The 57,671-nt window shown below is 67.5% G+C and carries 42 protein-coding genes, 2 pseudogenes and 1 riboswitch (1 of these 45 running past the window's edge); of the genes and pseudogenes, 28 read left to right on the forward strand and 16 right to left on the reverse strand.

The features are described from left to right. On the reverse strand, window positions 1-1,366 hold a 1,366-nt coding region (locus tag KA248_03250), incomplete at its 3' end, for a hypothetical protein (protein MBP7828916.1). Between the two features lie 186 nt (window positions 1,367-1,552). Further along, complete coding sequence (locus tag KA248_03255; GenBank protein ID MBP7828917.1) at window positions 1,553-3,973, reverse strand: tail fiber domain-containing protein; 2,421 nt, start codon at window positions 3,971-3,973, stop codon at window positions 1,553-1,555. 144 nt (window positions 3,974-4,117) lie between these two features. Between KA248_03255 and KA248_03260 the strand changes: the two genes are divergently transcribed. Then, entirely contained in the window at window positions 4,118-5,731 is a 1,614-nt protein-coding gene (locus KA248_03260) for a right-handed parallel beta-helix repeat-containing protein (GenBank protein MBP7828918.1), read from the forward strand. A gap of 130 nt (window positions 5,732-5,861) precedes the next feature. Beyond that, on the forward strand, window positions 5,862-6,734 hold the full coding sequence (locus tag KA248_03265) for an endonuclease/exonuclease/phosphatase family protein (GenBank protein MBP7828919.1): 873 nt from the start codon (window positions 5,862-5,864) through the stop codon (window positions 6,732-6,734). Window positions 6,735-7,186: 452 nt separating this feature from the next. Here the strand turns inward: KA248_03265 and KA248_03270 are convergent, their stop codons facing one another. Continuing rightward, window positions 7,187-8,083 (reverse strand): hypothetical protein, encoded by an 897-nt coding sequence (locus tag KA248_03270; GenBank protein MBP7828920.1) that lies wholly within the window; start codon window positions 8,081-8,083, stop codon window positions 7,187-7,189. A gap of 384 nt (window positions 8,084-8,467) precedes the next feature. On the opposite strand from KA248_03270, the gene KA248_03275 reads away from it, so the two are divergent. The 3 genes from KA248_03275 to msrB all read left to right on the forward strand — a co-directional run bounded on the left by KA248_03275 (window position 8,468) and on the right by msrB (window position 13,099). Continuing rightward, window positions 8,468-11,533 (forward strand): PPC domain-containing protein, encoded by a 3,066-nt coding sequence (locus KA248_03275; protein MBP7828921.1) that lies wholly within the window; start codon window positions 8,468-8,470, stop codon window positions 11,531-11,533. Between the two features lie 102 nt (window positions 11,534-11,635). Further along, the gene (locus KA248_03280) at window positions 11,636-12,481 is read left to right on the forward strand and encodes an endonuclease/exonuclease/phosphatase family protein (GenBank protein MBP7828922.1); all 846 of its coding nucleotides are present in this window, start codon (window positions 11,636-11,638) and stop codon (window positions 12,479-12,481) included. Window positions 12,482-12,553: 72 nt separating this feature from the next. Beyond that, entirely contained in the window at window positions 12,554-13,099 is a 546-nt protein-coding gene (gene msrB / locus KA248_03285) for a peptide-methionine (R)-S-oxide reductase MsrB (GenBank protein ID MBP7828923.1), read from the forward strand. A gap of 9 nt (window positions 13,100-13,108) precedes the next feature. On the opposite strand, the gene KA248_03290 is transcribed toward msrB, so the two are convergent. After that, a complete protein-coding gene (locus KA248_03290) occupies window positions 13,109-15,565 on the reverse strand; it encodes a M6 family metalloprotease domain-containing protein (GenBank protein ID MBP7828924.1) in 2,457 nt (818 codons plus the stop codon). A gap of 113 nt (window positions 15,566-15,678) precedes the next feature. Here KA248_03290 and KA248_03295 point away from each other — a divergent pair, with 113 nt between their 5' ends. Continuing rightward, window positions 15,679-17,790 (forward strand): hypothetical protein, encoded by a 2,112-nt coding sequence (locus KA248_03295; protein ID MBP7828925.1) that lies wholly within the window; start codon window positions 15,679-15,681, stop codon window positions 17,788-17,790. Window positions 17,791-17,807: 17 nt separating this feature from the next. Here KA248_03295 and KA248_03300 read toward each other — a convergent pair whose 3' ends face one another. Both KA248_03300 and KA248_03305 read right to left on the reverse strand, forming a co-directional pair. After that, window positions 17,808-18,770, reverse strand: a complete 963-nt coding sequence (locus tag KA248_03300) for a glycosyltransferase (GenBank protein ID MBP7828926.1) — start codon at window positions 18,768-18,770, stop codon at window positions 17,808-17,810. Between the two features lie 11 nt (window positions 18,771-18,781). After that, window positions 18,782-19,582 carry a glycosyltransferase gene (locus tag KA248_03305; GenBank protein ID MBP7828927.1) on the reverse strand — a complete coding sequence of 267 codons (801 nt, stop codon included), beginning with the start codon at window positions 19,580-19,582 and terminating at the stop codon, window positions 18,782-18,784. 146 nt (window positions 19,583-19,728) lie between these two features. On the opposite strand from KA248_03305, the gene KA248_03310 reads away from it, so the two are divergent. The 3 genes from KA248_03310 to KA248_03320 all read left to right on the forward strand — a co-directional run bounded on the left by KA248_03310 (window position 19,729) and on the right by KA248_03320 (window position 26,570). After that, window positions 19,729-21,597, forward strand: coding sequence for a hypothetical protein (locus KA248_03310; GenBank protein ID MBP7828928.1), 1,869 nt, complete (start codon window positions 19,729-19,731; stop codon window positions 21,595-21,597). 226 nt (window positions 21,598-21,823) lie between these two features. Beyond that, window positions 21,824-25,273 carry a hypothetical protein gene (locus KA248_03315; GenBank protein MBP7828929.1) on the forward strand — a complete coding sequence of 1,150 codons (3,450 nt, stop codon included), beginning with the start codon at window positions 21,824-21,826 and terminating at the stop codon, window positions 25,271-25,273. Between the two features lie 10 nt (window positions 25,274-25,283). Beyond that, the gene (locus KA248_03320) at window positions 25,284-26,570 is read left to right on the forward strand and encodes a hypothetical protein (protein MBP7828930.1); all 1,287 of its coding nucleotides are present in this window, start codon (window positions 25,284-25,286) and stop codon (window positions 26,568-26,570) included. Window positions 26,571-26,614: 44 nt separating this feature from the next. Here KA248_03320 and KA248_03325 read toward each other — a convergent pair whose 3' ends face one another. After that, window positions 26,615-27,406: a hypothetical protein gene (locus tag KA248_03325; GenBank protein ID MBP7828931.1), complete on the reverse strand. Its 792-nt coding sequence runs from the start codon at window positions 27,404-27,406 to the stop codon at window positions 26,615-26,617. A gap of 232 nt (window positions 27,407-27,638) precedes the next feature. Between KA248_03325 and KA248_03330 the strand changes: the two genes are divergently transcribed. The 3 genes from KA248_03330 to KA248_03340 all read left to right on the forward strand — a co-directional run bounded on the left by KA248_03330 (window position 27,639) and on the right by KA248_03340 (window position 30,316). Then, entirely contained in the window at window positions 27,639-27,944 is a 306-nt protein-coding gene (locus tag KA248_03330) for a BON domain-containing protein (GenBank protein MBP7828932.1), read from the forward strand. 62 nt (window positions 27,945-28,006) lie between these two features. Continuing rightward, a complete protein-coding gene (locus KA248_03335; GenBank protein ID MBP7828933.1) occupies window positions 28,007-29,134 on the forward strand; it encodes a tetratricopeptide repeat protein in 1,128 nt (375 codons plus the stop codon). Between the two features lie 270 nt (window positions 29,135-29,404). Continuing rightward, a complete protein-coding gene (locus tag KA248_03340) occupies window positions 29,405-30,316 on the forward strand; it encodes a tetratricopeptide repeat protein (GenBank protein MBP7828934.1) in 912 nt (303 codons plus the stop codon). 8 nt (window positions 30,317-30,324) lie between these two features. On the opposite strand, the gene KA248_03345 is transcribed toward KA248_03340, so the two are convergent. From KA248_03345 to KA248_03355, 3 genes are read right to left on the reverse strand one after another with little or no spacing between them, the layout of a single operon-like run. Then, complete coding sequence (locus KA248_03345) at window positions 30,325-30,534, reverse strand: twin-arginine translocase TatA/TatE family subunit (protein ID MBP7828935.1); 210 nt, start codon at window positions 30,532-30,534, stop codon at window positions 30,325-30,327. Next, window positions 30,531-30,881, reverse strand: coding sequence for a hypothetical protein (locus tag KA248_03350; GenBank protein MBP7828936.1), 351 nt, complete (start codon window positions 30,879-30,881; stop codon window positions 30,531-30,533). The genes KA248_03345 and KA248_03350 overlap by 4 nt, the downstream gene beginning before the upstream one ends. Then, complete coding sequence (locus KA248_03355) at window positions 30,878-31,546, reverse strand: hypothetical protein (GenBank protein ID MBP7828937.1); 669 nt, start codon at window positions 31,544-31,546, stop codon at window positions 30,878-30,880. Before KA248_03355 ends, KA248_03350 begins: the two co-directional genes overlap by 4 nt. A gap of 119 nt (window positions 31,547-31,665) precedes the next feature. On the opposite strand from KA248_03355, the gene KA248_03360 reads away from it, so the two are divergent. From KA248_03360 to ilvC, 15 genes are all read left to right on the forward strand, one after another. Next, window positions 31,666-33,054, forward strand: a complete 1,389-nt coding sequence (locus KA248_03360) for an MBL fold metallo-hydrolase (protein ID MBP7828938.1) — start codon at window positions 31,666-31,668, stop codon at window positions 33,052-33,054. Window positions 33,055-33,192: 138 nt separating this feature from the next. Further along, a complete protein-coding gene (era, locus tag KA248_03365; protein MBP7828939.1) occupies window positions 33,193-34,089 on the forward strand; it encodes a GTPase Era in 897 nt (298 codons plus the stop codon). 91 nt (window positions 34,090-34,180) lie between these two features. Continuing rightward, window positions 34,181-34,288, forward strand: a riboswitch (TPP riboswitch). Window positions 34,289-34,359: 71 nt separating this feature from the next. Next, a complete protein-coding gene (locus KA248_03370; GenBank protein ID MBP7828940.1) occupies window positions 34,360-35,406 on the forward strand; it encodes an AIR synthase family protein in 1,047 nt (348 codons plus the stop codon). Window positions 35,407-35,527: 121 nt separating this feature from the next. Next, window positions 35,528-37,036 (forward strand): tetratricopeptide repeat protein, encoded by a 1,509-nt coding sequence (locus tag KA248_03375; protein ID MBP7828941.1) that lies wholly within the window; start codon window positions 35,528-35,530, stop codon window positions 37,034-37,036. Between the two features lie 142 nt (window positions 37,037-37,178). After that, on the forward strand, window positions 37,179-38,900 hold the full coding sequence (locus KA248_03380; GenBank protein ID MBP7828942.1) for a type II/IV secretion system protein: 1,722 nt from the start codon (window positions 37,179-37,181) through the stop codon (window positions 38,898-38,900). Between the two features lie 23 nt (window positions 38,901-38,923). Beyond that, window positions 38,924-40,168, forward strand: a complete 1,245-nt coding sequence (locus tag KA248_03385) for a type II secretion system F family protein (GenBank protein MBP7828943.1) — start codon at window positions 38,924-38,926, stop codon at window positions 40,166-40,168. Between the two features lie 86 nt (window positions 40,169-40,254). Beyond that, window positions 40,255-40,710: a type II secretion system major pseudopilin GspG gene (gene gspG, locus KA248_03390; GenBank protein ID MBP7828944.1), complete on the forward strand. Its 456-nt coding sequence runs from the start codon at window positions 40,255-40,257 to the stop codon at window positions 40,708-40,710. 31 nt (window positions 40,711-40,741) lie between these two features. Beyond that, complete coding sequence (locus KA248_03395) at window positions 40,742-41,242, forward strand: hypothetical protein (protein MBP7828945.1); 501 nt, start codon at window positions 40,742-40,744, stop codon at window positions 41,240-41,242. Beyond that, a complete protein-coding gene (locus KA248_03400; GenBank protein MBP7828946.1) occupies window positions 41,239-41,688 on the forward strand; it encodes a prepilin-type N-terminal cleavage/methylation domain-containing protein in 450 nt (149 codons plus the stop codon). Before KA248_03395 ends, KA248_03400 begins: the two co-directional genes overlap by 4 nt. A 24-nt stretch (window positions 41,689-41,712) precedes the next feature. Next, window positions 41,713-42,471, forward strand: a complete 759-nt coding sequence (locus KA248_03405; GenBank protein MBP7828947.1) for a prepilin-type N-terminal cleavage/methylation domain-containing protein — start codon at window positions 41,713-41,715, stop codon at window positions 42,469-42,471. Between the two features lie 92 nt (window positions 42,472-42,563). Then, complete coding sequence (locus tag KA248_03410) at window positions 42,564-43,643, forward strand: general secretion pathway protein GspK (protein ID MBP7828948.1); 1,080 nt, start codon at window positions 42,564-42,566, stop codon at window positions 43,641-43,643. 311 nt (window positions 43,644-43,954) lie between these two features. Next, window positions 43,955-45,358: a pilus assembly protein PilM gene (pilM, locus tag KA248_03415; protein ID MBP7828949.1), complete on the forward strand. Its 1,404-nt coding sequence runs from the start codon at window positions 43,955-43,957 to the stop codon at window positions 45,356-45,358. Next, a complete protein-coding gene (gene pilO / locus KA248_03420; protein MBP7828950.1) occupies window positions 45,355-45,921 on the forward strand; it encodes a type 4a pilus biogenesis protein PilO in 567 nt (188 codons plus the stop codon). Before pilM ends, pilO begins: the two co-directional genes overlap by 4 nt. A gap of 15 nt (window positions 45,922-45,936) precedes the next feature. Beyond that, window positions 45,937-48,474, forward strand: a complete 2,538-nt coding sequence (gspD, locus tag KA248_03425; GenBank protein ID MBP7828951.1) for a type II secretion system secretin GspD — start codon at window positions 45,937-45,939, stop codon at window positions 48,472-48,474. 89 nt (window positions 48,475-48,563) lie between these two features. Further along, complete coding sequence (gene ilvC / locus KA248_03430) at window positions 48,564-49,664, forward strand: ketol-acid reductoisomerase (protein MBP7828952.1); 1,101 nt, start codon at window positions 48,564-48,566, stop codon at window positions 49,662-49,664. Between the two features lie 61 nt (window positions 49,665-49,725). Here the strand turns inward: ilvC and KA248_03435 are convergent, their stop codons facing one another. From KA248_03435 to KA248_03460, 6 genes and pseudogenes are all read right to left on the reverse strand, one after another. After that, a complete protein-coding gene (locus tag KA248_03435) occupies window positions 49,726-50,613 on the reverse strand; it encodes a ParA family protein (protein MBP7828953.1) in 888 nt (295 codons plus the stop codon). An 80-nt stretch (window positions 50,614-50,693) separates the two neighbouring features. After that, window positions 50,694-51,575: a thrombospondin type 3 repeat-containing protein gene (locus KA248_03440; protein ID MBP7828954.1), complete on the reverse strand. Its 882-nt coding sequence runs from the start codon at window positions 51,573-51,575 to the stop codon at window positions 50,694-50,696. A gap of 159 nt (window positions 51,576-51,734) precedes the next feature. Beyond that, window positions 51,735-52,748: pseudogene (locus KA248_03445) on the reverse strand (thrombospondin type 3 repeat-containing protein). A 714-nt stretch (window positions 52,749-53,462) separates the two neighbouring features. Beyond that, a pseudogene (locus KA248_03450) lies at window positions 53,463-54,800 on the reverse strand (lamin tail domain-containing protein). A 190-nt stretch (window positions 54,801-54,990) separates the two neighbouring features. Then, a complete protein-coding gene (locus KA248_03455) occupies window positions 54,991-56,085 on the reverse strand; it encodes a DNA recombination protein RmuC (protein ID MBP7828955.1) in 1,095 nt (364 codons plus the stop codon). 13 nt (window positions 56,086-56,098) lie between these two features. Next, window positions 56,099-56,941 (reverse strand): universal stress protein, encoded by an 843-nt coding sequence (locus KA248_03460; GenBank protein ID MBP7828956.1) that lies wholly within the window; start codon window positions 56,939-56,941, stop codon window positions 56,099-56,101. A 186-nt stretch (window positions 56,942-57,127) separates the two neighbouring features. Between KA248_03460 and KA248_03465 the strand changes: the two genes are divergently transcribed. Beyond that, on the forward strand, window positions 57,128-57,671 hold the start of the coding sequence (locus KA248_03465; GenBank protein MBP7828957.1) for a DNA translocase FtsK 4TM domain-containing protein. Its footprint extends 1,811 nt past the window's final position; the window shows 544 of its 2,355 coding nt (coding positions 1-544); the start codon lies at window positions 57,128-57,130; the stop codon falls past the right edge of the window.

The following is a 57,671-nucleotide window of genomic DNA, read 5'->3' on the forward strand; positions in this document are numbered from 1 at the left end:
ACCCGGCGGCGAAGTTCGTGGCGCCGCCGCTGACCGTCCCGTAGTGGCCGTCCACGACGTTTCGGCAGCCGCCGCCGATGGCGCCGTAGGAGCCCTGGCAGAAGTTCCGGAGGCCGCCGCCGATGAATGACTGGGCGCCGCCGATCCGGTTGTCGGACCCGCCCGCGATGACGCCCCCCACGGCGTTATTGCTGATCGCGTTGCCCCAGCCTCCGCCGATGACCGAATCGCTGGACTGGACCCGGTTGTCGCGGCCCCCGGCGATGACGCTGAAGGCGGCCGCCACGGCATTGCTTCGACCTCCGCCCACCACGTTGTTGGTACCGAGCGCCTCGTTGTTGCGGCCGCCGCCGAGGGTGTTGTATGCCGCGTAGGCGCCGATCCGGTTTTCGAAGCCGCCCGACAGGGTAGAGCAGAAGGCATTGCTGCCCATGCGATTATCAGAGCCGCCGCCCACCATGCTGTTCTGGGCCTCGAATTCGATCACGTTCCTCCTCCCGCCGCACAGCGTGGCGTGGTAGTTGTTGCCCTCGATGCGGTTCTCGAATCCGCCGCCGATGACCGCGCCCGGGGAGCCTTCCACGATGACGTTGGAATGGCCCAGCGTGAGTGTCGCGCCGGAGTCGGCATCGGTGAGGTGCGCCTCGAAGACCCGTTCGTTCATGCACCGCACCGTGAACAGCGGGCCGTCGGTGGACCCGACGAACGCGCCGGAGGATAGGCCTGCGTTACCGTCGGTCCGCCAGAAGGTGTTGGGGGCGACATCATCGGCCTTGATGGTGCCGTTCAGGATCTTTTCGGATGTCACCGCGTCGGAGGCGAGCTTGGTGACGGACACGGATCCGGATTGAAGGGCCTCGCCGTCCACGGACTTGGAGGCCAGCTTGTCGGCCGTGACGGAGTCGGCGGCGAGCTTGGCCTCCGAGACAGATCCGTTGGCGAGTTGGGAGGCGCCGATGCTGCTGTTCGGGACGGTTTTCGCGAGCAGGGCATACGGCACGCTCGAGAGCCGCTCCATGGGCTCCAGGGTCTGGCCGTTGATCGAGACCTGCAGCCACCAGCCGCCCTCGACCTCCGTGCCCAGCCAGGACCACGCCGTGTCCGTGTCCGGCGGGGTGATCGCGGCGGAGTACAGTCCATCCACGACGGTGACCGCGCTGGTCGTGTCCAGCACCGCGATCCCGCCGGGATCCTGGTTGGCGTACACGCGGAAGACGACCGTGGCCGCCCCGTTGTAGAGATTGGTCCCATCGATCAGGCGGCCCTGGTAATTGACCATGGGCGGCACGGGTTGCTGGGCCCGCAGCGGCCCGGCCGCGAGCAGCGAGACGACCAGCGCTTGTTTCAGGATAAGACGAATGGTCATTTTTCCTCGTTTCCCGCCGGGATCTAATCGGCCCATCCGGCGGCTGCATTCATTTGTCGCGCCACCCCTGAAAAACTTCCCGGGCGGAAATCGCGCGGGCCGCCGGTTAGCGGCAACACCCTGGAATGCAGCGGGTAATCCGGCGGGGAGCCGGATGGAAGATGGGGTGTTGAACGCGGGCCCGGTCTACGGGGCCTGCGCCTTCAACTGTTCCAGCTCGTGGCGGAGGGCTGCGTTCTCTTCGCGTAGTTCCTGCACGGCTTGGTAGAGACCCTGGATCGCGGCCAGGGTCACGCCGTCGGTGTCGAGGGTGTTGATCGTCCGGTCGGAGCCGAGACCAAACGCGGCCTGGAAGTCCTGGGCGACCGGACCGATGTAGCGGCGCCGGTTCGGGTCGGCCTTGTAGTTCCACTCCGTGATGGGCAGTCCCGCGATCTGCTGCAGGATCTCCTCCGCGTCCACGGGCGTGAAGTTCTCCTTGGCGTCCCGGTCGGATAGGGCGGACCAGGCCGTGGCGCCGGGCTCGAGGATCGCGCCGAGGTTCGTGCTGCTGTTGGAGAACAGCCGGTAGCCACCCGCCGCGCGCATGGTGACGGAATCGGTATTGGTGGAAGACACGTCCAGATCCGTGGAGTCGCCCCAGACGAAGGCGCCGCGATGGTTGGCCTTGGCGCGCCGGCCGGCGGCGAAGGCGTACTTGGCGTCCTGCCCGACGGAATTATTCAGCCCGCCGGGGATCGTCGAAAACGCGGCGTAAAACGAGATCGCGTTGGAATAACCGCCGCCGATGGAACAGCCGGCGCCGCCCCACTCGATGTAGTTTTTCCAGCCTCCCGATATCGTGGCGTTGGTGCAGTAGTAATTCATCCCGTTGCGACTGCCTCCGCCGATGACCGCGTTGTTGCAGTCGCGGTTCAGGCTGTTCTGGTGCCCGCCGCTGATCGTGCTGTACTCCGAGGTGTAGTTGATGAAGTTGTTCACGCCGCCCGCGATGACGGCGCCCCGGGCGCCTGCCTCGACGGTGTTGCTGACGCCGCCGCCGATCGTGCTTTGGCCGGCGTCGAACCGAACCAGGTTCTGCCGCCCGCCGGCCACCGTGGAATCGACGGACGCGGCGCCGATCTCGTTGCTGATCCCGCCGCCGATCGTGCCGCCGGCGGAATACATGAAGATGCGGTTGTCGCAGCCCCCGCCGATGCTGGAATAGGACGACGTCGGATTGATGTCGTTGAACGCGCCGCCGCCGATCACGCCCCCGGGGGAGTCTTCGGCAACGACATTCTGATAACCGCCCGCGACGACCGAGTAGCACGACGTCCGCTGGATGCTGTTGAACGCGCCGCCGCCGATTGTGCTGTAGAGGGCGCGGTACGCGATGTCATGGCTTTCCCCGCCGGCGATGGTGGCGCCCTCCACATCCTGGCCGATCTCGTTGTTGTACCCGCCGCCGATGGTGTTGTTCCGGCTGTAGAAGCCGCACCGGTTCATCCATCCGCCGGCGATGGTGCAGCTCTTGGAAATCTGCCCGATGGAATGGTTGGCGCCGCCCCCGATGACGCTTCGCTCGGCGCTGACCTGGATGCGGTTGCTCGCGCCGCCGGCCACGGTGGAGAAGTAGGACCCGTTCTCGATGGTGTTCTCGCGGCCCCCGCCGATCGCGGAGTAGCCCGAACCCGCGCCGATCACGTTGTTGCTGCCGCCCAGGATGACGGCGCCGCCTGCGTTGTTGGAGATCGTGTTCGCTTCCGAACCCAGCACGATGTTCGGCGCGCCGTTGCTCGGCACGAAGAGCGCCGCGCGCTGGTTGTGGACGCGGATTTCCAGCGGCCGGTTGTCCGCCGTGCCGAGGTAATGCGTGCCCGCGACCGTGCCCGCGTTGCCGCCGGTTTCCCAGAACGTGTTGGCCGCCACGTCGGCGTTCGAGACCGTGCCGTCGACGATCTCCGCGCCCGTCACCGCGTCCGCGGCGAGTTGGAGGTTGGACCACAACCCCGTCACGTCGCCCGCGTGGGCCGCGGCCTTGAACACGGGGTCGCTCTCGGACACGAGGCCGGTGTCGTCCCCGTCCTGCAGGCCCTTGGGCATGTCGGTCCAGTCGATCCGGTTGCTGTTCACCGCGCCCATCGCGAGGTCGGCTGTGTCCACCTGCCCATCCAGGATGTGGTTGCCCCAGACCTGTCCGTTGCCGATCATGAGGCCCTGGATCGAGCCGGGCGGCATCGCCCCCGCGTAGCGCGCGTAGCCGACCGAGACCAGCGGCTCGCGCGGGGCCAGCACGTTGGTGCCGACGACCACCTCGATCCACACCTGGGTCTGGATCAGGGCCTGGTCCAGGCTCCCGGCGACCACCGTGTCCCCGATGAACGCGGAGTACAGGCCGTCCACGACCTCGACGTTGTTGGAGTCCTCGCACCACAGGAATCCGCCGGTGGCGGACTCGTAGAGCCGGAAGCTGACGGAGATCGCCCCGCTGAACAGGTTCGTGCCGTTGAGCAGGCGGCCCTGGTAATTGACCAGGTTCGGCACGGCCGTGATCTGGGCGGGCGCGGTCGCCGCGAAGGCCAGGACGCCGACCATCGAGAGTGCAACCGCGGGGAATGCCTTCATGATTTCCTCCTCGAAATGCAACCGGGCAACCGGTGTTCACCATACCCGGGGATCTGGCGCAGGGAAAGAGGTAAAGCGACAAAACCGATGGCGAAAACGACGGAACCGGTGTGGCATGGGGTATGCTTTTACATGGGGATGGCCATGAAGCGAACGACGGCAGTGTGGCTGGCGCTCGGATGGGGCATCGCCTCGCGCGCGCTCGGGGCGCCGGGCTACGGCGAGCCGCTCGCCGTCACGACGGGCGTGATCTACCGCGTGGGCACGGCGACGGCGCTCCAGAATGCCGTGGCCGCGGTCAACGCCGCCGGCGTCCCCGCGACGATCCTGGTCTCGAACGGGACCTACGTGCTGACCGACTGGGCGTTGCCCATGACCTGCAACCGGGTGATCGTCCGGGGCTTGAGCGGCGATCGCGATGCCGTCGTGATCCGCGGGCCGGACGAGGGGACGTCCGCCTCGCTGGAGCACGTCTTCTGGGTGGTCGCCTCGCACGTCACGATCGCGGACCTGACGTTCGGCTGGTGCCTCTACCACGGGATCCAGGCGCACGGGCAGCCGCCCTATAACGTGTCCGGCCTCTGGGTCCACAACTGCCGGATCGTCAACTGCAACGAACAGTTCATCAAGGGGACCTCGGCGCCCGACGATCCGGAGGGCGTGACGGACAGCCTGGTCGAGAACTGCCTCTTCGAATTCACCAGCGGCTGGGCCTACCAGTTCTACACGGGCGGGATAGACGCCCACAAGGTCGCGAACTGGACCGTGCGCGACAACCTGTTCCGGAACATCCGCGCGCCGGACGGCAACGCCGAGCACGCGATCCATTTCTGGAACCGCAACACCACGCGCCCGCAGAACGTGATCGTCGAGCGAAACATCATCATCAACTGCGACCGAGGCATCGGGTTCGGGCTCGGTTCGTGGCTGCAAGGCCACGACGGCGGGACCAGCGTGATCCGGAACAACTTCGTCTATAACGACGGGGCCGGGCCGAACACGGATGTCGGCATCGGGCTGGAGTCGGCGACGAGTGTCAAGGTGGACAACAACACGGTGGTCGTGCCGTACTGGGCGCCGATCGAGTACCGGTTCGCCGCGAGTTCGAATCTGGTCTTCCGCAACAACTTGGTGGACGGCAGTATCACCGCGCGCGACGGCGCCCCGGCGCCCGCGCGGTCGAACAACCTAGAGAGCGTGCAATCGTGGTGGTTCCGGAACCTGGCCAACGGCGACTTGCACCTCAAACCCGGTGTGACCAGCGTTCTGGACAAGGGCTGCACGGTGGCGGCGTTTGCGGACGACGCGGACGGCGACGCGCGGCCCGACGGCGCGGCGTGGGACATCGGCGCGGACGAGTACGCGCCGTGGAGCACGGATTCCAACGGGGACGGCGTGCCGGACGGGTGGTACCTGCAGTACGGGTTGAACCCGACCAGCCTGACCGTTGCGGCGGGCAACGCGGATGGAGACGTCCACAACAACGGCGAAGAATGGATCGCGCTGACCGATCCGACCAACGGCGCGTCGTTTTTCCGCGTCGAGGGAATCGGTCAGGTGAGCCCATTTACCGTCACGGTGCCGTGCTCCACGGCGCGGGTGTATTCGCTGGAGGGATGCGGGAGGCTGGATACCGGATCCTGGATGGCGGTTGAGGGACAGACCCATGTCCCCGGCCACGCGAGCGGGACCACGACGCTGACGGACACCAACGCAGCCGCTTTCCGGGTCTACCGGGTGGGCGTCGCGGTGCCGTGAACCCGATTCGCTCATGTAGGGGCGCCGCTTGCCGGCGTCCGTGGGCGTCGCAAGCGACGCCCCTACAGCCCGTCGGACTTCGCCGTGGCCTTTTTTGCCGCGGCGGGGTAGGGTGGCGTCCGGGTTCTCCATGATTCGAATCCATCGCTGGTTCTGGCTCGCGATGCTGGTGGCCGCCGCGACCGCGCGCGGGGGCGACCTGACGTTCACGGTGATGGCGGCCAACTTATCCGGCGACGACACCCTGTACCGACGGCCGGCCGGGCGGATCTTCCGGGGTCTCAAGCCGGACATCGTGGTTCTCCAGGAATGGAATGTCCTGGACGGCGACTACAGGAAGTTCGTGGGCCGGCATTTCGGGCGCGGGTTTTCGTTCTGCGTCCAGCGGTCGCGGCGCAAGGGAATGCCCAACGGCATCGTCAGCCGCTGGCCGATCACCGCGCGGGGGCTGTGGAAGGATCCCGTGGTCGACGACCGCGGCTTCGTGTGGGCGACGATCGACCTGCCGGGCCCGCGCGATCTGCACGCGGTCAGCGTGCATTTCAAGCACGGCGGGAACTCGAAGGAGAAGCAGAAGCGCCGGGGCGAGGCCGAGTTGCTGGTGGACTATATTCGCCGGGCCGGCTGGCCGGCGGACGATTATCTCGTCATCGCGGGCGACCTGAACTCGATCAACCTGAAGGAGCCGCTTTTTACGGTGTTGTCTTCCGTGGTCGGCAACGCCCGGCAACCGGCGGACCAGTCGGGCGCCATAGGGACCAGTGTTTCCAGAAAGAAGTGCTACGACCACGTCCTCGCGAATCCCGCGCTCGAGGCCTGCCAGGTTCCGGTCGAGATAGAGGGCCTCGTCTTTTCCAACGGCATGGTCTTCGACAGCCGGCGCTGGACGCCGCCCCCGCCGCCGATACTCCCGGACGATTCCGTGCAGGCCGGCATGCAGCACCTGGCGGTCATGAAGGCGTTCCGGATCCCCGTGCCCGACGCGGCGGAGCCCCTGCCGTGATTCAGCGGGGCGGATTCGGAGGGACAGATGACGACAAGAGGGACGACGACAAGAGGGACAGAGAACAGACGGAAAGGGACAGCGTGGGGACAGGGAAATTGTATCGGAGAAAAGACAAGGGAGAAGTGAAAGACAAGAGGGACAGAGAACAGACAGAGTGGGGACAGGGACAGAGAACAGACAGAGTGGGGACAGGGAAATTGTATCGGAGAAAAGACAAGGGAGAAGTGGGGATACAGCAATAGTCTTGGTAGATGCCTCTTGATGAGGGCACGGGCTTGAGGGGTCAACGGATAAAGAGGCGGATTCAGACTCTCCGAAAGTCTGATGGCCTCGGATGGGAGCCCCAGAGAACCTGCTCAATTAAGAACCGCCCGTTGTGAACAAACCGTCGCGTGAGCCGGCAACCGATCGGAAGCCGGAGATCGCTTCTCCCTATGCGAGGGATGCGGTTAATCCGACTCTACCAGACGGACCCGCCGCCAGGCGAATAAGGCATCCTCGTTTCGCCCAGAGCAGGCCATGCGATGACGGTCAAGGTCTCTTCGGTAACGGCTCATCACCTCGCGCACAAACAGCTCCGAACCAATGACCAGCCCGCGGGCCCAGTGCCGAACCCGCCGCCGGACGGTCAAGGAGAACGAAATTGACGCCGGCTCCTGTTCGGTCTTGTTGGTCAGGGCCTGATCCATAAGACCCCGTGCTTCGGCCAAGGTCTGGATCCCGAAGAGATCCTTGAGCATGGGCAACATAATCGTTGTCAGGTTGCATTCGAAGGGATGGCGACCGGTTTGATGCCATACGCCCTGCGAACAGAAGCGGTAATCGGCGGCGCTGCGGACCATGCCGGCCCGCGCGGGATTGTTTTCGATGTACGTCCAACAGGACCAAACCGCGCGACCGCTTTGGAGGATGGTGTTCTTGAAGCGGTCGGCCCACAGTGAACCACGCCGGCGGACGGGCCGTGTCCGGTTGAACCAGGTGGTGAACAGGTGCTGGAGGTGTCGCATGAACCAACTGACGTCCCGGCACCGCTCCTGCCACTGGCGGCAGAGCCTGGAGTTGGGTTCGATGGTTCGCTCGCCATTATGGAAGGCATTGTAACGCAGGCAGATTTCTTCGGGATCGGATAGCTCGACCGGGGCCTGCAGGAGGATATGAAAGTGATTGGACATCACTTGGTAGGAGACAACGCGGACGGTGTATAAGATGCTGACGCGCTGCAGAATGCGCACAAACTTCTCCTTTTCGGCGTCGTCGAGCGGCCTGTCCAGGGCCGTGCCGACGCAGCGATTATAGCAATGGTGCCAGGTATCTGCGGAATCCCTTCTGATTCGTGGCTGTCTCATGGCCAGTCATTCCTTCCCGGTGCTGTAAGGCCCTCTACTACAAGAAAGGTTCGAGAGATCGATCATTCCACGAAAGTTTCACTATTTCTCTGTCCCCCTTGAGGCCCCACGACTACGCCCACCACGACTTCCCCCACCACCCACCACGACTCTCTGTCCCCTGCCGGCCCTCCCCTGCCGGCCCTCTGCCGGCCTGTCCCCTGCCGGCCGATTCCGTTCAGGCCGGCATGCAGCACATGGCCGGCATGAAGGCGTTCCGGATCCCGGCGCCCGAGCGCTGAACGAGCCGCGGCGCCTCGTCACTTTCCGCTGTACATCGCGTTCCTGCTGTGCTTTGCTATCCCGACAGATTGTCCGGAATGCGGATGCGTAAGGAGGAATCTCATGAAGGCGTTATCCGTGTCCATGTGTCAATTCCTTGTCGTTTTTTCTGTGCTGTTGTTCTCGATCACGGCCCCATCGGCGAGGGCGCAAGACGACCCGTATGAACCCAACAACTCGACGAACGAGGCCACGGATCTCTCCGGCGCTTCCGGCCTCTGGCTCTCCGAAAACCTGGGCCTCGGTATCCAGTGCGACGACGACTGGTATCGCATCGAGGTGCCCGCCGGCCAGGAGCGGGTGTTGGCGGATTGCCTGTTCTCCACCGCGCGGGGCGACCTGACGCTCGAACTGTACGACAGCAACGCGGTCTATGTCACGGCCTCCTCCGGCTTCGAGGACAACGAGGGGCTGGATTACGTGGTGGCGGCCGCGGGCCGCTATTATCTCCGCGTCACCGGGCCGGGCTCGTGCAACGAGTACAACCTGCAGTGGGACGCCTTGAGTCCCGTCGGCGGGCCGGACGACGCGTACGAGGCGAACAATTCGGCGACGCGGGCCTACAACTTGAGATCCGCGCGCGCGACACCCCTGTCGCTCCTGGCCGGGCCGGGCCAGCAGTGCGACCCGGACTGGTTCCAGATATACGCCGCACCGGGCTCGGAACGGGTGATCGTCCACAACCTGTTCACCAACACGCCCGGCAACCTGCACCTGGAACTGCGGGATGAACTGGGGCGGCGGGTGGCACTGTCGTGGACGGGGACGGATTTCAACACACTGGACTTGGTCGTGCCCACCCCGGGCGTCTACTTCGCCAAGGTGCCGGGGCTCAACGCCTGCGACGAGTACGACCTGTGGTGGGACAGCCGGATCCCGCCCGGCAAGGTCGGCCCGCCGGTGGTCGTGGCGCTGTTGTACGACGGGAACTACGTGGACACGTCCGACGGCGGGGCGATGGGCGAGGCGTTCAACCTGCGGCGGGCGCTGGAGGCGATGTCGGTCCGGGTGAACACCTTCACGGGCATTACCGACACGGCGTTCAACATCAACCTGGCCCGCGCCAACGTGCTGCTGATCCCCGAACTGGAACTAGCCAACCTGGGCGCGGCCCTTACCCCGGGCGCCGTTGCCGAGATCACCCGGTTCGTCGCGGGCGGCGGGTGCCTGGTCCTTCATGGCGAGATGACCGGCCATGATCAGGCCTTCCTGTCGGCGGTGTTCGGATTCACGGTCCAGCAGCAGGGGGATTTTTCCGGCGCCACGTCCACCAACACCGGAGACACGGCCGGCACCGCCTTCGAGGGAGGACCGCCCAGCCTGGGCGGGGAGAATGGCCTGTATCCCTGGCTGGCGTCCAGCCTACCCGCCGGCAGTTCCAGCCTGTACCAGTTCGAGTCCGGCGGCCACACGCTGACCACCGTCGGCGTGATCCCGTACGGCGCGGGCCGCATCGTGCTCCTGGCGTGGGACTGGTTCGACGCCGCGCCCTGGGGGACGCAGGACAAGGGGTGGAACAGCACCCTGCTCTCCGCCCTCGCGCAGTGCGCCTGCGAGCCGCTGCTGACCTCGGTCCGGAAGGCCGGCCCGGACACGATCTTCAACCTGGAGGGCGGCTTCAAGCACACCTACCGGGCCTGGTTTACCGACGGCGATCTCAAGGGAAGCCCCGCCTGGGCGCCCTTCGGCAGCTTCGGCGAGCGGACGGTGACGGTGCCGCTGGACGTCTTTCCCTTCGTGGATGACTACGGCTTGTTCACCAGCGGCGGGCCGTCCCTGACGGGTCGCCGCACGTACCGGGTCGCGCGCGAGCCCACCGTGACGGCCCCCGAAGTCGCGGTGCTGCTGGACCCCAATTACGTGGACATGAATCTGGAATCCATCCCGGCCGCGGAAGGCCCGAACCTGGCGGCGGCGCTGCACCGCATGCGCTACGAGGTCATCCCCGTCAACGGCATCGCCGAGCAGGATTTCCTCGGCGCTCTCCGGCCCGAGGGATACCTGCTCATCCCGGAACTCGAGGGCGGCAACCTGGGCGCCGATCTCTCCGCGGGCGCGCGGGCGGCGATCACCAACTTCGTCCAGGCGGGCGGCGTGATGATCGTCCACGGGAGCCTGGGGCCTTTCGACGAGAACCTGGTCAACACGCTGTTCGGCTACAGCATCGACGGCATCGGCGACATGAGCGCCATCGACACGACCGGCACGGCGGCGCGGGTCGGCACGGCCTTTGAGCGGTGCCCGGCCACGATTTCCGGCAACGACGGGCTCTTCCCCTGGATCCCGGGCACAGTGCCCCCCGGCGCGGCCGTCATGTATGAGACCCCGGCCAACGACACCAACTACGCCAGCGTCGTCGTGATCCCCGAGGGCCTCGGCCGCGTCGTGCTCCTGGCCTGGGACTGGTGGAGTGGCGCGCCGCAGGGCGCGCTGGACGGCGGCTGGAACGACGTGCTCAACGCCACGTTCAAGAACTGGAGCGGCAAGGATCTCTTTGTGGGATACTACGACCTGGAGGCCGGGCAAGGCAGTTACGATCAGGTGGCGCCCATCCAGACGGCCGGTCATATGCCGGCCTCGTGTCTCAACGTGGCCGCGCGGGACCTGTACGGCCTGGACGTGCTGTTCCTGCAAAACCCCTCCAACGATGGCTATGCCGAGGAGTTCACGAACAACCTGGAGGCCGTCCGCCAGGCCGTCATGGGAGGCATGACGCTCGTCTTCCACGACCGGGCGGTGACGAATATCACCGCGCAGATGTTGCCGGGCGGCGCCGGCATCGCCTTCGCCCGCGACACGGCCAGCCCGGCGGCCGACAACATCAATATCGCGACCTCGGGCACCCTGGTCACGGACGGCCCCGGCGGCGTGCTGGACAACAGCTCCCTGGACATCGGGGGCTCCTCCTCCCACGGGTACGCGGACGAAGCGTCCTTGCCGGCGGGCGCGGTCAACATCCTGTCCCGCCCGACCTCGACGGAGGTGGTGACCTTCGCCTATCCCTATGGCGCCGGCTGGGTCGTGTATTCAACCATCCCGCTGGATTACTTCCTGTTAGGCAACGGCCCCGCGGCATTCCGCGATATCTACGCGCCGAACATCGTGGAATACGGCTGCGAACTGCACTGAACGGCGCGGACCGAAAAAAAAGGGTCGCCTCCCCGCGTCCGGCCGGGGTAGGCTGGCCCGGTCTTTTCCAATGATTGGAAAAGCGCGGGAAGGTTTTTTCCAATGATTGGAAAACAAGGCGGGCTGATCCTGGCGGGGCTGCTGGCGGCGGGCGCGGCGCGCGCGGCCGCGCTCACGTTTACCGTCATGGCCGCCAATCTCTCCGGCTCCGATTTCGAGTACGACGAGTCCGCGGACCGGGTCTTCCAGGGCTTGAAGCCGGACGTGGTGGCGATCCAGGAGTGGACCGTGGCGGGCGGGGACCGCCGGGCGTTCGTGGACCGGAACTTCGGAAAGGACTTTTTCTTCTGCGTGGAGAACGAGCCCCGCGACAAGGTGCCCAACGGCGTCATCAGCCGCTGGCCGATCACCGCCTCGGGCGAGTGGCCGGACCGCGTGGTGCAGAACCGCGACTTCGTGTGGGCGACGATCGATCTCCCCGGGCCGCGCGACCTCCACGTCGTCAGCGTGCATTTCAAGTCCGGCGAAAGCTGGTACCAGAAGAAGGGCCGGCAGCGCGAGGCCGTCGCCCTGCTGGACTACATCCGGCGGGCCGGCTGGCCGGCCGACGATTACCTGGTCATCGCGGGCGACCTGAACACGGTGAGCCGGAACGAGCCCCTGTTCAAGATCTGGGCGTCCCTGGTCAGCGACGCGCGCCAGCCCGCGGACCAGAAAGGCGACAAGGACACCAACATCCCGCGCCAGCAGTGCTACGACTATGTCCTGCCCAGCCCCGCGCTGGATGCCCTGCATATCCCGGTCGAGGTCGGCGGCCTGGTCTTCCCGGACGGCCTGGTCTTCGACAGCCGGCTCTGGTCCCCGCCGCCCCCGCCGATACGGCCGGGCGATTCCGCGGAGGAAGACCTCCAGCATCTCCCGGTCATGAAAGCGTTCCGCCTGCCGTAGCCCACCCGAGGGGTTCCAGTCTGCTGGAGGGCGAGCCGTGTCCCCGGGGTTGAATCCGTGTCCCCGTGTCGTATGTTCATCCTGATGGCGGAACATCCCATGAAGTCGCGACCTTCGATCCTGATCGTAGCGCTGACGCTCCTCGCCGCCGGGACGGCGCGGGGCGCGGCGCAGGAGCCCACGACCGTGAAAAACCGGGACGCATTGAAGAAGAAGCTGACCCCGCTGCAGTTCCAGGTGACCCAGCAGTGCGGCACCGAGCCGCCGTTCCGCAACACGTACTGGGACAACCACCGCGAGGGGATCTATGTGGACGTGGTCTCGGGCGAGCCGCTGTTCAGCTCGACGGACAAGTTCGATTCCGGCACCGGCTGGCCGAGCTTCACGAAGCCGCTGGAGGCAACGAACATCGTGAAGAAGGCGGACCGCAGTCACTTCATGGAACGCGTTGAGGTCCGCAGCAAGGGCGCGGACTCGCACCTCGGCCATGTCTTCGACGACGGCCCCGGGCCGGCCGGCCTGCGCTACTGCATCAACAGCGCCTCCCTCCGGTTCATCCCGAAAGAGGACCTGGAAAAAGAAGGCCACGGGGCCTACCTCAAGCTTTTCGAGAAGTGACCCGGGCGCTCACGGGATCGGGTCGGGCCAACGCGGCCCGGACAGGATCAACCGCTGGAATTCGGCGTACCGGGCCTGGTCTATCGGCGTGATCAGTTCCTCCCGCGGCGCTTCCTGGACGATCCCGGTGACGAGGTTGCTGATGAGATTCGGCGTGCTGCCCGGGGCGTCGCCGATCGAGAGGCTCCCGACGTTCGTGTAGAGGGCGAGGGGCTGGATGTGCTTCAGGATCATCCCGCCGGAGCCCACGACGTACGTCGCGGGCGTCAGGAACGGATTGGTCGAGTCCGACACGTCTATGGCGCTGGTCGAGTTGGACAGGACGGTGAAGAGGTCGTGGACCTCGGCCCACGGCTGGTCCTCGAGCGCGTCCATGTAGCCGGAAGCGTCGGTCTCGGGCCAGAAAAAGTCCTCGGCCAGATCCAGCGCGACGGTCAATCCCTGACCGAGAATCATGCCGCGCGCGCCCGAAAAGTCCACGTCGTTCATCCTCCAGGTCGAGCTGTCCCGGACACGGGCGCTGGCCTCGTGGCCCTCGAAATTCACGGTGAAATACATGCTATTGACGTAGCAGATGAAGTTGTCGGCCCAGGCGTAGAATCCGTCCGCGCCCGGCCAGGCCAGCGACGAGGCACTCCAGGTGGCGCCGCCATCATCGGTGTAGAGGAGTTGTTCATCCTGGCACGCGATGAACCCGGTCGTGGTGGAGACGAAGCTGACCCGGCAGGGGATGTCGCCGTAGAAGTCGGGGCTGATGTCCGTCCAGGTCAGGCCGCCGTTGATGGTCCGGCGAACCGTGCCGTTGGTGCCGATGCAGTACCCGCGGGAGAGGGAAGGGAAGGAGAGGTCCACCAGCCGGTCGGTCGTCCCGCTGAAGCAGGGCCACCACGTCGATCCGTCCGTCGTCCGGATCACCTTGCCGCCCGCTCCGCAGGCCCAGCCGTGCGTGGCATCCGCGAAGAACACGGCCAGCAGGTTGGAGGCCGTCGGGCTGGTCTGTGCGGTCCAGGTCGTGCCGCCGTTCGTGGTGCAGACGATGGCTCCATTATTGCCGACGGCCCAGCCGCGGTTCGCGTCCACAAAGCACACGTCGTTCAGATCCTCCCCTGTGCCGCTGTCCTGCGCGCGCCAGCCGTGAAGCACCGTTGGCACGTACACGTCCGCGGTCATGGTCGGGGCCGAGGCGCTGATGTCCGTGAGGCGGATGTCCGAGTCAGTGTCGTAATGGGTGGCGTAGAAGTCGCTGCTGGGGTTGCTGTCGGGCGTGAACTCCGTGTTGCCGGTCGAGCCGGGGAACGACGCGGCCTCCTCGGAGGAGTCGCCCGCCCCCGCGCCCGCGTATTCCAGCGACAGGACGGCCATGCTGGATCGGCCGCCGCCCACGTGCCAGACCAGCAGCCCGTCTTCCGGCAGCGCGGCATCCGAGCCGATGGGCTGACGGTTCTCGACGAGGAAGTACTCCTCGGACGGCAGGTCAGCCGGCACCAGTTTGTAGATCTCCGGGTATGCCTCGACGTTGCGGAGGGTCTGGCCGGTAGCCCGTCCGCGGATTTCCGTCGGCGTGACCCAGCCGAGGTACACCTTGTGCCAGGCGCTCGGGTGGGCCGGCGGGTCGAGGTAACAGCCGGTGCCCATCAGGCACCACTCGAAGACCTGCTCGTCGTCGTAGAAGTCCGGCAGGCCGAGGACGTGACCGAGTTCGTGGCAGAAGAGGCCCACGACGGCGTCGTCGTCCTGCGAGGTGTACTCGCTCACCTGCACGCCGTCCACGGTCACCGGGCTGGACAGGCTGCGCATGTGGGCCGTTTCCCAGCCCCAGATCGTGATGTAGTCGCTGGCGGCCACGAGGACCGCGTCCACGTACCCGTCGCCGTCCCCGTCGTATCGCGAGAAGTCCACCGTCGTGTCGGCCGCGGCGATCGCGTCGGCGATAAACTCCTCCACCCCCGGGGTATCGGTGGTGTAGCCGCCGAAGTTTTTCGGCATGGTGAACGGGCCGTACACGTCGCCGGTCACGTCCAACTGGCCGTAGGACACCTCTTCGTAATACTCGGTCATGTTCGGGCTGTAGGCGCTGCCGAACAGCCGGGCATCGAGGTCGGCGGCGGTGTACGGCGTCGGCTGGTCGGGGAAATCGACAAGCAGCACCGGCACGTCGAGGCGGGTGATCGCGGGCGCCGGCGGAGGCACCGGCCCGGCGAGCAGGGTCGCGGCCTTCGCGGCGGCGGTCCGCCGTTCCTTCAGGAGTTGCAGGCGCCGGGCGACCCGGCCGGCGCGGTAGTCGTGGCCACCGGGCCCGGAGAACGGGGAGCGGATGGCATCTCCGGCCGGCGCGAGCCCCATGACCCGCCGGGCCAGTTCCGGTTTGGTCTTGAGCAGGGCCACGGTTTCCGGCGAGGGGGTCGCCGCGTCCACGACGAGCAGGGCGGGAAGAACCAGCAAGGCTGCGGCGACAGATATCTTCATGCGGCTATTCCTTTTCCTTGGCATTGGCGACGGCCCCTCCTGGCCTCCGTCGGTCCCTTTACGGCGGCGCGTATTTAAGGTATACCTATACGTATAAGCTGGGGGTTTGTTAAATGATATTTCGGAAGAGCTGCGGAGGGATGGGGCTGCTGGTGCTGCTCTCTGTTTCTGCCGGGGCCGCCGACCCGTGGCCGGCCGAGACCAACACGCTGGCCACGAAGCTGACCGGCATCGATTCCGGCCTCGACACGAGCAACTGGAGCGGCGCCGCCTGGGACCCGGAAACCCGCACGCTTTGGCTCGCCTGCAACAGTGGCTACTTCTGGGCGCTGGTCGAGGACGGCGCGGGCAGTTTCCGCGTGGCCACCAACGCGGCCGGCACGAAGGCCAAGTGGTCGCCGGGCGGCGACCTGGAGGCCATCTGCCCGGTGGATTACGGCGCTTCGTCCATCTTCCTGCTGAACGAGGCCGGTTCGATCCGCGAGTACAGCGTGGCCTCGTACGGCGTCGTCAGCCTGCTCCGCAGCTGGGACATCTCGGGCTCGTGCCCCGCGTCCGGCGGCTCGGGCCCGGAGGGGATGACCTTCGTGCCGGACGCCTACCTCCAGGACCAGGGCTTCTGCGACACGAACGGGAATCTCTATGTCAGCACCAACGGCATGGACGGCCTGATGTTCGTCGGGCACCAGAGCGGCGGCTACATCCATGTCTTCGACCTGAATCCCGCGGGCACGCAGTTCCGTTACGTCGGCCGGTACAAGACCGGCCAGGCCGAGACCGCCGGCCTGGAGTTCGATCGCTCCACGGGCAAGCTCTACATCTGGCACAACACCGGTGCCAATTATCTCGAGGTGACGAGGCTGGACTCGATCGTGGACGGTTCGGACCGCCGGCTCCGGCCGCTGGCCGAGTACCTCGGGCCGCGCGCGGGCAACCTGGAAGGCTTCGCGATGCTCCCCACGCCGGAAACCAACAACTGGTGTTTCATTACGGACGACGACAATCTCAACCACGAGGCCCTGGTCTGGTACCGGCAGTTCGAGCCGCCCGAGGACACGACGCCGCCCGTCGCGGCCTTTACCGTTCCGACCAACGGCGCCGTGTTCCGCACCAGCCGATCCAACCTGTGGATCTCCGGCACGGCCGTGGACACGGGGGGCGTGGCCTCGGTGGGGTGGTCCGTCTCGGGCGCCGCGACCGGGAGCGCGGCCATCGGCGTCGTGGCACTGATCGCCCCCGGCGCGACGTGGAAGTATCTCGACAACGGCACCGATCAAGGCACGGCCTGGCGGGCCGTGGATTTCAACGATGCCGCGTGGTCCTCCGGGCCCGCCGAACTGGGCTATGGCGACGGCGACGAGGCGACCACGAACAGCTACGGCCCCGACCCGAACAACAAGTACGTCACGACCTACTACCGCCGCGCGTTCGAGGTCGGCGACCCGCGTGTCTTCACCAACGGCCTCGTCATCGCCGCGGTGCGGGACGACGGCATCCTGGCCTTCCTCAACGGCGCGGAGGCCCTGCGGAACTACATGCCCGAGGGAGAGGTCACGTACACCACCTTCGCCAGTTCCACGGCCGCCGGAGCGGACGAGACCAACTGGCAGGCCGGCGCGGTGAGCGCGGGCGCGCTGACGCAGGGCGTGAACGCCGTCGCGGCGGAGGTCCACCAGGTCAACCTCACCAGCAGCGACATCAGCTTCAACCTCGCCCTCGGCGCGGACCTCGGCAGTTCCTGGCTCATCACTAACGCCGTGCTGGCGGCCGGAACGAACGTGCTTTCCGTGGTCGCGCGCGACGCCTCCGGCAACGCGAGCACCGGCACGCTGACCGTTGTCGTCACGGACGACGTGGACGCCGACGGGTTGCCGGACGACTGGGAGATCGACCACTTCGGCGACACGGAGACCTCGTCGGGCGGGCCGGGCGACGAGGACGAGGACGGGTTCACCGACTGGGCGGAATACGTCGCGGGCACCGACCCGAATGACGAGGACTCGTTCATGGCGATGGAGTCCTCCGCGACGGCGGCATCGGGATGGGTCATCCGTTGGCCCGGCGGGACGAACCGCTTCTATGACCTCTACCAGTCCACGAACTTGTTCCAACCCTTCACCGAGTTGGAGACCAACCTGCCCGCGGTCCTGCCCTTGACCAGCTACACCGTGCCGGTCAGTTCCGCCGAGGGCGTTTACCTGCGCGTCCGGGTACGGAATCCCTGAAGCGCCGGGGGGCCGCGTTATCGGCGCCTTCGATCCCGCCGCCGCCCGTAGGCCATTCCCGCGCGGCGCGCCAACTCGGCGCAGAGCAGCGTCGGCAGGTACACGATCGCGCCGGCCAGGCCCTTCATCTGGACCGCGCGCCGGATCACGTGCCCGGCCCCGCCTGCCTCCTCGCGGGCGGCGCCCCGCTCCGCCAGGCGCTGGTGGTAGATCCCCGCCCGGAAGTTCTTGGCCAGCACCTCCTCCCGCCACGGGCCGTACTGGTGGGCGACGGTATGGTGCGGATTGAAATACACGGCGATGCCGCTTTCCCGCAGGCGGCGGCCCATGTCGCTGTCCTCCGCGCGTCCGAGGCTCTCGTCGAACAGCCCCACGCGCTCGAAGACCTCGCGGCGATAGGCGGCCGCGCCCGCGGCCTCGAGCCGGTGGTCGGCCGTGATCTCCGGCGCGGGCAGCGGCGGGGGGCTGAACACGAAGCGGGCCTTCGCGGCCAGGCCCCGAGGCAACGGTCCCGGGTCCGGGTCCAGCCGCTTGCGCAGGCTGATCTCGTAGGCGAAGTGGCTCAACCGGCTGGACAGGTTGTCCCGGGCCGGCACGATCCGGAAGCGCACCACGGAGGCGTCCGGCCGCTCCCGGAAAAACGAAACGAAGGTCCGCACATAATCGGGGGCCAGGAGGTAGTCGTCCGCCACGATGGCGATGAACTCGCCGCGCGCGGCCCGGATGCCCGCGTTGCGCGCGGCGGGAATGCCGCGGTGCCCGTCGCCGAGATAACGCACCCGGGCATCGCGCGCGGACAGCGCCCGGACTTGTTCCGCGGTTTTGTCCGTGGAGCCGTCGTCCACGACGACGATCTCCATCCGGTCCGCGGGGTAGTCCTGGCGGAGCAGGCAGTCCAGGCCCTGCGCGAGCAGGCGGGCGCGGTTGCGGGTGAGAACGATCACCGTAATAAAGGGGCCTTCCTGGACGGGCGCCGTCATGCCCCTACAGATTACGCGCGAACGCCGTGGATGTGCAGCCAGATTCGCACGAGCAGTTGCAGCGGCAGGAACCGGAGCCGGTTCGGGGGCAGCAGGCGAACCTCCTCGGCGGCGATCATCTCCGCGCCGTGCTTGCGCCGGAGAAGGACCTCGCCCCGGGCGTACCACAGGCGCGCCCGGAGAAACGAGGACAGGGTCGACCGGTAGTCGTGGGTCGCCGCAAGTTCATCGGACTTGTAGACCGGGATACCGAGCGCGCGGAGGTGCAGCCACAGGTCGAAATCCTCGCGGGGCTCCACCGCCTCGTCGAACAACGGGTTGAGCCGGTCCAGCAGCGCGCGCTTGATCGAGAGGGTGCCGGGCGAGATGCGCTCGACGGGATAAAGCGGCCCGGCGTCCGCCCGGTTGAAGGCCGCGGCGTAGTAGTAATGCCAGTACTGCGCGTAGAGGTCGCTCCGCGCCGGCCGCTGCAGTCCGTTGAGGACGAGAACCTCCGGATGCTCCTCGTGGACTTGGCGGCAGCGCGCCAAGTAGCCGGCGTCGGGGATGATGTCGTCGTCGAAAAAGCACAGCACGTCGCCGGTCGTGGCCGCGATGCCGGCGTTGCGCGCGACGCACACGCCGCGCGGCGGATCGAGCCGGAGGATGCGCGCGCCGCCGGCCGCCTCCCGGACGGCGTCCGCCGCCCGGCTGCCGTCGTCCACGACGATGCACTCCGCGTCCGGCGCTCCGCGCTGGGTGGCGAGGGCGGTCGTCAGTCGGCGTAGCGATTCCGGCCGGTTCCGGGTGGCTATGACGATGGAAAGGTTCACGGCGTCACATGGCCGAAAGTGTAGGCCGGCGGTGAAAAAGGGTCAATTCGGTGTATATTCCGTGGCGCAAAAATACGCTGGCGCCGCCTGCGCGGCGGGCGTATAAGGTGCCAAGTGCGGTTCAATCTAGCATGAAAGGGGCATGTATGAAGAGGATGCTTGCGCTGTGGATGCTGGTGGCTTTGATCCTTCCCTCCGCCCGTGCGGAACTTCCGCCGGTGATGGTGACCGTGGAAATCCGGGGCCTTGAAGCAATGGCCGAGCAGGTCGGCAACCTGGCCACGGATGTCGGCGCACCGCTTACCAAGGAGATGATTCTCCAGACGCTGGGCGGGTTCATGATGGCGCCCGAATTCGAAGGCCTGGCCACCGACGGCACGATACGCCTGTTCGTCTTCGATCCGCAGGCCGCTGGGACCGCCGGCGAGCCCCCGGTCCTGATCTCCCTGCCCGTCCAGGGCGACGGCGCGGCGTATCTCGAGGCCGTCTCGACGTTCATGCAGCCCGGCGAGGCTGTGGACGGCGTGACGGAATACGCGGCCGATCCCGCATCCCCGGCGCCCTTCCCGATGCAGAGCGTCTTCGTCGCGCCCGCGGAAGGCCAGTTGCTCGTCGGCGCCCAGCAGGCGCTCGTCCGCGACGGCCTCCAGGCGCTGCGCGACGGCCAGCTCGCCTCGGCCAACCTGCCGGCCTCCGGCACCGTCGTCCTCTCCGTGCCCTGCCGCCGGAACGCCGACAAGCTCGAGCCGCTGATCGAGCAGATGACCCAGGCCGCCGCCGCGGCGCCGTCCGCCGGCCCGATCGACGCGAGCCGAGTCCTGCAGGCCGAGTTCAAGGGCCTCATCAAGCTGCTCCGGCAGACCGAAAACGTGATGATCGGCCTCAAGGCCGACGGGAGCGCCCTGACGATCTCCACGCTGATCGAGCCCGCCGCCGGCACCGTCCTGCAGCGCGTCATCGGCGAGCTGCGGGCGCCCTCGGCGAAGGTGTCCTCGCTGATCCCGGGCAACGCCCTGCTGGCGATGAGCGGGTTCTTCGTTCTGCCGGATGAATTCCTCGACGCCTATGCCGAGATGACGGACGAGATGTACGGCGCCATGGGCGAGTCCTTCGCCGGGTTGGCGCCGGCCCTGCGCGAGGGCCTCGAGGCCATCAAGGGCCAGTTCGTGGGCGACTACGCCTTCGGCATCGTCCCCGGCTCCGGCAACCTGCCCGTCGACTTCATCCAGGTCATCGCCATCCGCGACATGGCCCAGGTCAAGGGCGCGATGGACAAGATGATCGCCGCCGTGCAGCAGATGTCGGCCGCGGCGGCCGCGCAGGCCGCCGAGGGCGCCGAGAAGCAGCCGTTCTCGATGAAGATCGAGGTCGGCGAACCGCGCGCCTACGAGGGCGTGGACATCACCCCGTACCACTACGTGATCGAGCTCCCGGAAGAGGCCAAGAGCGAGATGCCCGCGTTCTTGAGCCAGTGGTTCACCGATATGAAGTACGAGCTCGCCTACGTGGACGGCCACCTCGTCTACACCATCGGCTCGTCCACGGTCATGGACAACGTCATCGACTCGCTCAAGGGCGGGGGCGGCGTCCCCGTGAGCGCGGACGCGGCCTGCCGCGCCCTGTTGCCGGACCTGCCGGCCGCGGCGACCGACGTCAGCTGGATCAAGATCCTGGACCTCGTCCGCACGTTCATGAAGGCCGTGCCGGACGTCCCGGCCGAGGTCATGGACGGCCTGCCGGCCACGTCGCTGATGCTGGCCGGCTTCTCGGAGACCGAGAACGGCAACCTGGCTTCCCAGATCCGCCTGTCTCGGTCGGACCTCGCCACCATGGCCCAGTACTTCCAGAGCTTGGCGGCCAGCCGGATGCAGGGCGGGCCGGGCATCGAGGTGGACGAGATGATGATCGAGGACGAGGAAACCGGCGAGACGATCGAGGAGATCGACGTCGAGGCCGCCGACGAAGCCGCCGTCGACGAGGTGACGGAGGAAGAAGTGGAAGTCGAAGAGGAATAAACCCGTTCCCTGATTCAGTCGTGCCGATGGGCGGCCTCCGGGCCGCCCATCGTGTTTCGGAGCTCCGTGTTTTCCAATGTTTGGAAATATTCTCCGCATTTTTTCCAAACATTGGAAAACCAGCATGCGACGCGCAGGGCGACAAAAGCGGGTCTTTGCCCTGTTCAAAAACGCAAGCGGCGGGTACAGTAGCGACATTCACCGTATGGTCAGGAAGAGGGAAAACATGATAAGTAAAACGCTTTATCTGGTTTTGGCTGTCGGTATGCTGTTCGGCTTGCAGGCCGGCGCCATCACCATCGGCGCCGGGCCGGCGGTAGGGACGGACAAGAAGGGCGTGACCTGGTACCAGGAGTTCCAGGACTGGGGGCAGGGCGACATCCGGGCTCTGGACGCGAACGATGACCAGTACAAGTTTTCCAACTACGCCGACACGGGCCGCGACCTGGTCGCTTTCTACTCGCACGACGACGGCACGAACCTGTACTTCCGCATGGATTTCTTCGACCTCGGCTACGGATGGGAGAACAGCGAGGTGGATGCCTACCTCGCGATCGACTGCGCCTCGGGCGGGCAGGAGTGGCTGCCGGACTTCATGGATACCAAGACGGATCATCCCTGGGAAGCGTGCGTGGCCGTGTACAACGCCTCGGCGGGCACCCTCTACGCGACGGACTGGAGTACGCACGGGAGCGATTACCTGGGCAGCTACTGGCGCAACGACCTCGACGGCGTCGAGTTCGGGATCAAGCGCTCGTTCCTGACCGCGCGCGGATGGGACGGTTCGCCGTCTTCGCTCTCCCTCCAGCCGTTCACCTGCCGGGACGGGACGTCCGGGGGCGGCGGGGAAATTGACGGGAGCGACATCGTGGATCATTTCGGCGCCCTGGTCAGGGGCACCTCCTCGACCACCGGCTGGCTGAACGGCGCCGTCAGCGGCGCCGCGACGACCGGCCGCGCGAAGTACGCGGTGATCGCCCACGCCAACCAGTCCGTGGCCACGCGCAGCGGGACGCAGGGGCATATTTTCACGGATTACTCGGCCGACCTGAAGCCCGGGTTTGTCCGGCTGCTCGACTCGGCGGAGATGTTCGACACGCCGATCAACCTGCACATCAGCGGGACGCTGCTGATGTCGTTCCTGTGGGCCGCGCAGAACCCGTCGGAGGCCGGCTACCCGAACCGCGACGGGCCGACGTTTCTGAACCGCGTGAAGGCCTTCGTCACGACGGGGCCGGGCGGATTGATCGGCGGGGTGCTGGCGGAGCACATCATGCCGTATTTCGAGGGACAGGTGAACGCGAAGAGCATCGAGCAGAACAGCGAGCTGCTCCAGCACCTGTTCGGGCTCTCCGAGAGCGACATGAAGGTCATGCACGTGCCCGAGCGCGTGATCCGGTCGGACACGAACAACGCCTACGCGGACCCGGCGGGCCCGCTCGACGGCAAGACGTTCGAGGAGATCGCGGCGACCGATTTCACGGCGACCTACCTGGACGAGGTGACGCACCTGCACTGGTGGTTCTATTCGGGCGAGCAGACGAACGCGGGCTGGGACACCGCCAACTGCGGGCGCTGGGCGGGCGGGCAGGGGAACGACGAGGAGCCCTACCACCACAAGGTCCACAAGATCAACGGCGTCTACTGCTTCATGATCAACGACCGCGAGGACCAGTCGAAGTTCGGCAACGACGACGGCGGCATGATGAAGGACACGCGCTACACGCTGCTCCAGAAGGCGCGGGACGCGGATTCGTCCAAGCTGACGCTGGTCTTCGACGACTGGGAGGCGTTCGCGGGCAACTCGTTCGCGTCGGCCACGCCGAACAACAACGCGGACCAGTTCCACAACACGCTGCGCTGGGCGGCCAACCACCCGTGGATCGAGTTCGTGAAGTTGAGCACGGTCGCCGGCTGGGCGGCGTCGGATTCGAGCTGGGTGGTGGATCACGGTTATGTCTACGACAAGACCAGCCAGACCTACGAGTGGCTCAAGCGGGCGAGCGAGCACGACTATGACCGCTGGTACTACGGCAGCGCGCAGGAGGAGAGCTTCTTCAGCCGCGTGCCCGTGCTCCACGACAGCTGGTCGCCGGGCGGGATGAAGATGTACGGCGACCTCAACACGCCGGGCACGCTGATGCGCGACTCGTGGGACGCGATCCAGTCCATCGCGGACTCGGACCAGCTCAAGAAGATCGCCGAGTGGAGCTACAGCGCGATGATCTACGAGACGGCCTGGCACGACGAGGACGCCAACCCGGACCAGTACAAGTCGCGCAACTACCAGGACCTGGCCCAGGGCGGGTTCAACCGCGGTACGGCCGACGGGAACTGCGACGAGTCCTACGAAGACACCACGTACGACTGGACTTCCTCCTGGGCCATCCGGCTGCACGGGCACGTGCGGGACATGGGCGTCATGGCGGACGCGGCGGAGTGGGTCGCCGACGTCCGCAGCGGCGCCCAGGGCCCGCGCACCACGGTGCGCGCCGCGGACGTGGACGACGACACGCTGGACGAGTACATCCTGTGCAACAACAAGGTCTACCTGTGCTTCGAGCGCTGGGGCGCGCGGCTGGTCAAGGCCTTCGTGTACGACGCCGCGATCGGCAGCGGCGACGCGCGGATGGTGATCGGCGCGCCGGTCAGCAACCCGGCCGAGGAGAGCGAGAACGAGGGCGCCGACAACAACCGGTGTTCCGCCTTCAAGGACCGGTACAGCACCGGGCAGACCAACGCCTACGTGGACATGGACTTCGCCCTGTCGGCGCCGGTGGCCGGGTCCAACTCGTGGACCTTCGTTTCGAGCGACGGGCGGATCGTGAAGAAGATCACCCTGCCGCACGGGCGGGACGTGGCCGTGGCGGAATACGGGCTGGCGGCGGCCGTCGGCACGTTGTACACGCGGTTCGGACTCGGGCCGAACCAGCTGGACCTGATGTTCAACGGCACGCAGAACCTGCAGCGGGTGTCCGACCCGGTCTTCCGCGGCCTGCGCAACACGCAGGGCGGCGAGGCTTACATGGTGCTCGGCGATCACTGCGGCGCGATCACCGCCGCGGTTGCCAACGCGGGCTGGGATCACCGCGAGCTGCCGCTGACCGAGCAGTTCGAGGCGTACAACATGGCGACCGGGTTCAGCGTGGCCCTGGCGTTCAGCCTGGCGTCGGCGCAGGACGTGGACGGCGACGGGCTTCCGAACACCAACGAGTGGGGGATCGGCACCCAGCACATGAATCCGGACAGCGACGGCGACGGCATGCCGGACGGGTACGAGGCGTCCAATGGGCTGTCGGCGCTCGTGGCGGACGCCGCGGGCGACCTGGACGAGGACGGCGCGCTGAACTACGAGGAATACGTGATGAACACCGGGGCCGATGACTCCAACGATGTGTTGCGGCTGGAGCAGGCCGGCCTGGCGGGCGGCGCGTTCCGCATCGAGCATCCCGTGTCCGGGCCGCGGCGGTACCAGGTGTTCTTCGCGGACGGCCTGGGCTCGGGCTGGAACTGGCAGCCCTTCGCCAACACCAACGCGCCCGTCGGATCGTGGCTGACGACCAACCCCGGCGCGGCCCGGCACGTGTTCACGGACGATTTCACCGCGGCAACCTCCGGCGCGATGCCGACCAACGGCCCGCGCGTGTACACGATCCGCGTGTCCGTACCGGAATAGGGATCGGATCATGAAACGGATTCTTCTGCTGGCGGGGTTGTGGGCCGCGGCGGCGCAGGCCGCCCCCGTTTCCGACAACGCGGCCTTCTTCTACTGGAAAGCGATCGGTCTCCTGCGGCCGGCGCGGACCCCGGGGCAACTGGAACTGTTGCGCTTCGTGGACGAGGAGTTGCCCCTCCTGCCACCGCGGATCCTGGAGGCGCGGCCGTCCGTCTTGAACTGGCTGCTTTCCGAGCAGCCCGTCCGGGAGGCACTGGCCCAGGCCTCGGCTTGCGCGGAGTGCGATTTCGGCGTCCGGTCGCCCGGCGGGCCTTTCCTGGACGTCGCGCACCTGCCCCGGCTGACCCTGCTCTGCCGGAGGGTGTGCGCCATGGCGCAGGCGTTGGACTTCGCGAGCCGCGAAGCGGAAGCCGCGCAGGCTTATGTCGCACTCCTGGACATGATCCGGCGCGTGGAGGCCGAGAAGAACGCGGTTTCCGGACTGGCCGCGGCGGAGATGACGCAGGCCGTGATCGAATCTGTCGAAGGGTTTCTCGTCGGCGAGCCGGGGTCGGAGGCCCTGGCCGCGCTCACGAACGGCTTCGGCGGGGCGGCCGGGCCATCGTTCGATTCGGCGGCCTGGCTCCGCGACGAGGCCGACCGGTGGTCTGCTTGGGTGCGGCAGGATCCCGTGGGCGCGATAGAACGGATGCGGAACCGCCTCGGGGCCGGGCCTTTGGCCCCGGCGGTGGAACGCGCCGCCGCGGCCGCATCGGCGGAAGACGCGTCCGTTTTCGAAGGCTGGCTGTCGGGGTACCGGGCGCGCATGGAGGAACTGGCGCGGGCCATGGAGCAGCGTTTCCGGGAGGGCGCACCGATCCTGCTCCGGTTAGACGCCGAGCGCATGGAATCGCTGAAGGTTCCGGACGCGGCGGCCAATCCGTTGATATTGTTGCTGGTCCCCCCGGCGGCAGAAATGGACCAGCGGTGCCGCCTGGCCCGCGCGCAATGGGATATGGCCGCGCTGCTTTACGCGGCGGCGGCGCGCCGCGCGCGCGAGGGCCGGTGGCCCGAGCGCCCGCCGGGCCGGCGCGTCCCGCGCGATCCGTTCAGCGGCGAAAGGCTTTCGTACCGGCTGGCCCGGGGGCAACCGGTCGTGGGCGTCCGCATCCCGAAGGCGATGGCGGAGACCGGGCGCTATCTCTACCTGCTGGATCTCGCCGGGCGGGCCCGCCGGGACGAGGAGCGGTTCGGCGAAGCCATTGCCCGCGCCCGCGAGCTGGAGTTCGGGGAACTGTTCGAACCCGCCGCGCCGTGACCGGGGCTCATTCACCGGCGGGACAAGTCCGCCGGGGTCTTGCGCTAATTCGACGCGATCACTTCCCAGTAGGCCAGGAACCGTGCCGCGATCTCCGGCGAGTCGACCCGCAGCATGTTTTCCCAGTTCGCCGTGACCGCCGTCGTGGTGAAGTTGAAACTCCCCGTCAGGACGACCTGTTCGTCGATGACGATGAACTTGTTGTGCATCGCCGCGTAGTCGCCGGACACGGTGATCAGGGTCACGGGGATGCCCTTGCTTCGAAGCCACTCGATGGTGCGAGAGGCCAGGGGGTATTCCGCCTGCTTCGAGTCCATCTTGACCTGGAGGTCGACGCCGCGCTCGTGCGCCTCGACCATGGCGCGGGCAATGCGGCTGCGGGTGAAGGCGTAGGCCGCCACGCGGACCGTGCGCTGGGCCTCGGCGAGGGCCTGGACGACGACCGTTTCGCATTCCTCGTTGAAGGAACAGGTCACCCGGCCTGCGAGCGTCTCCGGCGGCGCGGCGTCGTACCGCATCCAGAGCGGATCGCCCTCGACCCGCTCGAACTTCTGCTTCACCTTCTTGCCGTACAGCGAGCCCGGCGAATCCGTCTGCTGGAACTCCTGCCACAGCGTCAGGGGGACATCGAGGTAGGTGATCTTCTGGTCCTGGATCTCGACGACCAGCATCCCGCTGTCGCCGCCCTTTTCAAGGAAGTAGGTGATGTGGCTGATCCATGAGCTGTCGAGGCCGGGCAGGTCCTGGCGCTCGTAGAGATCGGGGATCACGGGATCCGCGGCCAGGGCGGCCAGCGCCCCGCCGACGGCGAGCACGAAAAGGCGGATTCTTTTCATCGGGTTCTCCTGCGGAACGGGTTGGCGGCTCCGCGTTTCCCGTTTATAAGCCCGCGCCCTGAAAAGGGAAAGGCCGGCGTGCTTACGCGAACCCTATTTTGTCGGGTTTCAATCGTAACAAATCGCTTCACGGCCGTGAATGGTCATGTGTGACTGCGGGCCATCGCCGATTGACGGGAATGCGCGGCTGGCATACTCTTCAGAAAACAGCACGGGCAGGAAAGGCGCAACGATGAAAACTCTTCGCGTGATTGCGGTGTGGTGCGCGGTGTGGATGCTCGGGGCCGCGGGGTGTGCCACGATGCCCGGGCCGACGGATGAGCAGGCGGCGGCGAACCAGCGGCTCGCCGACGAAATCGTCCGGCGCCTGGAGGAGGATCCCGTGACGGCCCCGTACGCCTTCGGCGTCATGGTCCGCGACGGCATGGCCATCATGGAAGGCGCCATCTCCAGCGGCTATGTCCGTTCCCGGGCGATCGGGATCGCCCGCTCCACCCCCGGCGTGGAGAACGTGCTGGATAAACTGGCCCCGTGGTGATGCCCGCCGCGCGAGGCCAGCGTTCCTCTTTCCCGGGAGCGTTCAGGCTCCTGCTTCTATTCTTGGCCGCCCTCTTCGGGGCCGGCTGCGCCACGTCCGGGCCCGACCGCGATTTCCGCAAGGCCGCGGCCCGGGAGCCGGACCGGGCCGCCTGGATCGCCCAGGTTCCGCGCGTCAGCGGGTTTCGCGCGCACGGCGAACTGGCGCCCGTAGCGGCCGTCCTGAAGTTCTGGGGCCGGCCTTTGCGCCCCGGGGCGCTGGCCGCGCCGGGAGAGGATCCGGCGGACCTGCCGGCCTCGGAAGAGGCCCTGGTGCGAGCCATCGGGCGGCAGGGGCTCTGGGCCTATCCCTGTTCCGCGTCGGAAGCGCGCCTGCAGGATTGGCTCCGCCGCGGCCTCCCGGTGCTGGCGCGGCTGGAGGATCCGTCTTCCGGCAAGGCCGGCGACGTGCTGGTCCTGGGGTATAGCGAGACGGACGGGGCGATGCTGACGGACGGCCTGCCCGGCGGGCGGGCGAGCCTGCCGGCCCGCGAATTCCTTTCGCGGTGGCGCGCCATGGACCATCGCGCCCTCTTGATGTGTCCCCCCGACAAACCCCGCCGGGATTTGAGCCCCGAGGAACTGGTCTCCCGCGGACGGTACTACGAGGCCGCCGGGCAGGCGGTCCTGGCCCTGGAAGATTACGAGGCCGCCCGCGCGGCCGGCGCGAGTTCGCCCGCGATGCTCGTCTCGCTCGGCAACCTGTGCCGGGATCTGGACCGGACCGCGGAGGCGGAGGCGTTCTATCGCCAGGCGATCCGGGAGGATCCCCGGCAGGCCCGGGCCTATAACAACCTGGCCTACCTGCTGGCCGATGAAAACCGCGACCTGGAAGAGGCCGCGCGGCTGGCGCGCCAGGCCTTGATTCTCGACCCGGCCAATCCGCTCTTCATGGACACCCTCGGCTTCGCCCTGATGAGCCAGGGGCAGTATGCCGAGGCCGCCAACGTGCTCGAGCGCGCCTGGGGCCGGTCGCGCTGGTATCCCACGCGGGTGCAGCTCGAAATCGGTCTGCGCCTGGCCCTCGCGCACTTCCGCGGAGGCCAGGAACATCTGGCGGCCGAAGTGCTGCGCGACCTGCTCTCCATGGATCCCGCCATGCCGGTCCCCGCCGAGTTGCGGCCGCTGGTCCCCGGGTCTTCCCGCCGCTGACGACGCGGCGTTCCCGCCTTGAATCCGCCCGCGAACCGCGTAGAGTGGGGCCGCATGGAAAACTCGGGCGATATTTATCGCAAGGCGAATCAACCCTATCACGTGTCCCGCCGTTCCCGGCAACTGTGGGCCAGGCAGAGGGTGACGCCGGCTACCCCTCCCGCCGGAGATTCCCCGGGCGTGTCCCCGGCCCCGGAGGGGGCCCCTCCGCCCCGCGGCCGTGTCCGCCGCCGGCGCAAGAACACGTTCAGATCCCTCTGGCGAAAATACTTGAGCGGCCGTCTCAACAACTTGCTGGTCGCCTTCAGCCTGTTCATGGGCGGCGTCATGATGCTGGTGGTCCTGTCGCACTTCCTGCGCTACCGGGCGGCGACCCGGCAGCAGGCGCGGGCCGCGGAAACCCCGGGCCCTCTCCCGGAAGCGGTCTCGACCAACACGATCCCCGCCGAATTGCCGGACCGGATCGCCGCCTGGCGGCAGCTGCCGGACCGGCTGGCCGAGGCGGAAGGGCTGCGGATGAAGAACCGGAAGGCCGAGGCGGAAGCCCACTTGCGCACGGCGCTGGAAATTCACCCGGCGTCGGCGGCCCTGCACCTGGCCCTGGCGCGGCACCTCGCCGACACCGCCCGCCCCGCGGACGCGGTGGCGCACCTGGTCGCGGCCCTGGATGCGCAGCCGGCCGACGCCGGCGCGCGCCTCCTGCTGGCCGAGACGCTCGAGCAACTCGGCGAGCACGAGTTGTGCCGCCAGGTCGCCGAGTGGATGCTCGAAAGCGATCCCTATTCCGAGGAGGCCCATCGCCTCGCCGCCACGTCGTATCTCAAGAGCGACCAGCCCCGCGCCGCTATCCCTCACTTGAGGAAGATCGTCAACCTGGAACTCGACAGCCTGGATGTCCAGAACGACCTGGCCGAGGCGTACAGCCTCGCGGGAGAATACGAGAAGGCGCTGACCACGCTGGAAAGCATCCTTCAGCAGGAGCCCGGCCATCCGTCGGCCCTGTTCACCCTGGCCGTTTGCCATGCGCGGCAGGCGAAGACGAACGAGGTCCTGGCCACCTTCCAGCGGGCCTCGGCGCTGATCGGCGCCGACGCGGTCAACGAGTGGATGAGCCGGCCGGAGTTGCAAGCCTGGCGAACGCCATCGGACGAATCCGCGGCGAGCCCGGAAGCCGGGCCCTGACGGTCGCGCTACCCGTTCTTGGGGGCCGAGTCCGGTTTCTGGTCTTCTTCCGGCTTGGCCTCGGCGCCTTCCTTCTGGCCCTTCTTGAACTCCTGCATGCTGCGCCCCAGAGAGCGCGCCAGCTCGGGCAGTTTCTTCGCGCCGAAGAGCAGCAGGATCACCAGGAGAATCAGGATGATTTCCGGAACGCCCAGTCTGCTTAAAAACGCCAGGTTCATAGGTTTTCCCCGTCCTTCCCCGGTGCCGCCGTGTCCCGGGCGTCTTTTCGGGCTGCGTCCCCGTTTTGCGGCCGGCCCGCGACCACGTCCGCCGTGACGAACGGGGGCCGGAACGGCCCGGTCACCCGGAGCGTGCCTGCCGGTTCATTTCCTCGATACAGTGTGAGTGTTTCACCCTCGGAAGGCAAGCGCTCACATTGCAGGACGACGAACCCGGCGGCCGAGTTGACCCGGATCACCCGCCCGACGAACGCCGGGGGCGGCACGGGGGCGGGGTTCGGCGGGACGGGCGCCCGGCACCCGGCCAGGGCCAGCACCGCCCCGGCGATCACGGCCGGCCATTTCACGGCCGGGGTCCTCCCCGGGGCAGCCAGCGGGCCAGCGGGCAATCCGCGCAGCGCGGCGCGGCGCGGCAGTGCGTCTTGCCCAGCCGGACGATGAGGGCGTGGAACTCGTTGAACAACCGGGTCTCCCGCGGCAGCGCGCGCGTGAACGCGCGCGCGATGTCGTCGTAGGACGCCCGCGGATCGATCCATCCGTGCCGCGCCATGAACCGGCGCGTGTACGCGTCCACGACGAACACCGGCCGGCCCGCGGCATACAGCAGGATGCTGTCCGCCGTTTCGGGGCCGATCCCGTGGATGTCGAGCAGCTCCGCGCGGAGCGCGCCGGTCTCGAGCCGGAACAGCCGCGGCAGGCTGCCGTGTCGCGCGGTCACGCGGGAGGTCAGGGCGCGGAGCCGGCGGGCCTTGACGCGGAAATAGCCGGCCGGGCGGATCAGGGTTTCCAGCCGGCGCCGGGGCAGGGCGTGGAGCCGCGGGAGGGACAGCGCGCCCGCGCGGCGCAGCCGCGCGATGGCCTTTTCCACGTTGCCCCAGGCGGTGTTCTGGGTGAGGACCGCGCCGACGACCACCTCGAAGCGGGTGCGGCCCGGCCACCAGTGCTGGGGCCCCCACGCGCGGAAGAGCGCGCGGAACACCGCGCGCCAGGTCCTGGATTTCGGGCTCTTCATGAGGCGGTTCCCATGATAGCGCAGATCGCGCGGCCTGGCCATCGCCGCGAGACCCTTCACGCGCGGGAGGGTTGCGCGCGCCGCGTCCGCACGGTAAGGTAACCGACAACCGGAGAGCGATGATGCGATTACAATTCCTCGGCGGCGTGGACACGGTGACCGGCACCCAGCACCTCGTCGAATCCAACGGCGCTCGCGTGCTGCGCGACTGCGGCCTCTACCAGGGCCGCCGCGCGGAGTCCCGGGAGATCAACAGCCGCCTGCCGTTCGATCCGAAGAGTCTCGACTCCGTGGTCCTCTCGCACGCGCACATCGACCACTGCGGCAACCTGCCCTCCCTCGCGCGCGCCGGCTTCCGCGGACCGATCCACGCCACCACGGCCACCGCGGCGCTCTGCGGCGTGATGCTGCGGGACTCGGCGCACATCCAGGAGCAGGACGCCGCCTACCTGAACCAGAAGACCAGCCGGAAGGGCGAGGAGCCCGTGGTGCCCCTCTATACCCTGCGGGACGCCGAGGCCGCGCTGGGGCTGTTCCGGGGCTACCGCTACGGGGAGCCCGTGGACGTCGCGCCCGGCCTGCAGGCGACGTTCCGCGACGCCGGCCACATCCTCGGCGCCGCGCTGACGGTTTTCACGGAACGGCGCGACGGCGCGGAGAAACGCGCCGGCTTCGCCGTGGACCTGGGGCGCGAGGGCCTGCCCCTGATCCGCGACCCCGAGCCCATGGAGAACCTGGATGCCCTGGTGCTGGAAAGCACCTACGGCGACCGCCTGCACGGCGAGGCCGCCGCCGCGGAGGACCAGTTATGCGACGTCGTCCAGCGGACCCTGCGGCGCGGCGGCAAGGTAATGATTCCCTCGTTCGCGCTGGAGCGGACGCAGGAGGTGGTCTACCACCTCGCCTCGCTGGTCCAGGCCGGGCGCCTCGCCAACCTGCGGGTCTACGTCGACAGCCCCATGGCCACCGCGATCAGCGGCCTGTTCGAGCAGTTCGCGGACTACCTGGACGACGAGTACCGCCAGCTCAACCACCGGTTCGGCTCGGTCATGTACCCGGAATGGGTGCGGTACATCGCCAGCGTCGACGAGTCCAAGGCCGTGACCGCCTGCCCGGATTCCTGCATCATCATCGCCGCCTCCGGCATGTGCGAGCACGGGCGCATCCTGCACCATCTCAAGCACGGCATCGAGAACCCGAAGAACACCGTGGTCATGGTCGGGTTCCAGGCCGCGCACACCCTCGGCCGCCGCCTGCTGAACGGCGAGAAGAAGGTCCGCATCTTCGGCGACTGGTTCGAACCGAAAGCGGAAGTGGTCGATCTCGATGCCTTCAGCGCGCACGCGGACCGGAATGAACTGCTGGACTACGTCGCCCGCACCCGGCCGAAGCGGATCTTCCTGGTGCACGGCGAGCCGGACCAGCGCGCGGCGCTCGCCGCCGCGCTGAAGGAGAAGACCGACGCGCCCGTTGAACTGCCGAAACCGGGAGACGTAGCGGATATCTAGAATACAAACCTCCCCGGCGACCTTGTGTCGCCGGAAGGAAGGTTGGGTTGAACGGAGCGCTTTTCCAGACCTTCGCTCCCGCGACACAAGGTCGCGGGGGGCGAGACCAACCAGAAACACCGGACACCTTTTCTCCCCATGCCCCACCCGAACTCATCGGACCTGAAACCCGCGGCCCTGGTGGCCGTGGTCGGCCGCGCCAACGCGGGCAAATCCACGCTGGTCAACGCGCTGGTCGGCGAGAAGGTCAGCATCGTCAGCCCCGTGGCCCAGACCACGCGGACGCGGGTGCGGGCGATCCTGACCGAGCCGCGCGGGCAACTGGTATTTCTCGACACGCCCGGCGTCCACAAGGCGACGTACGACCTCGGCAAGGTCATGAACCGCGCCGCCCGCGCCTCGGTGGAGGGCGCCGATATCGTCCTGCTGGTTCTCGATGCCTCGCGGCCGCTGCGCGAGGAGGATCTGGGCTGGATCAAGCGGCTGGGCCGCGGCGAGACACCCGTGGTGGTCGCGCTCAACCAGGCCGACCGGGGCGCGGCGCACGCGCCGGACGGCGGGAGCGCGTGGGAGAAGCCGCCCGCCGCGCAGGTCGCGGTGTCCGGGTTGACGGGGCAGGGGACCGGCGAGTTGCTCGCGGCCCTGTTCCGGCTCGCGCCTGCCGGCCCGCCGCTGTTCCCCGACAACGTGGTCACCGACTATCCCCGCAAGCTCATCATCGCCGACACCGTGCGCGAGAAGTATTTCCAGGTGCTGAAGGAGGAGTTGCCCCATGCCCTCGCGGTCGAGGTGGAAAGCTTGGAGGAGGGGCCGGACGGGTGGGTTGCCGAGGGGACGGTTTTCGTGCAGAAGAGTTCCCAGAAAGGCATCGTGCTGGGGGCGAAGGGCCGCCTGCTCAAGCGCGTCCAGGCCGCCGCGGAAAAGGAACTTGCCGAGATCTACGGGCATCCGGTGACCCTGTACCTCTGGGTCAAGGTGGACCCGAACTGGAGCCGGAATTTCTGGATGCTCCGGCGGCTCGGGTACGTGGAATAAGCTTCGCCGCGCTGGAGGCGGGCCGCCCCCGGCCCGCGTCGGACGTCTTGTCGCCGCTTGACTCGATCACCGTACGGGGTATTGTGAAATGGATCGCTCGCGGGGGAGCTTGCTCGGCAGGCTGAGATTCCTCCATGAAGGAGAACCCCTGGAACCTGTACGGGTAATACCGTCGAAGGGAAGCGGCGCGAACGGGGTCTCCCGGCGAGACCCGTTGCATTCCCGCCCCCGGGCCAGGACTCCCACGCGAACGGCCGAAGGAGAACCGCCATGGCCCAACTCGGAAAAATCACGGACGATTTCTTCCAGAAGATCATCAAGCCCCGCCTCGGCGCGAAGCGGCCCGAGGTGGCCGTCGGTCCCGAGCAGGGCGTGGACGTCGGCATCATCGAGCTCGGCGAGTACGCCCTCGCGATGACCGCCGACCCGGTGTTCATCGTGCCCGAGTACGGCTTCGAGCGCTCGGCCTGGTTCGCGATCCATATCCTCGCCAGCGACGCGGCCACCTCTGGCCTGCCGCCGGCCTTCCTTTCCATCGATCTCAACCTTCCGCCCGAATTGCCCGACGCGGACCTGGCGGCGATGTGGGAGGTGATCCACCGCGAGTGCGAAAAGATGGGCGCGGCGATCGTCACGGGGCACACCGGCCGGTATGATAATTGCCATTATCCCATGGTCGGCGGGGCGACGTTCATGGCCCTGGGCCCGCGGGATGCGTACTGCTCGCCGAAGTTCTGCCGGCCGGGCGACCGGATCATCATCACCAAGGGGCCCGCCGTCGAGGCCACGGGCATCTTCGCCGCGATGTTCCCAGGCCGGATCGAGAACGAATTCGGGGCCGCGGTCCGGAAACAGGCGGAGGACGTTTTCTACAAGATGTCCGTGGTCGAGGACGCGCGGATCGCGGCGTCCGTCGGCACGCGCGATCGCGGTGTGGCCGCGATGCACGACGCGACCGAGTACGGCATCACCGGCGGCCTGCTGGAATTCGCGAAGGCCGCGGGGCTGGGCCTGGTGGCGCACTACGACGAGATCGTCATGACGCCGGCCGTCGCGGAAATCTGCCGGTTGTTCGAAATGGAGCCCTTCAGCAGCATCAGCGAGGGCACGCTCATCGCCGCGGTCCGGCCGCACGCCGCCGGAGAAGTGTTGCGGCGGCTCCAGGATCGGGGCATTCTGGCCTCGATTTGCGGCGAGATGACGCCGGCGTCGGACGGGATCCACGCGGTGATCGGCGGGAAGAAAAAGCCGATGGAACACCCGGGCGAGGATCCCTTCTGGGCCGCGTTCTTCCGCGCGCTGAAAGAGCGGGGATGAACCACGGATTACACGGATCGCGCGGATGAATTCAAGCATGGCTCCATCCGCGTTATCCACGACATCCGCGGGTTCACCTTCCGCGGAACGGGCCGGCTCCGAACGTCGGCGCTTGGTGGCGATGGTGCTGGTTCTCGCGCTGGTGGCCGTCCTGCCGTACACGCGCGGCCTGAAGCATGAGTTCGTCTACGACGACCTGGGCTCGATCGCGGAAAACGCCTTCCTGAATGAACCTGGCGCCGCCGCCCGCGCGTTGACCGGCCGCACGCTGCTGGACACGACCGTCCCCGACGGGCGCCGGCCGGTCGTGATCGCGTCCTACTTGCTGGACCGGGCGCTGTGGGGCCTGCGGCCCTTCGGCTTTCACCTGGCGAACGTGCTGCTGCACGCGGGTGTTGTTCTTCTGCTATTCGGGCTCTTGCGCCGGTTGACGGGCGGGCGCTTCATTCCCTGGGCCGCCGCCCTGCTGTTCGCGCTGCATCCCGTGGATGTCGAGGTGGTCCAGTCGCCGGCATTCCGCGAGGACCTGCTGGCGGCCCTGTTCGGCCTGGCGTTCCTGCGGGTCGCACTGGCCGGCGGTCCGGCGGCGTGGTGGTCCGTCCCGCTGCTGGGTCTGGCGCTGCTTTCCAAGGAGTCGGCGGTGGTTCTCGTTCCGCTGCTCGGCTGGATGGCGCTCTGCTTTCCTGTCGCGGGTCCGGATCGCCGAAAAGCGGTCCGCCTCTTGCTGGCCGGCCTCGGGTTGATCCTCGCCGCCGCCGCCCTGTGGTGGGGTAGCGGTTCGGTGCAGGCGGCGATGGGGGCCCCGGTCGGCATCGGCCTGCCGTTCCCGGAGAACCTCTGGACGGCGCCCTGGCTCTGGGTGAAGGCCCTGCGCTACCTGGTCCTGCCGTGGCCCCTGGTCGTGGACCACGTGGTGGAGCCCGTGCCGTCCTGGTCGTCGCCGGCCTGCCTCGCGGGCATCGCGCTCGCGGCGGGATTGGGCGCGGTTGCGTGGCTGATGCGCCGCCGGGCCCCGGACCTCGCGCTGGGGTTGGGCTGGCTGCTGCTGGCTTTCCTGCCGGTCTCGAACCTGGTTCCGCTCTTCAATCCGTTCGCCGAGCGCTATCTCTACTTCATGGCGCCCGGCGCCGCGCTGCTGGCGGCCGGGCTGCTGGCCCGGTGGCCCTCGCCCCGCGCGCGGGCGGCCGGCCTGGCCGCACTCGCCGCCGCCGGCGCGGCCCTGATCCTCCTGCGGCTCCCGGACTGGTCGGACAACGCCACGCTGTGGCGCCGCACGCTGGAGCGGGAGCCCCGCAGCGCGCGGGCGCATACCTGGGTCGCGCTGGATCTGAAACACAGGGGCGAACTCGACGAGGCGCGCCGCCTGCTGGAAGAGGCGGACCGGCTGAACCCGCAGGACACGTCGGCGCTGGTCAATCTCGCGATCCTGTCGGGGCAGGCGGGGCAGCTCGAGGCGGCGGTGGCCCTGCTGCGCGAGGCGACCCGCCGCCGGCCGGACAAGGCGGACGCGTGGTGGAACCTGGCCGTGGCCCTGAACCTCCAGGGCCGGACCGACGAGGCGGCGGACGCCGTGCGCCGCACCCTGGAGGCCGATCCCCGCCACCCGGCCGCGCGCGCCGCCCGGGAATAATCGTAACAAAACACATCACGGCCGTGATGTATTTTGTTGCAGTTAATCCATGTGAACGCGGGGGCCCTCGGGGCGGACTAAACGGGTGCGGGGCGGCCGGATGGCCCTTGAATCCGGCTGCCCGACCATGCATGATGAACGCATGACCACCGCGGCTCCATCCAAGATGGCGGTACTGCTCGAACGCACGGGCCTGCTGGAGCCCGCGCGGATCGAGGATCTCCTGGCGGCATACGCGCAGGGCGGCCAGTCCCTCGCCGCCCTGGCGGCGGCCAAGGGCTATGCCCGCGAGGAGGCGTTCCTGGAGAAACTGGCGGAGGTCATGGGCGTGCCGTTCCTGCGCGTGGGCGAGCAGCCCATCCCGGCGGACGTGCTGGCCCGGCTGCCGACGAAGGCGGTCTTCCAGTACAACGTCGTCCCCATCGCGCTGGAAGGCAACGTCCTGCGCGTCGCGACCTCCGACCCGTTCCTGCCCGGCCTGGTGGACAGCCTGCGCCTGGCGTCCGGGCTGCGCGTCCGCCTCGCCTTGAGCCCGGCCGTGGACCTCGCCAAGGCCGCCAAGAAGCTGTACGGCGTCGGCGCCGACACGATGGAGCAGATGATCCAGGACAACCGGATCGAGGTCGCGCCGGAAGAGGACGTGCTCGGTAAGCAGGACTTGAGCGAACTCGACCAGGAGGCGTCCGTCGTCAAGTTCGTCAACCAGGTTATCTGGGAAGCCTACCAGGACCGCGGCACGGACATCCACCTGGAGCCGATGGAAACCGACCTGCGCATCCGCTACCGGATCGACGGCGTGCTGCACCAGACGCCCGTCCCGCCGCAGTTGAAGCGGTTCCAGCCCGCGATCATCTCCCGCATCAAGGTCATGGCCGGCATGGACATCGCCGAGAAGCGCCTCCCGCAGGACGGGCGCATCAGCCTGCGCATCCGCGGCGAGGAGATCGACGTGCGCGTGTCCACCATGCCTACCGTCTACGGCGAGAGCGTCAGCCTCCGCCTCCTCATGCGCTCCAGTGGCATGCTGGGCATGGACAAGCTGGGCCTGAACCCGAAGGACGAGGCGGTGCTGAAGAAGCTGATCCACAAGCCCCACGGCATCCTGCTGGTCACCGGCCCGACCGGCTCGGGCAAGTCCACCTCGCTCTACGCCTGGCTGCACACGATCAACTCCATCGACAAGCGCATCCTGACGATCGAGGAGCCCATCGAGTACGAGATGGCCGGCATCAACCAGATCCAGGTCCGGCCCGAGATCGGCCTGACCTTCGCCGTCGGCCTGCGCCACATCCTGCGCCAGGACCCGGACGTGATCATGGTCGGCGAGGTCCGCGACAAGGAGACCGCCGAGATCGCCATCCGCGCGGCCCTGACCGGCCACCTGGTTTTCAGCACCCTGCACACCAACGACGCGGCGGGCGCCGTGACGCGCCTCGTGGACATGGGGATCGAGCCGTTCCTCGTGGCGTCCTCCATCGAGGCGCTGATCGCCCAGCGCCTCGTGCGGCGGCTCTGCCCGGCCTGCCGCCGGCCCTGGAAGGTGGACCAGAAACTGCTCGAGGCCGCGGGCTTCCCGATGGAGCGGCTTGCGGAGGGAACGATCTATGAGGCGGCCGGCTGCGAGGAGTGCCGCATGACGGGCTTCCGCGGCCGGACCGGCATCTACGAGATCCTGGTCGTCACCGATCATATCCGGCCGCTGGTGATCGCCCGCGCGTCCAGCAACGAGATCAAGTCGGCGGCCATCCACCACGGCATGCGCACGCTGCGCACCGACGGCTGGACCAAGGTGCTCCAGGGCACCACGACGCTCGAGGAAGTCCTTCGGGTGTCGGAAGAAGACGAGGCGATGTCGGAAACCTAGCCCCGGCGGACGACGCATCAAAAATGCCGCGGTTTAAATATACGGCCCGCTCGCGGACCGGCGAGAAGGTCGAGGGTTACGTCGAAGCGCCGGACCGCCGGGCGGCCCTGCTCCAGATCGAGCGGCAGGGCCAGGTGCCGGTCTCGGTCGCCGAGGCCGCGCTGGCGGCCGCGGCCGCCGCCCCGCGCCGGTCCTGGTTCACGTTCGAGCGCAAGACCGCCCGGGCGCCGCGGATGAAGCTGAAGGAGTCGCTGCTGCTGACCCGCGAGATGAGCGACCTGCTGGCCAGCGGCATGAACCTCGGCGACGCCCTGCACACGCTCTCCCGCCGCAAGACGGGCAGGGCCCAGGACGAGCTCGTGGCCGACCTGCGCGACGAGATCATCCAGGGGACCAGCTTGAGCGAGGCCCTGTCCAAGCGGCCGGAGTCGTTCCCGGCGCTGTACGTCAGCATGGTCCGCGCCGGCGAGGCCAGCGGACAACTGGCCGAGGTCCTGGAGCGATTGAGCGCGCACTACGAGCGCGTCCAGGAGACCCGCGAGAAGGTCCTGATGGCCCTGATCTACCCGGCCATCGTGCTGACCGTGGGCATCCTGACGCTCGTGTTCTCGATGATCTTCGTCGTCCCGCGCTTCACCGCCATCTTCCAGCAGCTCGGGAGTTCGCTGCCGCTGCCGACGCGCATCCTGATCGGGATGAGCGACGGGCTGATCAAGTACGGCTGGGTTGCGCTGGGCGCAATCGTCGCGGGGGTGATCCTCGCCCGCCGCTACCTGGCCACCGCGCCCGGCCGCCGGGCGTGGCATCGCCTGCAGCTCCGGCTCCCGGTCATCCGCCTGATCGTCACGTCCAACGCCTACGTGCATTTCGCCCGCACGCTGTCCTCGCTGCTGGAGAACGGTGTGCAGGTGCTCCAGGCCCTGTCCATCGTGGAGGACACCGTGGGCAACGTGGTCATCGCCGGGGCCATCCGGCGGGCGCGCGAGCAGGTGACCGACGGGGCGACGATCTCCGGGCCGCTGTCCGCCGGCAAGGTGTTTCCCCCGCTCCTGACGGACATGCTCGCGGTGGGCGAGCAGTCCGGGGACATGGCCTCGGCGCTCAAGCACATCGCCAAGCGCTACGACGACGAGCTGAACCGGGCCGTGAAGATCCTGACGACGGTGCTGGAGCCCATTTTAATGCTGTTCATGGCTATCATGGTCGGGTTCGTCGCCGTCAGCATGCTGCTGGCCGTCTTCGACATGACCAGCGGGCTCAACGTGTAGGCGGGAGGCTGGATGCGGGATAGTGGATGGGGTAGAATGCCTGTATTGAACCGGCGGACCGCCGTCGCTGTCGAAGGAGAATGAACATGAATAAAGATGCGCCACGTTCCGTCCGCCGCGCGCGGCAGGCCGACCCGACTTCGCGTCGGGCGCTTCGCCGGGCCGGTTTCACGCTGATCGAGATGCTGCTGGTTGTCGTGATCATCGGCATGCTGGCCACGATCGTCTCGGTCTCCATCCCGCGGCACCTCAAGAGCGCCCGCCAGAGCAAGGCCGCCGCGGACATCCAGGCCATCGGGATCGCCGTCCAGTCCTACTACATGGAGGAGGGCAAGTACCCGTCCAGCCTCGACGCGCTCACCAGCGGCGACGACCCCTATCTGGAGAAGGGCATTCCCAAGGATCCGTGGGGCAACCCGTACCAGTATGCCTTCCCCGGATCCCACAAGCCCTTCAGGTTCGACCTCTCCTCGACGGGGGAAGACGGCGTGGCGAGCGATGACGACGTGGCCAACTGGAAACAAGACGCCAAGAAACCGTAGGGCGCGCGCCGGCTTCACGCTGATTGAGCTGATGCTGGTGGTGATCATCATCCTGCTGGCGTCGTTCGTCGCCGTGCCCTCGTTCGTGCGGTCCCTGCGCGGGGCGCGCCTGCGCGCCAGCCTGCGCACGGTGGTGATGACGCACCGCTACACGCGCAGCCTCGCGGTCCTGGAGCAGAAGTATGCCGCCATCTCGTTCGACACGGAGAAGCAGACCCTCGAGGTGGTCACCGTCGCCGTGAGCGGCGGCGCGAATCCCGACAGCCGTTTCCTGGAGGACCTGGCCGCGCCCGGGGAGTCCATCCAGGCCAGCGCCACGCCGGACCTGGTCCGCCGGCTCGAGGACGGCGTGACCATCCGCGACTTCCGGTTCGAGGACGAGGGCCTCGAGAAGGACGGGGTCTACCTGGTCCGGTACTATCCCAACGGCATGTGCGACGGGTACAGCTTGAGCCTCGGCGACGAGAAGGGCAAGCGGGTCGAGATCGCCGTGGAGCGGTTCTCGGGCCAGCTCGAGGTGAAGGAGCGATGAAGAGGCGAAAGACCTCCGGGCGCCGCCGGGCCGGGCTGACCCTGATCGAGGTCATGCTGGCCCTGGCCATCCTCGGGCTGGGCCTGTCGGCCCTGATCGCCACGGTCGCCCGCTGCCTGGGCGTCGTGCGGCAGGCGCGTAATTTCCAGACCGCGCGGCACCTGCTCGCGCGCGCGGAACTGGAAAACCCCCTGCAACTCGAGGAGGAGATCGAGGAAGGCAGCGAGGAGGGCGGGTTTGATGGCGGGCCCTACGATTACCGCTGGAGCCGCGTCATCGAGCGCCTCGGGCGCGAGGAGGACGGCCTGTTCACGGTGACGCTGCGCGTGTCCCGGTCCGAGAAGGGCCGTGCGTCGTCCGAGGAGGTCGTGACCTGCCTGTATGCGCCGGAGGTCAAGGAGGGCGGGAGCTTTACGGGGCCGGGGGACGCGAAGCAGGGGCCGTGAAGAGTGAATAGTGAAGAGTGAATGGTGAATAGAGGAAAGAGAGCAGGGTTTACGCTGATCGAGGTGCTGGTCGCGGTGGCGATCATGGCACTCGCGTTCGCCATCGTGTGGAGCACGTTCACCGCGGCGGCGGGCGGTTGGCAGCGGGGGGCGAAGCTCCTGGACCAGCTCCACCAGGGCGACTACGTCATGGAGCAGCTGGTGATGGCCCTGCGTTCGGCGGCGTTCTTCTCCAACCGCCCGGACAAGTACGGGTTCCGCCTGGAGGAGAGCGGCGGCGGCGAGAGCTCCCGCGACACGATCAGCTGGGTCACCTCCGGCATGGCCTTCCTGCCGCCGGATTCCCACCTGGCCAACGGGCTGCACCGCCTGGAGTTCAGCCTGGACAGCGACGACCGCGGCCGGCCTGCCGTCGCCATCCGCGCCTGGTCGCACCTCGCCGACGAGGAGGAATCGGACGTCAAGGGCGAGCCGTGGTTCGTCTCGACCGAGGTCAAGGGCTTCCGGTGCCGGACGTACAACGCCGAGGACGAGAAGTGGGAGCACGAGTGGGAGAACACCAACTCGATCCCCCGGCTCGTGGAGGTCACGCTCTACCTCCAGCCCCTCGAGGACTACGCCGAACCGCAGAAGCTACAGCGGCTCGTTGAGATCCCTATCGCGCCCCCGCTGGAGGAGGCCGCCAAGTCCTCCGGCGAGGGCGGGACGCCGCCGGCCGCCGACGCGCCCGCGACGGGCGAGGGCGGCGCCGAGGGCGCGCCGCCGGCAGGGGAGGGCGAGTGATGGGCGGGTTTTTCCAATGTTTGGAAAAAATGGCGAAATATTTTCCAATGTTTGGAAAAAACACCCCCCGGGTTTTCCAATCATTGGAAAACATGGAGGCGCCGCGCCCCCGCGGCGCTGCCGGTGAGAAGCGGGCCGGGGGCGGCCCGCCTCCAGGGGGCCTGCCTCGTTCCGCCAGGCAGGGCTCCGCCCTGATCGTCGCCCTCTGGGCGCTGCTGGTCCTGTCGCTGCTGATCGGCGGGTTTGCCTTCGACATGACGGTGGAGGCGGGCGTGACCGCCTATTTCCGCAAGCGCCTGAAGGCCCAGGCCCTCGCCCAGGCCGGCGTGGCGCACGCGCAGTCCACGATCGTGCGCAGCCTCTCCGTGAAGGACGACGCCCCGGAGGAGGACGAGGAGGAGGACGCCTGGATCCGCGCGCTCAACCTGTCCCGCGGCGTGGCGGTCTCGGGCATGGCCGTCGAGCTGGGCGACGGCCGCTGCACGGTGGATATCATTCCCGAGCAGGGCCGGCGCAACGTGCACATGCTGGGCGACGAGGACTGGGAGGAGATCCTTGACCAGGCCAACATCCCGCAGGACCGCTGGGGCGCGCTGATCGACTGCTTCAACGACTGGGTGGACGAGGGCGACGAGCACCGGCTGCTGGGGGCCGAGTCCGACGATTCCTTCTACGAGGACCGCGGTTACGAGTGCAAGAACGCGCCGCTGGATACCATCGACGAGCTGCTCCTCGTCAAGGGATTCTCGCATGCCGTGGTCTTCGGCGGGGTGTCCGAGGAGGACGACGGCGAACCGCTGGCCGGGATCGCGCGCTGGCTGACCACGTGGGGCGACGGCAAGGTGAACCTCAACACGGCCTCCCGCGAGGTGCTGCTGACGGTCTCCGGCCTCAACGAGCAAAACGTCGAGGCGCTGCTCGAGGGCCGGAAGGGCCCCGACGGCGTGGAGGGCACCCAGGATGACGGGTTCGAGAGCGTGGAAAAGGCCCTCGCGTACATCGGCCTGACCAACCCGGGCACCGCCGAGCGCCTGACGACCAAGGGCGAGACGATCCTGCGGGTCGTCTCCATCGGCGAGGTGGAGGGCGTGCGCAACGGCATCTGGTGCATCCTGCGCGCGGCGGACAAAAAGGTCACGCCGCTGTTCTGGCGGGAGGAGCCGCTGGAGTAGGGGAAGTGAATAGTGAGGAGTGAATTTTTCCTGATCTGAGACACAGGATATGAAATTCATGCGCAATCTATTTGAATTCAACGTCCAACGCACAACGTCCAGCATTCAACTTCCAAGGATTGGAACCTCTCCTGTTGGACGTTGGAAGTTGGATGTTGGTTGTTGGACGTTGAGGTCTCATGGCTGTTTCCATCCGGCCCCTTTGGGCCGGCGGCCCGACTGAACACTGAACACCGAACCCTTGCCCCCTGTCAGACTTCTTGCTTTGAAACGGCGGCCAAAGGCTCTATTCTGCGCGCGGTAAACAACCCATGGGCATACCCTACATAACGGGCCTTGTGCTCCGGCCGGGCCGGGTCGAATGGACCGTGATCCGGGAGTCGCGCAAGGGCCTGGAGGTGGCCGAGCAGGGCCAGGCGGAATGGGAGGCGGCGGCCGAGGGGGATCCCTACGCTTCGCCGGAGGCCCTGGCGGCGCTGCGCAAGGCCGCCGGCCGCGTCCGCGGGGAGGTCTCGGTGGCCGCGGATTCCGGGAAGACCCTGATGCGGGTCGTGGACCTGCCCTCGACGGACCCGGCCGAACTGGCGGGGATGGCCGAGCTGCAGGTGGACAAGTTTTCGCCCTTCCCGGTCGAGCAGATGGCGATCGCCGTCGAGGCCCTCGCGACGACGGAGAAGGCCACCCGCACGCTGATCGCCACGACCCAGCGCGAGTTGGTCGAGCGGATCGGCGCCGCGCTGGGCAAGGCGGGGGTGCACGCCCACCGCGTGGATGTCGAGGTGCTGGGGTGGTGGCAGCTCCTGAAGCAGGCGGACGCGGTGCCGGCCAAGGGACGGAAGGCGTTTCTCCTGATGGAGCCCGCCGGCGCCGAGCTGGTGCTGGCGCGGGACGGGCAGCCGGTGCTCTTCCGGTCGCTGGGCGTGCCCGGCGAAAGCCCCGAGAGTTTCCTGGAGGAAGTGGTCGAGGAGACCGCGTACACGCTCACCGCCGCCGAATCGGAGCTCGGGGCCGGCGAGGCGGTGCCCCTGGAGATCCGTTACTCCAAGGCGCGGCCGGGCGGCGATCTGGCGGAACGGCTGAAGGCCGCCTGCGCGGTGATCCCGTCCGAGGCATCCCTCGAAGCCCTGCCGTCGTTGAGCGAGGGCGTGGCCCGCCGCGGGCTCGACGCGAACGCCCGCCGCTTCAGCCTGGCCCCCGAGGCGTGGGGCATGGAGGAGCAGAGCCGGAAGGTGCGGCGAAAGCTGCTGGCCTGGTCGGCGGGGTTCCTGCTGGTCTGGCTGGCGGTGGTGGGCGGGCTGCTGGTCGGCCTGAAGATCCGGCGCCACCGGCAGGCCGAGCTCAACGCGGAGGTCGCCGCCCTGGAAGGCCCGGCCACCGAGGCGCGGGCCATTCGCGAGCGCGTCGAGGCGTTCGAGCAGTACACGGATCGCACCTACTCGGCGCTGGAATGCCTGCGCGAGGTCAGCGCGCTGCTGCCCCAGGGCATCGACCTGACGAGCTTCGAGTACCGGAAGACCGAGGAGCTCGTGCTGAACGGCGAATCGGCCGCGGCCGATACCATCTACGATTTCGCGGATACCCTGCAGCAGGCGGAGCTGTTCACCAGCGCCAAGGTCTCCAATGTCCGCCCGTCGCCGGGGGGCCAGCAGAAATCGTCCTTCACCATCATGATCGGCCTGCCGGGCCGGCCCGTATCGGAGGAGGAGGGCCCATGAAGATCAACCGCCGGGAAGCCGTTCTGGCGTGGTGCACCCTGGTATTCGTGGTGCTCGGCGGGACCTGGTGGCTGGGCCAGCCGGCGCTGCAGGAATGGCGCGACTTCTCCCGGGATTCCGAGGCCCTGCAGCGGAGGAAGCGCATCGCCGCGCGCCTGATGGAGGAGCAGCCCCAGATCGAGGTGCGCCTGACCGAGCTGCGAAAGAAGCTCCCGCTCTATCCCGCCAACCGCGACGTAACGGCCGAGATGCTGCGGATTCTCGAGCGGACCGCCCGCGACACCTCGCTGGGCCTGACGCGCCGCGACCCGCAGGCCGAGAAAAGCACGGGTGAGCTCTTCGAACTGGCCATCGTGTGCCAGTGGGAGGCGGAACTGGAGGCGCTGGCCCGTTTTCTCTATGCTTTGCAGCAGCAGGATGCTATTTTGGACATCCGGAAATTAACCGTGAATCCCGTCCCGGGCCAGCCGGGCCGCCTCAAGGGCAGTTTCACGCTCGATTGCGCGTACAGCCGGGAAGCGGCGGCCGCGGAACCCGCCCAGCCGGCTCCGCCGGGGTCCTGACCGGGGGGCATGACCATGACACAAACAGGCCAAAAGAAATGGGCGAAGGCGCTGACCTGGTGGATGATTCTTTCCTTCGCGGCCGCCGCCCTCCCGGCGCGTGGCCAGCCGCCGCCCGGCTTTCCCCCGGCGCCGGAAAGTGGAGAGGAGGAGAAATCCGTCAAGGTGGGTGACGACAAGCTGCTTTCGTTGAGTTTCCGCGACGCGCCGATCGAGCAGGTGGTGATGTTCTACAGCGAGCTGGTGGGGCGCACCCTGCTCCGCGCCCAGGGCCTCCCCGGCGGCACGATCACCCTCAAGTCCCAGACCCGGCTCACCCAGCGCGAGGCCCTCGAGGCCATCGAGAGCGTGCTGGCCATGAACCAGGTGGGCCTCGTGCCCATGGGCGAGAAGTTCCTCAAGGTCGTGCCCATCGGCAACGTGCGCGGCGAGGGCATGAAGCTTTCCCTCGAGATGCCGGAGACCCCGTTCCCCGAGACCGACCAGCTCGTCAGCCAGGTCGTGCCCCTGAAGTACATCGAGCCGGCCGAGGCCAACACGGTCCTGACCGGTTTCCTGCACGCGTCGTTCGGCAAGGTGCAGGTTCTCGAGCGGACCAGCAGCCTGCTGATCACCGATACCGCCGCCAACATGCAGCGCATCCTGGAAATCCTCGCGTACGTGGACCAGCCCACGGAGGCGCGGGTGGAAACCCGGATCTACGAGATCAAGCACACCGAGGCCGCCAAGCTCGCCTCCCGCCTGAACGAACTGATCGCCGATACCCAGGCCAAGGAGGAGAAACCCCGCGTGGCCGCGCCGGTGACGTCCTCCATTCCCACGCCGCCGGGCGTTATCCGCGCCCGCCAGGCCGGCGCGGCCCCGGACCAGGCCGCGCAGGACCTCGAGGCCGCGCTCGCCGAGCGCGGCATTGTCCAGGGCAAGGTCAAGATCGTCGCCGACGACCGCACCAACATCCTGATCGTGCTTTCGCGGCCCTCCAACTTCACCTTCTTCGACAAGATCATCACCGTGCTGGACCGGGAGGTGGACCCCGAGGTCGTCGTCAAGGTCCTGCCGCTCGAGTTCGCCAAGGCGAAGGACATCGCCGGCATCCTCAACGAGTTCATCGGTGCCGCGACGTCCGAGTCCAAGGACGCCCCGGCCGGGACGGGCCAGGCCCCCGCGGAAGGCGCGACGCCGGAGGCGGCGCGCAGCCAGGCCTTGCAGGAGTTCGTGGCGCAGCGGGCCGAGGCGCGCATGCGCCAGATCGCGTCGGGCGAAAAGACCCGCATCGGCGAGCTCTCGCCCAACACGAAGATCCTGGCCGACGAGCGCACCAACGCCCTGCTGCTCATGGGCACGGTGAACGACATCAACGCATTGATGGACATCATCGGCCAGCTCGACACCATGCTGGCCCAGGTCCTGATCGAGGCCGTGATCCTCGAGGTCAGCCTCACCAAGAGCCTGGACTACGGCGTCGACTGGCTCCAGCGGTCCATGGCCGTCTACTCCGACGACAAGGTTGGCGCCGACGGCGGCGTCACGGTCAGCCAGCCGCTTTATTCCTTCGGCGGCGGCCAGCGCTTGAGCGACGGTACCGTCTTCCGGGACGGCAGCCAGATCACCCGGACCGACAGCGGGATCGGGGCGGGCGGGCTGACCTACTACTCCACGCTGGTCAACCTGAACATCGATGCCGTCATCCGCATGGCCGCCGGGTCGTCCGACGCCCGCATCCTGTCCACCCCCGTCATCCTGACCACGGACAACACCGAGGCCACCATCGTGGTCGGCGAGGAGCGGCCGGTCGTGACCTCCACCAGCACCTCCAGCGGCGGGCAGCAGACCTCCAGCTACGAGTACCGCAACATCGGCATCGACCTCGCCGTCACGCCCCGGATCAACCCGGCCCGGTTTGTCACCATGGAGATCAAGCAGTCGGCCGACAACGTCGGCGGGTTCGAGACCATCGACGGCAACCGCGTGCCGGTGATCACGAAGCGCGAAATGGCCGCCCAGGTGGCCGTGGGGGACCGCTCGACCATCGTGCTGGGCGGGCTGGTCAGCACCGACCGCCGGGCCACGCGGGTCAAGGTGCCCATCCTCGGCGACATCCCGATCATCGGCACGCTCTTCCGGAACGACACCCGGGACGACAACCGCACCGAACTGCTCGTGCTCATGACGCCGTACGTCCTGATGACCCAGGAGGAGGCGCGGAAGGAAACCGCGCGCCTGCACCGGGCCACGCGCTACTCCCAAACCCGGTGGCAGCGCGGCTGGTCGGACAGCGAGCTCGCCGGCCCGTCGAAGACGCGGGAACTGAAGATGGCGCCCTCGCTGCTGGACGATCCCGGGCAGAAGAAAAAGCGGAAGATCAAGGAAGCCAAAACGATTTCCCTGACGCCGGCCGAGACCAATGCGCCCACGCAGTCCCGCTTCCTCGTCACCGTCCCGGAGGATATCTCGTCCTCCCTCTTCAGCGAGCCCGCGGACGGCGGGGCGGAAGAGGGCGCCGCGCCCGAGGGCGGCGGCGAGGACGATCCGAACGCGCCCGTGCCGCCGTGAGCCGTCCGGCGGTCCGGCTTTGATCCTTGACGCGTGCGCACCCCGGCCGTAGTGTTTCCCGCTTCGCGTAATGGAAAGGAGCAACGGTTATGGCAGTCATTGATTTCGGCGGCGTGAAGGAAAAGGTCATCACCCGCAAGGAGTTCCCGCTTTCGAAGGCCCGGAAGGTCCTGAAGGGAGAGGTCATCGCGATCATCGGCTACGGCGTGCAGGGCCCCGCCCAGTCGCTGAACCTCAAGGACAACGGCTTCAAGGTCATCATCGGCCAGGCCCCGGAGTTCAAACGCGACTGGGACCGCGCGGTGGCCGACGGCTGGGTGCCCGGCAAGACGCTCTTCGACATCGAGACGGCCGTGAAGAAGGCCACGGTCATCCAGTTGCTCGTCTCCGACGCCGCGCAGCGCGCCGTCTGGCCGGTGATCAAGAAGAACCTGAAGAAGGGCGACGCGCTCTACTTCTCGCACGGCTTCTCGATCACCTACAAGGACAAGTCCGGCGTGGTGCCGCCGAAGTGGGTCGACGTGATCATGGTCGCCCCGAAAGGGTCCGGCACCTCCGTGCGCCGTAACTTCCTCTCGGGCGCGGGCATCAACTCGAGCTACGCGGTCTACCAGGACGCCACGGGCCGCGCGAAGCAGCGCTGCCTCGCGCTCGGCATCGGGATCGGATCGGGTTATCTGTTCCCGACCACGTTCCCGCACGAGACCAACAGCGACCTGACCGGCGAGCGCGGCGTGCTGATGGGCTGCCTGGCGGGCGTGATGGAGGCCCAGTACGACACGCTCCGCAAGAACGGCCACTCGCCGAGCGAGGCGTTCAACGAGACCGTGGAGGAATTGACGCAGAGCCTGATCCGCCTCGTGGACGAACGCGGCATGGACTGGATGTACTCGAACTGCTCGGCCACGGCCCAGCGCGGCGCGTTGGACTGGAAGCCGAAGTTCAAGGCGGCGGTCCTGCCGGTGTTCCGCAAGCTGTACCAGCGCGTCTGCAGCGGCCAGGAGGCCGAGCGCGTCATCCAGGTCTGCGGGAAGAAGAACTACCAGCAGCGGCTGGCGAAGGAACTGGGCGCCATCCGGGATTCCGAGATGTGGCGCGCTGGCGCCGCCGTGCGCGCGCTGCGCCCGAAGGATACCGGCCGCGAGATCAAGAGCGGCACCAAGGGCGTCGGCGGCCGGGCCGCGAACTGAAGAAGACCTGAAACAAAAAGGCCGCGTCCATCCGGGCGCGGCCTTTTCTCTTCGAAGGTCCCTATGGCGCTGGCGTCGAGGGCGATGCCGCGCTACTCTGTTCCGTGGCCGGAGGAGGCGGCAGCGTTTCAGGCTGGGCCGGGGTCTCCTCCCCCTCGTCCTTTTCCTTGCCCGCCATGCGCCGGCGCTTGAGAAACTCCCTCGCCAACTGCCGGTAAGCCGCCGAACCGGTGCAGTGCCGGTCGTAAAGAATGATGGGTTTCCCGAAGCTCGGCGCCTCGCTCAAGCGCACGCTGCGCGGGATCAGGGTCTCGAACACCCGGTCGCCGAAGTGGTTCAGCACTTCCTGCACGACCTGCTGCGAGAGGTTCGTGCGGATATCGTACATCGTCAGCACGATGCCCTCGATGTGCAGCCCCGGGTTCGCGCCGCTGTCGCTGATGCGCTGGATCAGCTTCGCGATGACGCTCAAGCCCTCGAGGGCGTAGTACTCGCACTGGATCGGGATCAGCAGCGATTCCGAACCCGCCAGCGCGTTCATCGTCAGGATGCCGAGCGACGGCGGGCAGTCGACGAGGATGTAGTCGTAGCGGTCCGACGCGGCCACGGGGGCGACGGCCTCCTTGAACCGGTGCAGGTAGCGGTCCGCGCGGGCGATGTCCACCTCGGCGCCCGCCAGGTCGAGTTCGGAGGGCACCACGTCCAGCCGGTCCATCACGGTCTTCTGGATGAGCGGGTCGAGCGGGATCTCGCCCAGCAGGGCGCGGTAGATGCTCGCGCCCTCTTTTTTTTCTAGGCCCAGGCCGCTCGTCGCGTTGGCCTGCGGATCGAGATCGATCAGCAGGATTCGCTTGCGCCGCTCGGCGAGACAGGCGGCCAGGTTGACCGCCGTCGTGGTCTTGCCGACGCCGCCCTTCTGGTTCGCCACCGCGATGATGGGAATGGCCATGATCGGGCCGAGAATACGGGGGAAGAGGGCCCGGCTCAAGCTGAAGTTGCGCCGCGGGAGGCGGGCCGCCCCCGGCCCGCTTACGGGGAGAGCACCCGGACCCGGTACAGGCGCGAGGTGATGCTCGGCGTGGCGAAGTTGGTGTCCACGTACGTAGTCGTGCCGGAACTGCCCCAAAACGCGCCGCCGAGGTAGAGCCAGCCGTTCGTAAAGGGCGGCGCGGCGCTGCGATAGAGAACCTGGTAGCGGCGGTTGGTGCTGGACAGGAACCGGATCTGCGCCCAGCGGCTGGTCGGAATCGCGGCCGCCTGGGTCACGCGCAGGAGGCTGTTGGCGAGGTTGGGGTCGGTATCCGCCATGTACTCCTCGTAATTCGACAACCCGTCGCCCTCGATGTCGATGTTGCGGTCCGCGTCGTTCGTGGGATTGAGGCCGTTGGTCTGCTCCCACGTATTCGGCATGCCGTCGCCATCCCGGTCGCTGTCGCAGGCGTCGCCGACGCCATCACCGTCCAAGTCGGCCTGGTCCAGGTTGGCGACGTTGATGCAGTTGTCCTCGATGTCGCGGAGGCCGTCGGAATCCGCGTCGTGGTTGGTGTTGCACAGCGTGCAACGCAGGACGACGTCGTCCACCTCCCAGAACAGTTCGTTCCGGGCGTTGTAATAGCGGAACCGGATGCCCACGTTGGTCAGGCCGGCGAGCGGGGTGGTGAGGTTGATGGTCTCGGTGGCCGGGCCCCGGTAGTCGGCCCGCGACTTCCGCCAGACGTTCGACCATGGGCCGGAGAACCCGCTTCGGCAGATATCCACGTCGCAGGTTTCGGACCGGTTGCCGGAGTACCAGTCGAAATCGGTCTTGAACTCGAGTTCCACCGAGCTCACGGCGCCCAGGTTCAGCACGGGTGGGCGCATTTCCACGTCCATCGTCACGCGGGAGTAGAACCGGCTGTCGGCGATGGCCATGCCGTTGGAGCCGCCGGTGCCGTTGACCACGTCGCGCGGATTGTCGAACCGCCACGCGGCGGTGCCGCTGTTGGTGGCCAGGGTCCAGCCCGCGGGCAGCGTTTCGGAGGAGAACGACTCGTCCAGCAGGTTGGTGGTCACGATCGCCCCGGTACACTCATCGCATGCGTCGCCCGTGCCGTCCCCGTCCCGGTCAAGCTGGTTGGCATTGGCGATGCCCGGGCAGTTGTCCACGCTGTCCTCGACGCCGTCGAGGTCCGCGTCCACGGCGCAGGCGTCGCCGATGCCGTCCCCGTTGGAGTCCTGCTGCCCGGGATTGGAGGTGGTCGGGCAGTTGTCGCTGTCGTTCGGGATGCCATCGTTGTCGCTGTCGTCGTCGCAGGCGTCGCCCTGTGAGTCCCCGTCGGCATTTTCCTGCAGCGGGTTGTATGCGGAGGAGCAGTTGTCGAGCGAGTTCGACACCCCGTCGCCGTCCAGGTCGAGGTCGCACGCATCGCCCTGCCCGTCGCCGTCCAGGTCGGCCTGGTCCGGGTTGTAGGTGGCCGGGCAGTTGTCCTCGTCGTCGTAGATCCCGTCGTTGTCGTCGTCGTAATCGCAGGCATCGCCGTCGCCGTCGCCGTCACTGTCCACCTGGTCGGCATTGGCGAGATACGGGCAATTGTCGCTGGCGTTCAGCACGCCGTCGTCGTCGATGTCCGGATCGCAGGCGTCGCCGAGCCCGTCGCCGTCCGCGTCGCTCTGGATGGGGTTCCAGTTGGTGGGGCAGTTGTCGTCCGGGTCGAAGAAACTGTCGCTGTCGGTGTCTTTCTCGCCGGTGACCAGGCTGCCGGAGATCTGCCCGCTGTTGATCGCGCCCGGGGTGGCCGTGGCCAGGATCCAGTTCGTGGTCGTGCCGATGATATCGTTGGGCGCCTGGAGCGTGGTGTCTGTCGAGGAATCGGCGCGCAGAACGTGAAGGTAGGTGTTCTCGAGCGACGAGATGTTGGTGAACACGGTGCCGGGGTCGTCGTAGGCCAGGTCGCCCGCGCCGCCCCAAGCGATGGCGTCGAGGATATTGGTCACCGAGTCGTAGAGGACCAGGCCGTCGCCGGGCCCGTTTTGAAGGCTATCCGGCAGCAAGAGGTCGGTATTGGCCACGTTGTTGCTGTTCTGGCTAATCACCACGAAGCCCATGGCCTGTCCGTTGGTGTTGACCACGCCGTCGTCCGGCACGGTGATGGAAGGCAGGTCATACCGCCACAAACCGCCCTCTTCGTTCGTGGCCCCGTTGAAATGGCGGATGAAATAGCCCTGGAGATTCACCCCGGCCGGCGCGATGAGTTCAACAAACTCGTTGGTGTCCGTGCTGTTGCCGTCCGCTTGAACCTCGTTGAAGAACGGGCGGGATGCCGCCTCGTAGGTGGCCGGGAAAGCGTAACTGTTGGTCACGGTGAAGCCCGGGCTGACGGCGTTGGTGCCCTGGAACGCATACCGGACATAATAATCGAAGCTGTCGCCGGCGTCGGGCGACATGGAGAGGGTGCCGGTGGACCACTGGTTGCTCGCGCCCTCCGTCATGGCGTTGCTCACCCAGGCGCCGCTCGCGATCCGGTAGAACGCCGCGGCGGCCAGGTTGGAGGCGGGGAGGTTGTCCTGGAGCGCGACCACGATCGCCACGGCCGTGGTGTGGAAGGGCGCGGAGGGCGACAGGCGCAGGGAGGAACTGACCACGCCGGCCTGGTCGCAGGCCGCGTGGACCCGGGGCGTGGCCAAGGCCCCCGCCACGAGGGTCCACTCGTTGGTGTCGAATTCCGACAGGGGATCGCAGACCCCGGCCTTGCGGTACACCGCGTTGCTGCGGTAGGCCCAGGCCATGCTGTAGTCGTTGGTGCTCGCCGGCTCGCCGGAGACGCCGTAGATGTCCATGATCGAGCCGGCCGAGTTTTTCAGCGCCACCACGTCGTTGCCGTTCAGGAACAACAGGTTGGTGTGCGCCCGTTCCGCGCCCAGGCCGTACGCGTTGAAGAAATCGGAGGTCCGGGCCGTGACGATGTAGGTCTGGCCCGCGGCGATCGAGTTGCTCAACGGCACGTTCAGCGTCGTGGAGCCGTCCCGGTAGATGACCAGCGTGTAGTTGGTCAGCGAATAACCGGCCGTGCCGGAGTTGTACAACTCGACGTAGTTCGCGCCGGCGTTGGTCGGATGGTCCACCACCTCGCTGATCAGCGCGACCGGGTTCAGGCAGGGGAGCGAGTCCATCAAATGAATGTCGGAGAAAATCAGGAAGTGATCGGACGAGTTGGTGCTGGTCGAGGCGGCGAGGGGCGCGCCGTACTTCGTCAACCCGCCGCTGCCGTCGTCCTGGGCGGAGTTGTAGATCTCGCCGACAGGGGCCCCGTACGGGCTGTCCATGATCTGGCCGCTGAAATAGAAGTAGTCGTAGCGCGGCCCGGTCATGTACGTGTTCATGTTCGTGCTGTCTTCCTGGAAGATGTTGAACTGCTCCAGGCCGATCTCGGCGGGCTTGTCGGTCGGGTGAAGCCGGTACTTGACCGCGTAGACAATGTCCGTTCCCACGGCGAAATCGGCCGGGTAATCCCCGGCCGGTTGCGAGGCAAAACTATCCACCTGACTGTCGGTCACGTCCTCGTTGAAGTCCCCCGTGATCACGTACTCCGTGTCCAGCGGGTAGGTCTCGGCCCAGCCGGCGATGTTGGTCACCGTGCGCATGAGCTCCAGGGCCCGCCGGAACTGATCGGCGCTGGTGTCGGCGGCCTTGTTGTGCACGCAGTAATAATGGAAGGGGTTCAACGCGCCGGGCACCTGGATCACCGCGTGCAGCGGCCAGCGGGTCATCTCCTTGGCGCCGTCCGGCTCCTTGATTTCGTACGTGGCCGTGATGGGGTAGCGGCTGTAGAACCCGTTGCGGTGCGCGCCGGCGTACGTGCCGCCCGTGCCGTAGGCGTAATAGGGATAGTCCAGCTCCGCGGCGAGCGTTACCCAGTAATCGTAGTCGCCGTCGTTCAATTCCTGGAAGGCGATGATGTCGGGATTGATCCGCTGCAGGATGCCCTTGGCCGCGTTGTAATTGGTGGAGCCGACCGCCCCGACGCCGAACAGCGTGTTCCACGAGGCGATGCGGACCTTCACGGCCTCCGCCGGAAGCGCCAGGCCCACCGCCATCAAGCCATAAACACAGACACGAGCCGCCTTCCTGCACCACCATGCCCTGCCCGTCATCAACATGACCTCCCAGCCCTTATGCAAAGTGCCTTTTAATGCTAATCCAGATTTAATCAGCAGGAAATGCGCCAGTGTTCATTTCCACGCGCGCCCACCCTCCTATTTGTCCGCGCTGCAGGTCAAAACGCCTTTAAAAACTGGAAAAACGGCAAAAAGGCTCTCTCAAAAAATAAAAAATGCAAACAGGATTTTCCTACGGTTGGAGCGGGACGGATGGCGGCGAGGCGGGGGCTTCGAGCCCCTTGGAGGTGCCTTCCAACTGCTCCATGTGCCCCTCGATTTTTGTCAGCCGCTTTTCGGCTTCGTCGTATTTCTTCTTCGAGTTGTCGAGGTGCTGGCCGATCAGCCGGAAGGCCTCGTCGAACCTCTCCAGGTCGCGCCGCAGCCCGACGAGCTTGTCGAGCAGCTCCCGCGCGCTCTCCTCGATCCGCAGCCCCTTGAGCCCGAGCAGGATGGTCTGGAGGTAGGCGTAGAAGCTGTTCGGCGAAACGGGGATCACCCGCTTCTTGAGGGCGTACTGGAACAGGGCCGACTCGCCCTCGGCGCTGTCGTCCTTGATGATGGTCTCGTAGTAGACGTTCTCCGCCGGGATGTACATCAGCGCGAAGTCGAACGTGCCCTCGTCGGTCCGGATGTACTTTTCCGCGATCGCGTCGATGTGCTTCTTGACGTCGCGCGCGAAGAGCTTGCGCGCCGCGGCGCGCGCCTCGTCGCCGGCGGCCGCGACGAGCTGCCGGAAGTTGTCGAGGGGAAACTTGGCGTCCACGGGCACCATCCCGCTCCGGAGCACGATCACCGCGTCCACGGCCTGGCCGTTGCGGAACGCGTGCTGCATCCGGTAGTGCTCCGGCGGCAGGATCTGGCCGAGCAGGTCGTCCAGGAACAGCTCGCCGATGTTGCCCCGTAGCTTCGGCGCGCGCAGGATTTCCTGCAGGCCCGCGATGTCGCGCCCGACGTCGAAGATGCGCTTCGAGGCCTCGTCGAGCTGGCCCAGTTTCACGCTGACGCCCTGGATGACGCGCGCGGCGCCGTCGAGCCGCTCGTCCATCCCCTTGCGCGTGGCGTCCAGGGCCTGGCCGATCTGGCCCGAGAAGCCCCGCAGGGCGGCCTGCAGCGCCTCGGCCTGCTGGGCGGTCTGCTGGGCCACGGCGTGGACCTGGTTCTGGAGCAGGGTCAGGGCCGTATCGTTCCGCGCGCGCTCCAGGGCCTGGCGGATCGCCCGGGAGAGCCACCAGGCCGCGCCGACGAGCACGAACGCCAGCAGGAGCGCGGGGAGGAGATAGGGCATCGCCGCTCCGGGTTCAGCGCACGAGCATCACGGGCAGGCGCGACAGGGTGACCAGCGTGGTCGTGGTGCTGCCGAGGATCATCTCGCGCACGCGGCTGTGCCCGTAGGCGCCGACGACGATCAGGTCGCACTGCTCCTGCTGCGCGCATTCGAGGATGGTCGCGGCCGAGCGGCCGTGGCCGATCTGCGCCCGCGCGCGGGCCCCGTGCGCCCCGACCAGCGCCATGGCGTCCTTCGAGACCGCCGCCGCCTTCTCCTTGTCGCCGGATTCGGCGACCGTGAGCACGACGATCTCCAGGTCGAGCGCGACGGCCAGCTCGGCGGCCTCGCGGAGGGCCTGGCTGGCGTGGAGGCTGCCGTCGTAGGCGGCGAGGATCCGCGTGAACGGCTTGAAGCGGTCGGGGACGACGAGGCACGGCTTGATGGAATGGCGGATCACCCGCTCGACGGTGGATCCCATCAGGTCGCCCATCCAGTCCGCGTGCTCCCCGCGCTGGCCCATGACCACCAGTTCCGCGCGGGTTTCCTCCTCGAGGATGACGCGCGCCGGGTGGCCCATCTTGAGCCAGCTCTCCGCCTGGAGGCCGGCCTTTGTGCAGCGGTCGTCGAAGGCCCGCACGACGGCCTGGCCCTTCTGCTCCATGAGGGTGCGGAACTGCTGCAACTGCGCCCCGTAAGGTTGGGCTCCGACCCAGCCCGAAAGGTCGGCCATCAGCGGGCCCTCCAGCATGCGCGAGTCGAGGACGTGCAGGCCCAGCAGCCGCGCCTGCAGCTTGGAGGTGAGATGAAGAGCCAGGTCGCAGGCCGCGTCGCTGTGCGGGGACCCGTCCAGGCACACCAGGATGCTCTTGATCATGGCTTTCTCCTTTGTATGGGTAACGCTTCCTCTATCCCATCCTGCCCGATCCCCGGCCTCGTGTCGAGCGAAGAGGGCCGATCATATTTCATAAAAGGTGATCGTTTTTTTAACCGGGCGGCGCGGCGCCCGCCCGGCGAAGGCGATTCTTGCTACCGGCCGCCGGGGATTGATAGGATGCCCGGTATGGCGGCCTTGAAAGATTTCCGGCGTACCGGCTGGCGGGATGCGGCGGGGATTCTCCTGCTGGCCCTGGCGGTGCTCCTGGTGTTGAGCCTGGGATCCTACCGGGCGGAGGATATCTCCGTCATCCAGGAACCCCCGAACGACCCGACCATGAACTTCGTCGGGCCGGTCGGGGCGTGGCTCGCGTTCCTGCTGTTCATGGGCCTCGGCCTGGGGGCCTGGCTGGCGCCGCTCGTCCTGGCCGGGGCGGGCCTGTACCTGCTGTTCCAGCGCGAAGGCCGGTTCTGGCCCAAGGCCGTGTGGATGCTGGGCGGCCTGCTGGCCGCCGCCACCCTGCTCGATCTGCACGCGGGAGGCGCCCGGGAGTGGCTCCACCGCGTCAATGCCGCGAGTCCCGGCGGCCTGCTGGGCTGCGGGCTCGGTGAGGGATTCCTGGTGCGTCTGCTGGGCCGCCCCGGCACCACGGTGGTCGCCGCGGCCGTACTCCTGGCCGCCGTGATCTTCGTGGCCGAGACCCATCCGCTGCATGTGCTGCGCAAGCTGG

This window comes from Kiritimatiellia bacterium (assembly GCA_018001225.1).
Classification (GTDB): domain Bacteria; phylum Verrucomicrobiota; class Kiritimatiellia; order CAIQIC01; family JAGNIJ01; genus JAGNIJ01.

Excerpts from the sequence above, each read along its gene's own strand:
- KA248_03375 (MBP7828941.1), top strand. The coding sequence starts at position 35,528 with ATGGTGCTGGTTCTCGCGCTGGTGGCCGTCCTGCCGTACACGCGCGGC.
- gspG (MBP7828944.1), top strand. The coding sequence starts at position 40,255 with ATGAATAAAGATGCGCCACGTTCCGTCCGCCGCGCGCGGCAGGCCGAC.
- KA248_03300 (MBP7828926.1), bottom strand. The coding sequence starts at position 18,770 with ATGACGGCGCCCGTCCAGGAAGGCCCCTTTATTACGGTGATCGTTCTC.
- KA248_03460 (MBP7828956.1), bottom strand. The coding sequence starts at position 56,941 with ATGATCAAGAGCATCCTGGTGTGCCTGGACGGGTCCCCGCACAGCGAC.
- KA248_03355 (MBP7828937.1), bottom strand. The coding sequence starts at position 31,546 with ATGAAGAGCCCGAAATCCAGGACCTGGCGCGCGGTGTTCCGCGCGCTC.
- KA248_03345 (MBP7828935.1), bottom strand. The coding sequence starts at position 30,534 with ATGAACCTGGCGTTTTTAAGCAGACTGGGCGTTCCGGAAATCATCCTG.
- KA248_03275 (MBP7828921.1), top strand. The coding sequence starts at position 8,468 with ATGAAGGCGTTATCCGTGTCCATGTGTCAATTCCTTGTCGTTTTTTCT.
- KA248_03370 (MBP7828940.1), top strand. The coding sequence starts at position 34,360 with ATGGCCCAACTCGGAAAAATCACGGACGATTTCTTCCAGAAGATCATC.
- KA248_03435 (MBP7828953.1), bottom strand. The coding sequence starts at position 50,613 with ATGGCCATTCCCATCATCGCGGTGGCGAACCAGAAGGGCGGCGTCGGC.
- KA248_03385 (MBP7828943.1), top strand. The coding sequence starts at position 38,924 with ATGCCGCGGTTTAAATATACGGCCCGCTCGCGGACCGGCGAGAAGGTC.
- KA248_03440 (MBP7828954.1), bottom strand. The coding sequence starts at position 51,575 with ATGGCCATCGCCGACAGCCGGTTCTACTCCCGCGTGACGATGGACGTG.
- KA248_03290 (MBP7828924.1), bottom strand. The coding sequence starts at position 15,565 with ATGAAGATATCTGTCGCCGCAGCCTTGCTGGTTCTTCCCGCCCTGCTC.
- KA248_03260 (MBP7828918.1), top strand. The coding sequence starts at position 4,118 with ATGAAGCGAACGACGGCAGTGTGGCTGGCGCTCGGATGGGGCATCGCC.
- KA248_03325 (MBP7828931.1), bottom strand. The coding sequence starts at position 27,406 with ATGAAAAGAATCCGCCTTTTCGTGCTCGCCGTCGGCGGGGCGCTGGCC.
- KA248_03395 (MBP7828945.1), top strand. The coding sequence starts at position 40,742 with ATGCTGGTGGTGATCATCATCCTGCTGGCGTCGTTCGTCGCCGTGCCC.
- KA248_03265 (MBP7828919.1), top strand. The coding sequence starts at position 5,862 with ATGATTCGAATCCATCGCTGGTTCTGGCTCGCGATGCTGGTGGCCGCC.
- gspD (MBP7828951.1), top strand. The coding sequence starts at position 45,937 with ATGACACAAACAGGCCAAAAGAAATGGGCGAAGGCGCTGACCTGGTGG.
- KA248_03295 (MBP7828925.1), top strand. The coding sequence starts at position 15,679 with ATGATATTTCGGAAGAGCTGCGGAGGGATGGGGCTGCTGGTGCTGCTC.
- KA248_03270 (MBP7828920.1), bottom strand. The coding sequence starts at position 8,083 with ATGAGACAGCCACGAATCAGAAGGGATTCCGCAGATACCTGGCACCAT.
- pilO (MBP7828950.1), top strand. The coding sequence starts at position 45,355 with ATGAAGATCAACCGCCGGGAAGCCGTTCTGGCGTGGTGCACCCTGGTA.
- KA248_03255 (MBP7828917.1), bottom strand. The coding sequence starts at position 3,973 with ATGAAGGCATTCCCCGCGGTTGCACTCTCGATGGTCGGCGTCCTGGCC.
- KA248_03280 (MBP7828922.1), top strand. The coding sequence starts at position 11,636 with ATGATTGGAAAACAAGGCGGGCTGATCCTGGCGGGGCTGCTGGCGGCG.
- KA248_03380 (MBP7828942.1), top strand. The coding sequence starts at position 37,179 with ATGACCACCGCGGCTCCATCCAAGATGGCGGTACTGCTCGAACGCACG.
- KA248_03360 (MBP7828938.1), top strand. The coding sequence starts at position 31,666 with ATGATGCGATTACAATTCCTCGGCGGCGTGGACACGGTGACCGGCACC.
- era (MBP7828939.1), top strand. The coding sequence starts at position 33,193 with ATGCCCCACCCGAACTCATCGGACCTGAAACCCGCGGCCCTGGTGGCC.
- KA248_03315 (MBP7828929.1), top strand. The coding sequence starts at position 21,824 with ATGATAAGTAAAACGCTTTATCTGGTTTTGGCTGTCGGTATGCTGTTC.
- pilM (MBP7828949.1), top strand. The coding sequence starts at position 43,955 with ATGGGCATACCCTACATAACGGGCCTTGTGCTCCGGCCGGGCCGGGTC.
- KA248_03455 (MBP7828955.1), bottom strand. The coding sequence starts at position 56,085 with ATGCCCTATCTCCTCCCCGCGCTCCTGCTGGCGTTCGTGCTCGTCGGC.
- ilvC (MBP7828952.1), top strand. The coding sequence starts at position 48,564 with ATGGCAGTCATTGATTTCGGCGGCGTGAAGGAAAAGGTCATCACCCGC.
- msrB (MBP7828923.1), top strand. The coding sequence starts at position 12,554 with ATGTTCATCCTGATGGCGGAACATCCCATGAAGTCGCGACCTTCGATC.
- KA248_03310 (MBP7828928.1), top strand. The coding sequence starts at position 19,729 with ATGAAGAGGATGCTTGCGCTGTGGATGCTGGTGGCTTTGATCCTTCCC.
- KA248_03400 (MBP7828946.1), top strand. The coding sequence starts at position 41,239 with ATGAAGAGGCGAAAGACCTCCGGGCGCCGCCGGGCCGGGCTGACCCTG.
- KA248_03330 (MBP7828932.1), top strand. The coding sequence starts at position 27,639 with ATGAAAACTCTTCGCGTGATTGCGGTGTGGTGCGCGGTGTGGATGCTC.
- KA248_03410 (MBP7828948.1), top strand. The coding sequence starts at position 42,564 with ATGGAGGCGCCGCGCCCCCGCGGCGCTGCCGGTGAGAAGCGGGCCGGG.
- KA248_03320 (MBP7828930.1), top strand. The coding sequence starts at position 25,284 with ATGAAACGGATTCTTCTGCTGGCGGGGTTGTGGGCCGCGGCGGCGCAG.